Raw genomic sequence first — 57,671 nt, forward strand, 5'->3', positions numbered from 1 at the left:
AAGTAGGGGGTGGACAGTATTACGGACGGGATCAAGTCCCACGGGCGCTTACGTCCTACCCCGACTACCTAAAGAATAACCTATAAAACATAAGGTCAACCAGAAAAATATCATATTTCCGGTTGACCTTATAATACAAAGGGCGCTTTAGTGGAATACAATAATTTATTTATAGATTGATTGGTTTCTGCCATTCAGTCTATTTTTATTTCATTAGAGCCTACTCTATTGGAACAAACATAAATGAGTGGTAAAATGAGGTTTCCACATGTCCCATGTGACTTGTTTCAAAATAGGAATGGAAATTATGAGAAAAATCGGTTATGTAAGGGTCAGTTCGGTTGATCAGAATCCTGCAAGACAATACAAGCAACTCGAAGAAATAGGAATGGATATCATATTTGAAGAAGAGTTATCCGGAGCTACACAACGCCGACCAGAGCTACAAAAAATGTTAGATGAACTATAGGCAGATGATACGATTTTGGTTACAGACCTTACCCGGATTACCCAGAGCACAAGGGATTTATTTGAATTGGTCGATGATATCAAGCAAAAGAAGGCAAATTTGAAGTCCTTGAAAGATACCTGGTTAGATTTATCCGAAGACAATCCCTATAGTGAGTTTTTAATGACTGTCATGGGAGGCGTTAATCAATTAGAACGTGATCTTATTCGAATTCGTCAGCGTGAAGGAATAGGACTTGCCAAAAAAGAGGGGAAATATCGGGGGCGGGTAAAAAAATATCATTCGAAACATGAAGGCATTAACTATGCAGTGGAACTTTACAGAGAGAGAAATATGACTGTTAAAAAAATTTCACAAATGTGTCAAGATCGGCTTTGTACAGAAAATTGGCAGAAAGGAAGTAAAGAAGGTAACCACATTAAAAAGTAAATATTTCCAATATTGGCCCTTCATCCTCGAATCGTTTCCGTACCCCCACCATAGGTGAAACATTAATCTGTGATATATTAATGAGGAGTAATTCTTTGTTACCTCAAATTATTTTATTTACAACAGTCAAATTTGCGACACTAGGAGGCTGGCTCGATGAAGATAAACATATTTGTTGTTGAAGATGATGATGCTTTGTTTGCTGCGTTGAAGAAGGGTCTAGAGGCTTGGTCCTTCCGGGTCACGGGACCAGATAATTTTGAAGGTGTGATGCGTTCATTTCTTGAACAACAGCCTCAGCTCGTCATCATGGATGTCATACTCCCGAAATTTGACGGTTTTCATTGGTCTCGCGAGATTCGCGCTGTATCCAAAGTACCCATTGTTTTCCTTTCCTCCCGCGATCACCCAATGGATATGGTCATGGCGCTGAACATGGGGGCGGATGACTTCATCCAGAAGCCGTTTCATACAGACGTGCTTTATGCCAAAATTCAAGCCATTCTCCGGAGGACATATGCTTATGGCGAAGAGCAACCGAATATTCTTGAATGGAACGACGCCTTGATTGATTTGAATCGAGGTGTAATTCGAAACGCTGGGAAAGAAGTGGATTTAACAAAAAACGAATTTTTTATACTGATCACGCTCGTAAGATCGAACAATGTCATTATCTCGCGCCATGACTTGATACGAAAGCTGTGGGAGGACGAGCAGTTCGTGAACGACAATACCCTCACGGCGAATATAACCCGTTTGCGGCAGAAGCTGGAGACGATCGATTTGGCAGACGCTATTGTGACAAAAAAAGGGCTGGGTTATATGGCCATCACTTTATAGAGATTATGAACATGTACTGATAGGAGGAACCGTGCCATGTTTATCCGTTACGTTGATGCAAGGAAAAGCTGGGTTTTATTGTTTGCCAGCTTGCTCGGCTTAGCCAATGCTCTGATCCTGCTTGATCAAGGCATCCAGGTCACATCTACTTCTCTCCTTTATTTTAACGCCTCATTTATTCTGTCCTTTCTCCTGTTTTTTATATGGCGCTTCAAAAGAGAGACAAAATATGCCGCCGCGTTGGCTGCTCTGCAGGAAGACATGGCGGCCTTAGACTGGATCGAGACACTTCCTGAGCCTGGGGACGGCCTAGATCAGATGACCAACGACATCTTACGGGAAGCCTCCCTTCAGTTCAAACAAAAGCTTTCTGACTATAAAGAAACTCAACTGATCGAGAATGAATTCACGGCCTCATGGATCCATGAGGTGAAGACTCCTCTCACCGCCATGAAGCTAATCCTGGACGCCCGGCCAAGTGATCCGGAAATACGTAAAATTGAAGCGGAATGGTTGCGGGTGTATTTGTTGGTCGACCGTCAGCTGCATATGACACGTCTACCCGCGATCGAATCAGACTATGTTCTTGAATTGGCCTCCATACAGCGCCTTGCCGCGGAAGAAGTACGGGAGCTGGCGCCATGGTGTATGGAAAAAAATCTGGCGGTCAGTATCGAAGGAACGGATGTAAAGGCCATTACAGACCGAAAATGGTGCCGCTTCATCCTTCGGCAACTGTTGACGAATGCCGTGAAATATAATCCTGCGAATACGGCACTTATGATCGTGACGGATGTAACGGAGACAGGCCAAGTCTTTTTGGATGTCATCGATGAAGGACCGGGAATACAGCCGCACGAATTGCCGCGTATCTTTGACAAAGGTTTCACGGGCGAAAACGGCAGGATTCAAAACGCAGCGACCGGACTTGGGCTCTATCTTGCAAAAACCGTTGCAGAAAAATTAGGAATTACCCTCAAAGCGCAACCCGGTCAAACGAAAGGTACGGTGATGCGAATGATCTTTGTCGATCCCAACGCATTCGAAGCTGTCCGAAGAGGGTCGGGCGAGTAATATACAGCTATGAAGCAGTCAGGATTGCTCCTGGCTGTTTTTTGGTGTGGAATAGTGAACCTGACAATATTGTCACGTTGTCTTGCCAGATTGTCATGCAAAACGTACGACAAGCGGAAAATCCAACCGTATAATAAAGCTATCATCAAGCAACAATTATGATTTGGAGGTATGTTATGGATCAGTTGAATGTAGGAGAAACCGTTTTACAAGCACGAAATGTCCACAAAACATTTGGTACCAAAGGAAATGCACAGCATGTATTAAAAGGAATAGATTTACGCGTCACCCGAAGTGAATTTGTCGGCATTATGGGGGCTTCCGGCTCAGGCAAGACGACATTGCTTAACGTCTTAGCCACGATTGATCATACTACGGACGGAACGGTTTTAATCGATGACGCAGATATCTCCAAGCTGAGTAATACCGCGCTTTCCGCCTTTCGGCGCAACAAGCTGGGATTCATCTTTCAGGATTACAATCTACTGGACACGTTGACAGTGAAGGAAAATATACTGCTGCCCATCTCCCTTAGCAAAATGAGCAAGCGGGAAGCGGAAAGCGAGTTCACAGCCATCGCCAATGTGCTTGACATTAAAGCACTGTCGCACAAATATCCGCATGAAATATCGGGAGGCCAGAAACAACGGACGGCTGCCGGGCGCGCTCTGATCCACCAGCCTTCGATCGTATTTGCGGACGAACCGACCGGTGCACTGGATTCCAAATCGGCTTCCTCGTTACTCGATGTGATGGAGAAGGTGAATCAGCAGCGAGGCGTCACCGTTGTCATGGTGACCCATGATCCGGTAGCCTCCAGCTATTGCAGCCGTGTTGTGTTTTTAAGAGACGGGAAGACTTATTCCGAGCTGTACCGCGGCGATAAAACAAGACATGCCTTCTTTAATGAAATTATGGACGTGCAAGCTGTACTGGGGGGTGAACATGTTGACGGTTTTTGAATTAACGCGTCGCAGCATGCGGCAAAATGTGAAGCATTATTATTTGTACTTCTTTGCGCTGATCTTTAGTATGAGCCTGTATTTTGTCTTCACCTCACTACAGCACGATCAGGCTGTTCAGAATATGACACATCCGAGCGTTGACTTCTCTGCCGGGTTTCAAATTGCGGGGGTCATTCTGATTGTGATCGTTGGGATCTTTACCGTCTCGGCCAACGGCATTTTCCTGCGTCGGCGCAGTCGAGAAATCGGACTATATCAGCTGATTGGTCTTTCCAAAGGCTGGGTAGCCCGATATCTAATGATCGAGAATATACTGCTTGGCTTAGGTGCACTACTTGCTGCGATCATTTGCGGCGCGTTGATTTCAAGGCTGTTCGTCCTGATTTTGTTGAATCTGCTCGGCTTAGAAGGGATTGTCGACATCAGCTTCTCCGTACCAGCGGCTTTTAAAACGTCGATGGTCTATCTTCTCATCATCGTCATCACTTCCATTCAGATGATGCTGAAGGTTTATCGCAGCACCCTTCTGAATCTGTTTCAAGCTGACAAGCGGCCTGACCTCACTAAGCCGCCCAAAGTGGTGGCATCTGCTATTTTCGCCCTGCTCGGTCTGGCGCTGATTGGATACGGCTATGAATTATCGGGTCATATCAATGAACAGTTATTCCTCAACGCACTATTGGTTCTCGGATCCATCGTTGCAGGGACTTACTTATTGTTTCGCGTTACGATCAGATGGTGCTTTTACCGGTTCCGCAAACGTAAAGATGGACACCTGGGCTTAACAAACAGCCTGTCGATGGCTCCGCTGATGCACCATATGAAAGCAAATGCCAACTCTCTTACCTTGATTACGATGTTGTCGGCCATGGCCATCACGCTGATTTCCATGGCTTACGCCTTCTACTACTCCGTAGAGCAAGAGACCCGCCGTGATCTCCCTTATGATTTTATGTTTGAAAACGAGCCGCAGGAGGCGCTGTCGTTCAAGATGAAGCTGGAGAAGGAAGGCATCGATGTTAATCACCACGTCGTTCAAGCGGTTCTGACGATGGGCAGCATCCTTGATCCGAATGACGAATTCCACAAGGTTGAAGAAAGTTTGTTATGGCTTCCGGCCGAACAGCTTAAACAAACAGGCGCAGACCTCAACGTGCCGCCAGATGGCGAAGCCATTTTGTACAATGCTGGGGCCTCACTTGCCGGGGACTTAGATGAGCAGTCGAAGCGATATCCAACCGAAATAGAGCTGGAGCAGCATGGACAGACCGTTATGTATACATTGAGGACATTGATGGAAAGGAACATCATGAATTTAAATGCTCCCGGCAGGCAGCTGCTAGTGTCAGAAGCGACGATGGACAAAATAGCAGAACAAATGGCCGGTACGCCCGGTTATAAAGTAATTCGTTTTGATACGTATCAAGTTCCGGACAAGGAAGAGCTCGCCATAGCTTCCTCTATATACGCAAAACACGTCAGTGACGAACGATTAACGTATGATTTCTATGCGCAGTACAAAGAAGTGCTGCAGATGACAGGCTTGCTCATTTTCATCGCAGCTTTCCTTGGACTTGTCTTTTTGATCTCAACCGGCAGCATCTTGTACTTCAAGCAAATGACCGAAGCCGAGCAGGAAAAGCAAAGCTTTAAGACGTTGCGTCAGCTCGGATTTGACGTGGATATGATCATGAAAGGCATTATACGAAAGCAGGCCATCGTGTTCCTTCTCCCTCTATCGATCGGTATGCTGCATTCGATCTTTGCTATCAAGGCGGCTTCATTTATGATCCGGTCGGACACCACGTTTCCGGCATCCATCGCCATGGCGATATACACGGTTATCTATTTTGTATTCGCTCTGTTTACCATAGGCTACTACCGCAACATTGTAAAAAACGCTATGTCATAACCATCACTTAAAGAGGGGTAAGCTATATGGGGTACCGCCAACATTTCGGACATTTTGTACGCTAAGCATATTTCCAACCTAAAAAATCGATTCCCCAGGGGTCACTTCAAATAAAGACCTGCGCCTAATCTTGAAGAAAAGGCCATTGTTGAAAATGGCTTATGAAATTTTATGAATATGAATATTACATTCGGGGTGTATTTAAAACTTAACTCTCCAGAGTTTAAAACTCTGGAGAGTTATTTATCTACTTAACAGCAGTTAGCACAACAGACATTTTTGATTTCTCCATTTTGCCAAAACTTCCGTTCTGAAAGTTTTAATCTATTTTTATTCTTAGGGATTTTTTCTGATTTCCAAGCATTAAAATTAATCTCTTTCAACTGCCGCTTTTTGTTTTCAAACATTTTAGTAATTACATAATCATTTTCCATTGCTTCTCCCCCTAATTACAACATAATTGATCAGATTCAGTTACCTCTACATCCTTTTTAGTGTAAAAAAACTCCCACTCGTTACCGTCAGGATCAGTTATCCAAAATTTATCCTGAAGTGCATAACAGCAATTAGTATTAATTTCATCACGTGTAAAGAACCCTAGCTTTTCTAGACGTTTTTTGTGATGATTGATATCTTCCTGTTCTCCCACCTGTATTCCAAAATGTCCTACTTGATTACCTGACACTTTAGATCTTACATTCAGTGTAAAGTTTAACTGCAATCCCTCAGGTATGAACTTAGCGTAATCTTCTTTCCTTTTTACGGGATTTTCACCGAAAACCTTTGTATAAAACCCTATAGACTTTTCAAGATCAACTATATTTAACCCAATATGTACATTCATTTATATTCCTCCTTTAATCAATTTTTTTTGATTTATAAGTTAAAAAATTAATCACGACGAAACAGGCAACAAAGCTCCTCGGATAGTAAGTGATTGATTTCCGAATGATTTAATGTATAGTAACTCCAGGTACCACGTGTTTCTTTTACAATTAGCTTGGCATCCATTAATATTTTTAAATGATATGATAACTTGGATTGTGGCAACTGTAGCTTTTCTGATAGATCACAAACACATACTTCCCCATATTCTGTGATTTCATGTAAGATGTGAAGCCTTTTTTGATCAGCTAATGCTTTAAATTTCTTTTCATATTTAGTAAACGTTTTTTCCAAAGAAACATCTGTAAGCTGAAAAAGGTTATTCATGTTACAACCTCCTTAATCAATTTTTTTTGATATAAATAGATTTTAATGGAATGTGTGCATAAAAGCAAGTATTAAATCAAAAAAAATTGATATTAATTAAGTATAGAAGAGTAGCTATTTTTTATACTTACACTCTATAACAGTTTCCCCAATCGGGCGTAATTCAGGAATAAGGATTAGCGCCCAAACTGAATATAAGGGCCAGATTGCTTGAAGACTTGAGTTCGAGATAATGAATTAAATGAACAGCTAAAGGAAGTAATTTCGGTGTAAAATTGACTGATTTTGCTTCCTTTTACTTTGATTACTAAGATTAACTTAATGGACAATAGAGATTTCAATATCTAGGGTTCTCTTTGATGAACAATATAATTACTAAATAATTGTTAAATCAATGTAAAAATTTTAATATACTGTTGCCCATCCTTATCGGTTACTATATAATCTAGTTATCGAAAATCGATATCAATTTTCGATTATGCATTTCGAAAAAAGGAGGTAAATAGTTGGAAAATAAAGTGTTAAGGAAGCTTTTCTTGGGCTTTATACAAATCCATATTTTGCATCATGCAAAAGAAGAAGCCATTTACGGGTCTTGGATGCTTGAAGAGCTGCATGAACATGGATATGAAATCAGCGCCGGAACTTTATATCCCATCCTTCACAACATGGAAAAGGATCAGCTTCTGAACAGGGAAGATGTCAATATAAATGGAAAGATTAGGAAGTATTACCGAACCACAGATAAGGGAGATTCTGTTCTACAGGAAGCTAGAGCCAAAGCCTATGAACTCTTTAAAGAAATTAAATGATAAGAGGTGAAAAAATTGAGTGAAAAGCAAAAGAGAAACAAGATTCAAACGCTTTTAGAAATATTATTTACATCTACAAAGCTAGGTTTGACTTCATTTGGTGGGCCTATCGCACACCTCGCTTATTTTAAGGACGAGTATATTGATCGCAGAAAATGGTTAGATGATAAAACATATGCGGATATCATTGCAATTTGTCAATTCCTCCCTGGTCCTGCCAGTAGTCAGGTAGGAATGTCGATAGGTATGTTACGAGGCGGTTTGCTAGGAGGCCTTATCTCTTGGTTAGGATTTACCGTACCTTCCATTATTGTGTTGATTGTTTTTGCAATGATGTATCAAACATTTTCTTTAGAAGATGCAGTTTTCATACACAGCTTGAAAATAGTTGCTGCATCTGTTGTCTTACATGCACTAATTGGAATGGGTCAAAAGCTGACACCTGATAAACCACGGATAGCAATAGCGTTAGTTGCTGCTACTATCATGTTATTGTTTCCATCTGCATGGATGCAGATTTTAATTATTGTAGGTGCGGGATTATTTGGATTAAGATTGTTCAAAGATAAAGCTGAATCAAAAGTTCAACCTTTTTCTATCAACATATCCAAAAAACTTGGTATCGCTTCTTTGGGAACTTTAATTAGTCTACTCATTTTATTACCTTTGTTAAATAGAATGTCAGATAATCCATTGCTAAACATTTTTGATATCTTTTTTAGAGTTGGTTCGCTTGTATTTGGTGGTGGACATGTTGTATTACCAATGATTGAAAGAGAAGTCGTACCTTCAGGGTTGTTAACAGCTAATGAGTTTTTAGCTGGATATGGTATGGCACAAGCTGTACCAGGGCCTTTATTTACTTTCTCTAGTTATCTTGGAACGATGATGGAAGGAATTACTGGAGCTATCGTTGCAACGGTAGGCATATTTCTCCCTTCATTCTTACTCATTGTTGCAGCTTTACCATTTTTAAATGAATTACGCAAGAAGGCAACTTTCCAAGGCATTTTAATGGGAGTAAATGCTAGTGTGGTAGGTATTTTGTTAGCTGCATTTTATGATCCCGTGATAAGCAGTTCTATTTTTAGTACCGCAGACTTTGCCTTAGCTGTTATTTTGTTTGGCTTGTTAAATATTTGGAAGATACCAGCCTGGTTAGTTGTTCTTTTAGGTGTTATTGGAGGGTACGTTATACAGTTTATTTCGTAATATTGCATCTTTTAATACTAGTTGCAGGGAGCCATTATAGGTAGTTTAGTTTTAAGGTGCAAACATGTATATATAACAGAAGTTGAGCATCGAATTTTAAATCAAATCGATGCTCTTTTACTAAAAGAACAGGGAAATACCTCTATCCAACAAGAGATTTAGAGTAACAAACTGATGTTATAAATCATGCGAATTAAAGTACTTTGAGGCTTATGTTTAATAAAAACTACTGCGCAGAACTATGCATTTAAACAACATATATTTTGTTTGAAAGGGAAATCTTTATAGTAACCAAAATACACTTATTCACCGTCATTTGCTTTATCCTAACGTACCGAACCAACAGATTCAACTTCCGCATTTGTAGATACATTTATGATACTTTGTGAAAAAGAATTTCCCCCTCTGAGCCAATCATCTTTTATCTCATTCCAAAAGTCGTAATGCCTTTGATAAAGAATGTTATTAATCCCCAATAACTATAGTATTAATTGTGTTAGCACTTTTCGAGAAACGATTAAACGATCTAAACAGATTGCTAAAATCCCAATTATATACATAGTCATTGATATAGCACTTTATATTGTTACTTTGGTTTGTTCTCGATTTTATAGGAGTCAACATATCATATGTAGTTCCAAATTTAATAGAATGGGCGACAAAATTTATACTTCCTTGGATAGTATTACATTGGCTTATAAGGCTTATTAAAAGTTTTGGGAAGAAATAAATCATATTTCCTCCGTTAACGGGCGCTTTTCTTTAATAAGGTTAGCGCTTATTTTCATTATAGGTTTAACCCTGCCTATACCGTAATTAACCACCGTGCTCTCTTCTACTTCTCAATAAAAACTCTTGGACTTACTATATATACTAACTATCCGATTGAAATGAGGTGTTTGAATGAAAAGAATTCTTCTTAGAGTTCTGACAGTTAGTTTGATTCTTGTAGTCATATTCACCTTTATGAATAATAATGGGAAGCCGCAGAGTCAAGTAAATGCAAATGACTCTACAGAAGTTAAAAGTGTAGATATAACTCAATCTGAATTTGTAGAAAAGGTTACTGAAAAATTGGAATCTAAAGGCTATAGCTCGACTGGTTTAATCATGAGTCAAGACTATGAAAAAAGGATAAAGTATATTGTGGTAATTTCGGAAACTGAAAATAAAGGAAAGGCCACAAAAAAAGATATACAACAAACCTTTGAGCAGGTTGCTAAGTCCTATGAGTCAAACCATTTACTGTTCAGTTACAGGAAAGGCAACAGTAATATTAAAAAATATGATTCATGTTGTACATCAACTCCTCAACTAACGGGGTATTTCCAGAATAAAGGCTTTGCGCCTTTTTGCATGAATAGGGCCATTTAACAGAAAAAATAGGAATTTTAAGTTACACAATATATTGGAAACTAATCTGTTTCTGATGTTCTTATACTATTGCACGTTATAATCCTTCTTAACTTCAAGGTTGTATTTAAGCATAGGTTTTTATTCTTGATTTTGCGCAATTAATTGGTTGCACATAAGAATAACATGTGCTACTATGAAGTTGCACATGTTGAAGTAAGGAGGATGAGGTAGTAATGAATAATGATCGTATTGAACGAGAAATTTTTATTAAGGCATCTATTCAAACGGTATGGAAGTTGGTAAGCCAACCAGCATGGTGGGTGGGCGATGCACCGGGTCCCGACAAGGTACAGGTTGATGGATCACGTGTGGTGGCAGAAACAAAGTATGGAAAAATCCCGGTATTAATAGAAAAAGTTGATCCACCGAATTACCTAGCATGTCGATGGGCAAGTTCATTTCCCGGTGAAGAACCAAAAGAAGGTAACTCTACTCTTGTTGAGTTTATGTTGAAAGGAAAGAATGGGGGCACTTGGCTAAGTGTAGTTGAAAGTGGGTTCTCCAGCCTTACTGTGTCTGACGAAGAAAAAGGTAAATTCTTTAAAGAGAATGTCCGGGGCTGGAAGTACCAATTGGAAGTATTGCGAAAGCGTGCTGAACAGTAAAATGTTGTCTACAGAAAATGAAAATTTCGGAAATGTTCTGATTGCCTTAGCAGATCCAACTCGTCGTCAGTTGCTTGATCACATTGCGTTTATGGGGCAAGCAACAGCAACAACATTGGCGACTAAGGTAACTGTATCTCGACAGGCAGTTGTAAAACACCTAACGGTTATGGATGATGCGGGACTAGTTTCCTCCAACCGTGTTGGGCGGGAAGTTAGATATAATGTGTGTCCAAATCAACTATCGAGGGCAGCGGAGTGGATGGAAAAAATAGCAGCGGAGTGGGATAAACGATTGGAATGGATTAAACGTATAGCAGAAGAAAAAGATAACTCTGAGTTGACGTGATAATACTCCCCCATCCCCGGTGGAATCCACAAAGTCAACATACCTCTTCATTATTCCGATGTAAGGAAGATAAATTTTAAAGATAGTATTAAATATACAATAATTTAATAAAAGGTGATGATACATTATGGATACTCAAGTAACTACGGAATTTAAAATACTTAGTCCTGCCACTGAAGTGTTTGAAGCCTTCGTAGACCCAGGTGAAATAGGAAGATTTTGGTTTACCTCAAGTTCTGAAAGATGGGAACAAGGCAAAACGGTTACACTGAAATATGATGAATTCGAAGCAGAAGGAACAATCAATGTTTTAGAAGTCGAGAAAAATAGGAAAGTCGTGTTTTTGTGGGGGTATGAAGATGATGATGTGAGGGAAGTTACGATTACACTGAAAGAGTTGGATAATACGAGTACAATAATTGAAGTAATCGAATCAGGGTTTATTGAAGATGACCCCCAAATAGTAAACAAAATGATTGGGCAAAAAGGAGGGTGGGTCTATACACTAACTTGCTTAAAGGGTTATTTAGAAAATGGTGTTACTAATTTAAGAGCATCAATACTTAAATAACCGAATTACGTAATTTCCTGATATCATTTATACAGACGCTTCTATCATGTTTGAAAGGATAATAAAATAATTTAACGATCTTCAAAGTAAACGGATGTATTTCCGTAGATGAAAGCATTTGACTTTAAGGTTTTAAAATATTATTCATCATAGGAGTTGATATTTTGACTAATGCACAAGCAGTTGTTGCCTATCACTTTAAAGCAACACCAGATAAGGTCTTTGATGCATGGGTTAATCCAGAAAAAGTAAGACAATGGATGTTCCCGAATGGCAATATGGTAAAATGTGAAAATAATCCTAAAGTTGGTGGCTATTTCATTTTTGTTGACCGCCGTGAGAGTGAAGATATTCAGCATATAGGGCACTATTTGGAATTGGAGCACCCTAAACGCATTAAATTTACATGGGCTACAGTGGACGACCTACCTGATGCAGATCATGTAACTGTTGAGATTAACCCTTCAGAAAATGGCTCAGAGGTAACTTTAACCCATGAGGTAGATCCTGAATGGGCTGAGTATATACCTCAAACAAAGAAAGCATGGACCGTAATGCTTGAAGTAATGAACAAAGTATTAAGTTGAAAAAATTTTAGTTAGGTAAATTATTCAATATTCATCAATTGGGCACTTTTCTGTAATAAAGATCGGCGCTCGTATTGTACATAAGGGCCATATTATGGAATAGAATATGGTATAGTTAAAAATCTAAAAAGTTCCACATTGTGATTTTAGACAATACTTGTTAAGGGAGGCGTTCATTATGGCAAACAAAAAAGCTTTTTTCATTAAGAACTTAAAGGGGACAACGCCTAACTAACAAATTGGCTTAGCGTTTCCCCGAAATTTGAAAGGGGAAAATGTATGCTTACAGGTAATGTGAAAATTGAAGAATTGAACGAAGGAAACTGGTATGAATGCTGTGATTTGAAATTACCAGAGAAACAAGCGGAGTATATAGAGTCAAATGCTATATCTATTGCCCAATCAAAGTTTGAACCGTCATTAAAACCTTTTGCAATTTATTTTGAAGATAAAGTAGTGGGTTTCCTAATGTATAACACTGAAAAAGAGGAACTTGATGGTTATTGGATATTTAGAATAATGGTTGATGAGAATTTTCAAGGTAAGGGTATAGGGAAAGCTGCAACAAAGTTAATGATTTCAGAGATGAGTAAGTTGCCAGATGCAGAAAAAATTGTTGTTGGTTATCATCCAGAAAATCAGGAAGCTCACCACTTATATGCCAATTTGGGATTTATTGATAATGGTGACCGATTTGGAAAAGAAATTGCTGTTACCAAATATATAAACGAGTGAAGTTAAATAAGGGGGGAGTCGTTTTTTTGGTTCTCCCTTTCAAATTTAATAAATAGGATATTCCAGAATCGGACATTTATACTTAATAAGCGCCAATATTGAATCAAAGGGGCAGATTCTTGAGTAGCGTTAGGGAGCGGTGATGAGGTATGAGTGTACTTTTTAGAGTTGAGTTGTATGTAAAGGATATTGAGCGATCCTTAAAATTCTATCAAGATATTATTGGACTAGAACTCTACGGCAGAAATGAACGTTCAGGTCGTTTCAACTACGATTGCTTTTCATTGTTAATTGCTTCCGAATCAATCCTAGAGGATGTTCATTTTTTTAACAGTAAAGCTAAAAGTGACGTTAAAGGAAATGGTTTTGAATTAATTATTGTTGTAGATGAATTGGAAAAAGTGTATCAGCGATGTCTTGATAGTAACTACCCAATTGAAGTTGATGTGGAAAAATACCTCTGGGATATGAGAGGGTTTAAGATTACTGATCCAGATGGGTACTTTTTAAGAATTACTTCTAAATGATGTATGTTTACATAAACAATACTAGCTAATAGAAGAAGAAGACTATTCAATCAACGGGCGCTAGAAAGCACCTTGAGAAACATAGTATACGGAATTGAAATAAAGGCTAATAAAAAATTTAATTTCGGTAAGAAAACATTCTTTATATTAATAAATGCCATTTTTGCTATCATATATTTGATAAAATACCCCCTCAAAGATGGGTGGCATGATGCCATAATCACCCAGGACTCCTTAAAAAATAAGGGTTTATAGGTCATGAGTTTGTCTCATGACCCTTTTTGACCTTATTTTGAGGGCGTTTTTCATAAGGTTTCCAAACATTACTGAATCTTTTTTCGAACTGCAACTGTAGTATGAATTTGTTTTGTAGTTTCAATATCAAAATCAATTTTCTTTTGATCTAGTTTTATTCAGGACTGTTTGTTCACCTTTTTCATAAATAGCTATTAGCTTACGCACAACATTTAACTTAGGTACCACTTTGTAAACAAAGACTGCGACTAAAATACTGATAGCTGCTCCAACAATGACATCAGCTGGATAATGAACACCAGCCCAAATACGTGAAAGTCCTACGAATATCGCTATTATAATCCAAAATATTCTCGATCTCTTTTTAAGAAGAAAGTTATACAAAATGAAAAGAATAATATAGTGTGGTCACTTGGAAAAGAATTATCTATTTCGTGATCTATTAGATGATTCACATGAGATAATTCCTCAAAAGGTGGATCATTTGAATATATTATTCCGGAAATTTTTCCGATTATTTCGGCTAATAAGTAACCGCAAATAATCATCATTCGATTATTTTTGCTTCTTGTAAACCAAAAAGCTATGACCTAGGGCTAATAAAAATACCATATATTCAGCAACGAACACTATAGTAGGATTAAGATACGTGAGATCCTTACCTAGATTATTCACCATTCTAAACAAGTCAATATTCATTTCACTTATACTCAAATACTTTTCCTCCTTATCTTAACTGAAGAAAAGTATATATGTACTATATAATGTAATAAATTGGAATTTTTTATATTTCGCTTTCACTTTTGTAAGGCAATTATATACTATATTATAATAAAAAGTCCTCTCCGTTGGAGGAGGGGGGTTTGGAGGAGAAATTTATGTTATATGTACAGATTCACCATTTTAGAATAACAAAGTTATAGAAATACTTTAACTAACCATATATCCTTGACATAAATTTTTTAAAACTATAACATTTAATATAAATTAATTATATGCACTAGGGGTGTTATTTAACTGAGATGAGTATTACCTCAAACCCTTTGAACCTGAACTAGCTGAAACTAGCGTAGGAAAGTGTAAACTCTAATACATACTTAAAGAGCGAATTGTGCCTTATTTTAATATGTAGTTAATTGTTTTACGCAACTTTCCTGATGGAAGGGTGCGTATTTTTTATTCTATTATAATTTATTATAAATTTCATCAAAATTAAAAATATAGGGGTTGTTATGATGACTAGAACAGTGTTAGTAACAGGTAGTAGTAGAGGTTTAGGGGCAACTATTGCAAAGACATTAGCACAACAGGGATTTCAAGTGGTTATCAATTACTATCAAAGCAAAGATGCTGCTGAGAAGCTCGTTTCTAAGATTGGAAAGGAGAATGCTATTGCAATTCGGGCTGATGTAACAAATCGTGAAGAAGTAGATAAATTGATAAAAAAAGCAACGGAATATTTTGGTCAAATCGATGTTGTAGTCAACAATGCATTAGTAGACTTTAAATTTGATCCAAACAAACAGAAACCCTTCACAGAACTCACTTGGGATGATTATCAAAAACAACTAGATGGTACTTTAAAAGCAGCATTTAATGTAGTTCAAAGTGTCATACCTCAATTTATTGAACGACAAAATGGAAGTATTATAGGTATAGGTACTAATTTATATCAAAATCCTGTTGTACCCTACCATGAATATACAACAGCTAAAGCTGGATTAATAGGTTTCACACGTAATATCGCTTCTGAATTAGGATTATATGGTATAAAAGCGAATGTAGTTTCAGGTGGATTATTAAAAACGACTAACGCCAGTGGTGTTACAACACCAGAAGTATTCGATTTAATTGCTCAAACAACGCCATTGAAGAAGGTGACCACACCTCAAGATGTAGCCGATATGGTCGCTTATTTATCATCGGAAAAAGCGAACGGTATTACAGGTCAAAATTTCACAGTAGATGGCGGTTTGACAATGAACTAATAGCTTAAATTACCATAGATAATCTTTCAAAAAAAGAAGTATACAAGACAATTAATAATTATCTTGAGGTGTAAAAAATGACAGAAACGAAAGAAAAACAACTACACTTAGGTGTTTTGCTGTATGGTTGTGGACACCATCAAGCTGCTTGGTTAATGCCTGACTCAAGCGTTGAACGTATTGGAGACATTTCTTATTATCAAACATTAGCACAGTTAGCGGAAAAAGGTTATTTTGATGCAGTATTCTTTGCTGATAATCAATCATTTCAAGGTAAAGATTCTAGTGATATGCCAGCATTTTGGTTTGATCCAGTAGTCAATTTAACCGCTATTTCTCAAGTGACAAATCATGTGGGATTAGTTTCAACAATTTCAAGTACTTTTTCTAATCCTTTCACAGCTTCACGACAATTATTAAGTTTAGATCATATTACAAAAGGACGTGTTGGTTGGAATCTCGTTACGTCCATGACTGATTTAGAGGCGTTAAATCACAGTATGGAAGAACTACCTTCCCATGACAAACGCTATGAAAAGGCAGATGAATTTGCTGCTTTAATGAATAAGTTATTTCTTTCATGGGACAGCGGTGAGTTTCTTCATCATCGAGAAAAAAGAAAATTGATAAATCCTTCAAATATTCAGCCTTTTAATCACGATGGTACCTATTTTAAAGTGTATGGTCCATCCACTACGCCAAAAAGTCCGCAAGGCAAACCAGTATCAATGCAAGCTGGGGCATCAAAACAAGGCATTGCATTAGCCGCAAAATATGCCGATGCAGTCTATTCAGTGTCGTGGAACTTAAAGCAAGCAGAAAAATTTCGCGACAAATTAGTCGAACAAGTTAAACAAAGCCAAGACAGTAATAGACATATTAAAATATTTCCTGGCTTAGTAACCTATGTAGGTCATACTCATGAAGAAGCTTTAGCCAAAAAAGCAGCATTAGATGAGCAATTACCTCTTGAAACAGCCCTAAAGCGGTTGAGTTTCTTTATTCAGCAAGACTGCATGAATTGGGAGATTGATAAAGAAGTACCTCAATTACCCCCAGTAGAAGAATTCACTGGTCCAGTTGGACGTTATGAAACAATACTAGAAATTATTAATGATACACAACCTACAGTAAGAGAATTATTAGGATATCTTAATGCAGGCGGTGGACATCACACGCTGATAGGCACACCCGACGAAATTGTGGATCAGATGGAAGTCTGGTTTGAAGCTGGTGTGGCTGACGGATTTAATCTTATGCCTCCTACATTACCCGGTAGTTTAGAAGATTTTGTTGAACTAATTGTTCCTGAAATGCAAAGAAGGGGTATTTTTAGAAGGAAATATGAAGGTCACACCTTCCGTGAACATTTAGGATTAACATAATAAATTATTATAAAATGACTGTACTAGTTGAAGAGGTAAGATGTCACAATAATATTTTTTTCGAGGATTTCCGTAAAGATTCTGATATTTTTTCGGAAGCATCCTTTTTCATTTTATCGGTAAGATACGTATAAACTTTCATAGTCGTATCAATGTCCTCATGGCAATAAGCCTGTTCATACGAATTGATCTAGTTTTTTGTTACAAAAAGGCATTTGTTGGTAAAAACAGGTGCCTTTTTATCTAGTAAAATAATCAAGTTAGTAGTATAATCCTATTAAGAGAATAGTAAATTAATTTATGGAAATAATTTCATATTGTGAAACATATTCTCGCTCAAAAACTAATTGCAATTAAAAAAGAACGCCTTTTAACTGGCGTCCTGTTCCTCTTTGTCTTAGCATTAACTTTTTCACTTCTGTTGTGTTCTCGTTTGTACTCTTTAAGTATCCCAATGCTTTGGCTAGATAGCAACTTTCTTAGTATTACCTCGTTTACAATAAATACGATAAAACCTACAATTACGAAAATATACGCTACAAACAAAGGTGTTGAAGATAGTGATACAGTAAGATTCGAAACATACCAATAGCAAAAATAAGCAAACTATATACAAATGTAATAACTGTTCGAGTTTTATTTTTTAATTTCAACTTTCAACTTCATAAGAGTGGCAAATACATTACTATTGTTATAGTATATACCTTGATTTTCAAAAATCTGGACCTAATTAGAAGGACTCACTACTCGCTTAATACGAATGCTTCAGAAGTCTCGATTTCAAGACTGAGTTATACTCGTTTCAATTTTAATCAAATAAGATGCTTTCAATAAATTCAGATTCATTTTTATAAATCTTGTACATAAAGTACATCAATACTGTTACAGCAAAGTGGATAGTTGATTCAAGAATATTATCTTCAAAGAGTATGGTTGTTCTAAATGTGAGGTCGCTTGTTTTTAGGGTAGCGATATGTATTTTGTCTAGTTTCACTTCAATCTCTTTGCTCCAATTTTCTTCAATTTGTATATCTTGACCGTTGATATCGCCCTTGACACAAAAATAAAGGAGGCTATTACCTGGTTTATCTTTAAAAAGGTAGGTCTCCTTCTCTGTTTTTATGACATATGTGGCAAAAAGAAAATTTCTGATACCGCGTTTTTTTATCCCCATTCTGACTGTGAGACCATTTGTATTGGTAAATGAAAATACATGTCCTTTTTCACATCCGGAAATATCTGCTTTTTCAATTACCCCAATAATCTCTTTTTCTTCATTTTCCAATGCAATAGCCTTTTCTTTTTTCATGTATAAAACATCATTGAATTGGTATTGTTTCAATTTTATCGTTCCTTATTTTCAGACTTATTTTTTCTTTTGTCAATGATTAACAATACGGACAACGCCACAATACTAAATACTACGATAAATAGAAACGACAAGTATAGTGTCATGAATCCTCCAAACATCTCATCAAACTTTAGAATAGCGACATCTGGTTCATACACACCTCCCATGGAAATATATCTAGCTACTTCAAGGTAAACAATATGGAAGATAATGCTCATCCATATTGTTCCTGTATATTTTTTATATAGCTGTAAAGCAATCCCAAAAGTGAAGAGCAATATAAAGTAATCTATAGTTAGCGCAAATGGTTCACTAAAGAATATGGACTCCAATGACATCACCGTAATCGGCACACAGATGAAGATGAATGATTGCAAAACCAATGAGGTGATAAAGCGATACTTCTTATGCAACTCTTCGAATATTAGTCCACGGATAAAGATTTCTTCTGGAAATGCCTCATACATAAATGCTGTCACGGAATTGATTAAAATAGAAATGATCACACTTGCTGTCAGGTTCAAACTGACATTTTCTATGCCACCAAATAAATAAGCTGTTAAAATTCCTGATAAGAGTAAAGTAAAAGGCAATGCAATTCCGACGATCAACTTAGATAATGAATTTACACCCTTTACCCCAATATTTATGAATATGTTTGGACTTGTTCTTTTAAGTACAAAAAGTAAAACAAGTGTCAACCCAGTAAAAATCACTCCTTGTAGGAGCATGGCTATTTGTCGATCCATATCTTGAGTTTCTATCAAATACCTTCCGACATTCCCCGATACAAAGAGAAATAGTGATACGAGTACAAAGTACAAAATCAACCGGCTCATCCTGAATTTCGAAGAACTCAATTAAAGGCTCCTTTTTTATTAGTGTAGTAACGTTATAAATTACGTATCAACCAAGTCTATAGTTTCAATTTTCTTGAAATTAGTGATAAAACCCTACTATCGACATCTAATGTTGGAAATCGATTTACTAAACCTTTTTCAATTAAATGGCCCTTTTAATGAATAAGGGCACATTCACTTCCTCCAGAAATGCGCTCGTTTGATTAACTATTGTTATGCGTGTTATAAATAACCATTGCACCCATATAAAATATAGAGGAGGAAAATTTAATATCCACTACTTCTAAAGGGTTGTCTTCCAAAAACCTATTTACTTTTTTGCTTAAACCTTGTTCAGTAAATCCAGTAAATGTTTCTATTTTCAACTTACATCCCCCCAAATATAGCTTTATTTCACAATCTGACTTGATTCAGGCATAATGTTTGTTCAACAACTGCGCCCTATTCTGGATTATCGTAGATCAAGGGCATAGAATATAGTGTCGTATCGATCTTTGCCGACTGCTACAAAGCGAGGCAATCGACCATACTCTGTGAAACCTAGTGATTTATACAATTTGGCAGCTCGTTCATTGTCACAACGGAAGTCAAGGGTTAGAACTTCAATCCCAGTATTGACAGCAGTAGAAATTAATTGATTCATAATTCTGTGCCCTAAACCAAGACCTTGATATTGTGGATCGATTGCCACTTTTTCTATGTCGGCATGGGGATAATGAGTCGGACGACTGTAGCGTCTCCAGTACCCAATACCTGCAAGATCTTGATCGACCCAGATGGCAATTAGGCATGCATCACTATTTTCACTTGCAATGGCCAATTCCCTAATGAGGCCAGTCACCTCTTTAGTTGAAGGTGGATCAACCCACCCAATTGCCGCGCCGTTTAAAACGAGTTCCTGTAATAAATGCGTTGTTTTTTTTAAAAACGATAAGTCTTCTGTGTCTCCGATATCTACTGTACGTAACACAATAGACTCCTCCATCAGATTCCCCCTATCTGTTTCGTAATCTCTAAAAATGTATTCCATAATCTGGTCCTTGTTTCGTAATTTCATCATCAGAATGGCCAAACTCTTCCTTATCCTTTCTATACTTACACCGGTTTCTGATAAATGGAAGTATGTATGTGAATGCGGTCAGGTGTCAGGGTTTAAATTAAATTTAGCTATTTTTCAACTGAGTATTGGAACAGCATAAAAGAAAATTGGGAAACAGGAAAAAAGTATATGCTAATAGTGATATTAAAGTCTCTACATATACAAACATCGATACAGTTGGGACACCTGACAGAGTTAAAACTAAAGTGTTTTTGGGAGCATATTTGTTAAATAATTATTAACAATATGCTCTTGTTTTTGGAAACTATGATCTATTGTTAGGATGTGAAATTCCCGTTAGCTTTTGAACCTCGTTATATTAAGTCTTCTAAGAAAGCTTTATTTATTACATGCCTTAAAGTACAACCTAGCGATATAACACAATGTTTAATACCTTAGTCATCAATTTTCTCTTCTTGGCAGGAAAAGCAAATAAGCTTATGGTTACTTTGAATAATTCCATCTAAAAAACCACTTCGGCAGTAAATTTTATCACCGCATAAATCACATTTACCAATATACTCTTTTTCCATAAAAACCTCCTTATATGCTTGCTTTTTCTGTAATTTTATTTCTGTCAATAAAATATGAACGAAACCATATTCCAATTTCAATAACTAATATTAACAATACGGTCCAATTCCAAAAACTTAATATAATCTCATGCAACGATTCCAAGGTACTTTTATAATCAATATTACTGTGAATCTTGAAAGTAAATGCATAAAACATACCAAAGGTAAAATTCCTTGACCATTGGCTAACATTATATGTGAATATTCCTTTTTTCCAACCAAGATTAGAGACTCTTTTAATTCCTCTTACTATCTCTATACTTTCTACCAATAGAAATAAAATGAATACCAATAACCAGAATATTAAAATAAGGTCTGCTGATAGAAGATGAGAGGAGACAATTGCTAATCCAGTAATAGATAACGCTCCGTGTATAATACAATTAGTATTGGTCCAATCATCTAAAAGTGACCAGTTATTCCTGCTGTATCGAAAAATAATTAAGAGTATACCTAATCCATAAAATAATAATCCTATCATGATTATTATTTTAATTAATTTAATTGGTATTTGTTGAAAGAAAGGTAACCATGAAAGCACCATTGATTGTGTGGCTACAGTAGAAAGTAAAATAATGCCGTGAACAGGATATTTTTGTGACTTTTTATAAAGTCGTTTAAAATTATATAAACAAATTAAAAGGAAACCTAACCATAATAAAGTATTTACACAAACAATTCCTTGAACAAATCTATGGAATTCAGGAAGATATTTCATAATTACATTGCTTAATACAGAAATACCTGCAATCCAGGTTCCTATTACAAAAGAATTGACGGGATTAATCAACAAACTAATTAGAAAATCTTTATGAAAAAGTTGTATTGTAATTAATGTATAGATTAACATCCCGATATACAAAAAAATAAAAACGAAAAATAATTTTATGTTCTCTAGAAACGGAAAAGCGTCTATAGTGACGAAAAGAAAAATACCTAGGGCCATTATAATGGCTCCAGAGGAAGGATTTATAATAATATTTTTAGAAGCCATTTTATTTCACCTATTCTAATCTTATGCATCTAATAGTAACGCTAGCTGGTTAATAACTCAACAATGATTTAGATACAATTAATTTTTCTTTTATCGGATGTAAATGTAGAAAAATAAAAGCCCCCTTTGATAAGAAGGGGGCGGATAAAATATGAGCTCAATTGAAATATCATCATACTACATATTTACGCTCGACTTTAATTAATAATCCTTAACCTCAAACTCCGTTCCTTCCATATAACGCTTCATAACTTGATTAGTCATATCCTTCAATTGCTCAGAAGGATATTCAATCACACCACTATTACCTCTGCTATTCCAGCGATAAGTAGTTTTTCGTCCGATTGTTGAGGATTCAGTTTTTTAAAAGGCAGATGTATCTAGTGACTCTGCTTGCCCTTTCGTACTTAAACGATAGTCTTTCACTTCCGTACCTGCGAACCAGTCATAGACATTTTTTCTTTTTTTATTAGTAAGAGGAATTATTAGATATAATAATATTACAAGATTGACAGCATTAAGGACCATAAGAATAGTGATTTCAGAAAAGTCTGTTGGAAGCATTAATCGCCATATGCCAAAGTGAGCAACCTCCCATGGAAGAAACTTGATAGCTGTTCGAAAAGCTGAGCGACCGATTCCAATACGCTGTCCGAAACTATCAACAACACGAATGCCCATTTTTCTCTTCCCTAATGTTCCCTGCCATTTAGAACATTCACATACAATAAAATAAAGCGAAGCTGGCAACGTAATCAAAAGGAAACCTGTCAGTTCAGCTGTTACTGGAGAGCTTGAAAATAGGTGGCTAATATATGACCTGAAAACGAAAGAAATGGTACCTAGAACAAATATACCGTATATTAAGATAACGAGATAATCTAATAAAAAAGCGTAAATGCGGATTTTAAATGACGCATAAGGCATATTGAATCGGCTCCTCTATTTCGTTTTAAAAATCTCTCAAACAACTCATCTCTATACATTACTATTAAAGCCTTAAAAAATATTGCCTAAGAAATGGTCCAATAATACTTAGGCGTTGACGCAACTTTATTTCAACCAATGATCTGGTTTTTCTAAGAAGTTTGGTATTTTCGTATGGATATTTTCTTAGCTGCAAAATAAATTGCGTATGGGCTATATGTCTTTATGAATACTGGAGTAAGGTCATTAAGATGCAGTTAGTTCGTCTGTTTAAGTCCTTCGAAATACACATCTAACACGTGCATCGCTTCATCAATTGAATCAAAGGAACCTTTCTCGGCGATCCATAATGCGCTTTCGTTCATGGCCCCTGATAAAGAATGGGTCAGTGATTCTACCGACAGAGACAGAAAACAACCGTTCTTCTGCATTTGTTCAAGCTGATTGTATAGAAGTCTCATTGAATGATTGGCATCTAATTGTCGCCAACGATTCCAACCGATGACCACAGGACCATCAATGAGAATTATCTGTTTATGGTCAGGCTCAATTGCAGACGTGATAAATGCTCGACAACCAAGTGACAGCTGTTCCCATTGATCTGAACTCTTGCTTGCCTGCTGCTCGATATTTTGAGCAATCTGCTTCTGAATGGATTCAATAACGGCGAAAAAGAGTCCTTCTTTATTCTTAAAGTGATGATACAATGCACCACGCGTCAGACCTGAATCTTTCACAATATCTTCGAGTGCTGTTTTTGCATATCCATATTTTGCAAAATGTTGTTTCCCTGTTTGGAGGAGTAATTGTATTGTTTCTCCCGCTTCAGCTTTTGTCTTCTTCATTTATTATTCACCAACCCTGTGCATAAATGCAAGAGCATCTTGGTCATTGACTTTTATCAATGAACGTAGTCCATGCTTTACTGTCCAATTGATGTTTTTCCCATGCAGCTTATGCATCTTTTTTATCCATTCTATTGTTTCCTCTTTATACGTTTTTGACAAGTCATTCAGGTGATTTCCAACAGATTTTTGAACATACTTGGAATGATCGGTTATCAATGGCTCGAGCAAAGAAAGATTCATATACGGATCGCCGCAAAGCACGTCGATTCGTTTTGCCCAAGGTAGACGAGGACGTGTTCCCTCACTAACGAGTCGACGTACATGTGCATTCTCATCGATCGCCCATATACGAAGTTTCTCTAACATTTCTTGTTCATAATGCAGTAAGTAGGGGCGAATCGCATATTCGGACGTATGACGTTTCGTAATTTCATACAAGGCGTCCATCGATACATCAAAGTCATTCAATCCATACACTTCAACGTAATGAGCAATTGGCATTAAAAAATAACCATTTGCAAACATTCCTTGTTCTGTTTTGTTTTCTGGCCCAAGCATTTGTTTCAAAATTCCAATCGCATCAACGTAAGGTAAGCCGAGCGCTTTGTGCAATTCTTTAGAGATGACGGCTACCCTTTCTTTTAGCTCCAATTCTTTGACGAGGTTATTCACGCCCTTAATAAAGGAATTACGAGGGAATTCCGGATAAATAAGGGATATTTGATGCCCAAAGAATTGCGCTAATTCTCCGTCAAAATAATACTTCAATGGAATGTAACTGCTCATGACAGAGTATCCTTGAAATGACTTTGGAATTCAGCAGATGGAGTTATTGCTTGAATGACATCGATAAGAATTCCGTTCGGATCGGATGTAATGAAATGACGCTGCCCAAAATCTTCATTCCGTAAATCGAGTACGATAGGGAGGTGATGTTCACGAATTAAGCGATCGTATAGGGCATCAACGTCTTTTACCTCAAGATTTAAAATCAGACTGGTCGTAATCTGCTGTCGAATCTCTGATGGAACTGTATCATGATGATGATGAAGCACCGCTAGCTCAAACGAATCCAACCTTAAACTCACATACCAATCAATTTCAAAAACGACTTCAAACTGAAAGTGGCTTACAAAAAAATCTACAGAGCGAGAAACATCATCCGTAAGAATTACAGGATAAAACCCAGTCACTGCCATCAAACTACACCCCTTTAAATAGTTGTTAGGTTAATTTTAACATACATACTGTATGTATGTAAATATCATTTCATTAATAAGGAACTATTTGGTTAAGAAAGCAACGAATTTCAAACCTATGAAATCTTAATCGATTACAAAACTACCGTCTATTTAACTTACTAACCACTCAATGGATTAAGAAGTAGATCAATATAAGGCATGATCTAGGGGAATTGAACCGCAAAAAACAAGAAGAATTTCTTACTCTTTCTTGCTACGATGAAGGCGGAAAGGAGTGAGAGGATGGAAAATAAATCCATTGGATTATTTCAAGGAATTGCTTTATACATTGCAACGATCTTAGGATCAGGAGTTCTTTTTTTGTCTGGTGCGACAGCCACAATAGCCGGTCCTGCGTCCATTCTATCTTGGTTTATCGTGATTTTAATTAATTTCCCAATTGCATACTCCTTTGCGAGTTTAGCTCGGCAATATCCAGATGCGGGTGGAGCTGCAACTTTTGTCAGAAATTCTTTTGGGAATCATCTAGGCAACATTGTTGGTTGGTTTTATTTCATAACAGCTGCAGTCGGACAAACAATTGTTTCCTTAACAGGCGCTTTTTATTTTAGTCAAGCTTTTGGATTTTCACAATCTGAAACGACGCTTATCGCTATTTTTATTTTGGTGATTGCAGGTGTTTCAAATTATTATGGTATCAAAGTCAGTGGCAAGGTTGCGTTATTTATAAGTGCTAGTTTGTTGATTCTATTATTGTTGGCTGTATTTTTCTCTTTGCCAAGTATACAGTGGAAGAATTTTGTCCCTTTTGTCCCGAATGGATGGTTTTCTGTTGGGAATGCTATAACACTTATTTTTTGGTCTTTTTTCGGCTGGGAGGCGATTTGTAGTCTGTCGAATAACTTCAAAAGACCAGAAAAAGATATTGTAAAAGGGGCGATGCTTAGTGCTATTGTCATTGGTATCTTGTTTTTGGCCTTAAGTCTTGTCACCATAGGAACAGCGACGTATGGATCTACAGAAAGCAGTCTATCCCCTATTGGTGTTATAATGGGAGATACAATAGGTATAGGTGCTAAGATTGTTACGGCGGGATTAGCTCTAATCATTTGTACAGGGACAGCGAATGCCTTTGTAGCTAGTCTAACTCAATTAGGTTATTCGTTAAGCAGAGATGGCGCTTTTCCGAAATTTTTCTCAAGACTGCATCGTACCACTCAAATTCCTACACGAATGGTTTTATTTATTATCTGTTTTGCGATAGCCGGTATTTTAGTAACAGAGGCTATGTCATTAACATTTAACGATATTTTGTTTATCCCGACTTCCTTTGGAATTTTAGTCTACATTCTTTCTATGGCAGCAGGTGTCAAATTATTCAAGACATATACCCTGCCATGGTGGGCATCAGGGGTTTCTTTCATTTTGTGTTTACTTGTAATCCCATTTTTTCAAATGTACATATTGGTTCCATTAATTGTCATCGCTTTATATGTGATTTATATGATTTTTAGTAAGGAGATTTTTTCCTTTAAGGGGGAGTAAAAATCGAATGATAAGTCCAAAAGACCTTTCTAAGGATATGATGTGGGAAGCAACAGTTACATGTGATTCTACATTTGATGGCAGATTTTATTACGCTGTTAAGACAACGGGAATTTTTTGTCGGCCATCATGCAAATCTAAGATACCAAAATATGAGAATGTTTCCTTTTTTTTGAATGCAGAAGAGGCGCTAAAAACAGGATTTCGCCCTTGTAAAAGATGTCGCCCCGATCTACAATTAAAAACGTATGAACCATTAAAAGCAATTATTGATGATACGATGCAGATCATAAACAGTCATTATGATCAAAAAATGCTTATGAATGAATTGGCATCCATGGTAGGGGTCAGTCGTTTTCATTTAAACCGGCTCTTCAAAGACAGTACAGGGGATACTCCGCGTATTTACTTGGAAAAGGTTAGGATTAAGAAAGCAAAAGAACTTCTACTAACGACTAGTTTAAATAGCACAGAAGTCGGTTATCAAATCGGCTATCAAAGTATTTCCAGTTTTTATAATGCATTTAAACGGAGTACTGGACTTTCACCGATTCAATTTCAGAATCAATATGTCAAAAGTCCGACTACTTAGGTTTGGCGTTTTGGATGATTTTTAAAATCCAATCTATATGTGAACGCACTTTCGTTTTTTATTTATGTGTAATCACCACATTTATTATGGACAAATGCAACTAAACAGAAAAGGGAAACCTTGGGTAATACATTATGTCATGGGCTGTGTAATAAAATATCGTGCAGCAACTTTCGCTTTAAATTATTTTTTGATGCGGATATAGTAGTGTGTTTACAAAATGTATTTGGCTGGATAATTTTCTGGAACAATAATATCTATTCCAATCAATCCTTTATAACCAACATTCGAAAAGCAGAAACGCAATCCCCTAAATACAAATTTACTACGTACTTCTTTTTGACTCATTCTAAATGAGTAACCTTCTGGCGATTCAATGAACATTCTCTTTTTATTATTCAATATTTCTTTTAGTCCAAGCGCTTCTTCTTCGAATAGTTCTATTCCTATGATAATTCCGTTTTTATCTATATCAACATTTAGAAAGGGATTTACTTCTAATTCTTCTGTTTCATCAATTTTATATTTATACTTTTTATTAACAATATAGACATATCCAATTTTAACATCATCATCGAATTCAATTCTTCTACCCATTTCTTTCTCTCCTTGTTCCTCTAATTTGATTCCATATATATTCCTTGAAGTATTTATATTATACAGATAGGAAGGCGGTGGTAACATATCGTTTATAAATTATAAAATTTTTTTGACGGAACGAGGATAGAATCGTTTTATGTAAACAAACATCCGAGTGGATTCGAGTGAAACCATTCGGATGATGATAGGAATAAGCTACTTTTGTCTTCGTCTCTATCGCTTAAGTTAATTATTCATTGATCATTATACATCAGTAAACACTAGAGGGATTTGTTTTCCTTGGTCATTCGTCATAGACTTTTCCTAAGATAACTGCATTGTTGTTATACACGTATTGTCGCCTTCAAAGGTGGAGATTTCTGATTCTGATACTTTTCCGCCATATTCTATTTTTACTTGAAATGTTTTATTCCTTGGCAACCATAAATCAATAAATCCATTTTTAAATGAGGTCATGGTTTCATCAATCACCACATTCCCCTCGTCATCTTGAATATATACATCAAACTCTTTTTCGACCAATTCGCCTTGGCAACCAGTTAGACTATGATTGGTACAAGGATGTGTTGCTTTCATAAATGGTGCAATCGAAACAAAAAATTCATCCTCTGGAAGATCATAAGTAGTCTCTTTATTATTACTGTCCGTTACAATAAGTTCTTCTGAAGTAATGGATGCTGTCCCATCATCAACACGATTAACACTGTAATCGTGTACCATTTCTTTTATATTATTTTCTTCTTTTTTATTCGAACTACTATCATCACAGGCAATTACTACTAACATGAGGAATAGTCCAGCCACTGCAAGAAGGCATTTCTTCATCTATTATTCAACTCCTATTTTAATTAAGTAACTTAATGCGATTTCTTTTTCATTTTAGCTTCATTCAAGCTTCTATATACCCTCCTTCTATAATAAGTGAAGCTTTAATGATGTCTTAAGAGCTAAAAACAGGTTTCTACTTGTTAGTTTAAGATAAATAGTTGCAGAAATTATGTAGAAGCTGTGACGGTTTATGAACAAAAATTTTAGGGAGTACCATTTATTTCTGAATTTCAATGGAGTGTTTCTCAAGAGAAAAGATAGTGGCGGCCATATATCTTATAAATCTAAAAATTAGATTGTATATTGACTTTGATTCAAGAGGTTACTATAATCGTGAAGTTGCATCATAGTGGGATAAAACATTATTTATATTTAGTAGCTTTAGAGGTTAAGAAATAGTTGATTTCTAAAGTTTTTTATATATGACTTTTTTTGTTTAAGGAGGTTATTTATATGAAAAATATTTTAAAAGATGTGCTGTTAATAATCGTTGGTTCTTTTCTTATCGCTGCCTCCGTTCAATTTTTTGTTATACCGAACAGGCTCGGTGACGGAAGCACAATAGGTATGTCTCTCATTTTATATTATTTATTTGAGATTCCTACTAGTATTAGTACGTTTATCATTAATCTGATTTTTATTGCCATCGCATATAAATTTTTAATGAAAAGAACGATCATTTATACCATATTAGGCGTAGCGATGAGCTCTTTATTTCTAGGAATTCTAAGCTTTGTTCCTTTTGGTATTGAAGATATGGTATTGGGCATTATCTTCGGTGCATTATTACTCGGGGCTGGTTTAGGCCTGATTTTCATTGCTGATGGCTCGACCGGTGGAACTACCCTCCTGGCTTATTTACTAAATTACACTAAGGGATACAGCTTCTCCAAGAGTCTTTTTTATATGGATAGTGTTATTATAGCAGCGTTTATATTTATTATTGGAGTTAATAATATGCTGTATAGCTTTATATTTGTTTATCTGTGTACAAAAATAGCGGATCAAGTAATTGGAGGTTTCCATAATAAGAAAGCCATGACAATTATGTCAGATAAATATGAAGAAATCTCTAACGTAATTACAAACGAATTTGGCAATGCCGCTACGATTTATTATGGATACGGATACTACGTAAATAAAGATAAAAGAATTATCTATACGGTTATTAAAAAGACGGAGCTATTAAAAATCAAAAAACGAGTGCAAACCATTGATCCAAGCTCCTTTGTTGTAATTCATGAGGTGAAAGAGGTAGTTGGTGGAAAACTAGGATTTGTAAGTAGTAACACTCGGACAAATTAAAATAGACAAGCTTTCGTCGAGAGCTTGTCTATTTTATCATTCGGATGAATGGAAGGTTATTTCTCTGTAAAAATGAGATACTCGATGTATACTTGATGTTTACTGTATATCCACCATTTCTGGTCACAGCAGTCTCTATAGAACCATGGATTACTTTTAGCATTTGTGTACTCCATTTTCTCCATTACTTTTTAGCTATCATGAAAACCCCCTCGATATTGATATTCTATCGAATTTACATATCTCGCTCCCTATTTCATTATCATTAAAACGATTGTTAATTATTCAAGAGAATGGAAGCTTTATGATAATCATAGATACTCCGATAAGTCTAAACCTTCTGATTGGAAATTTTCTACATATAGTGACAGAAAGTTTCATGTATGAAAGGGGATACACGCAATAAATTTCAAGTTATGGTACAATGTTTCATAAGTATCTAATGTCATTGACACTAAGTTTCATAGTAATTATCATCAAACTATGTAAGGAGGAGCGATCAATTGAAAATCGCAACCATTCGCTTAAAGGAGTATTACGAGCAGGCGAGTACAACAGAGAAAGAAATTATTTCATATATACTTGCCAATCCAGAAGAAACATCGAAGTTGACCATTTATCAGCTTGCAGAGCGGACATTTTCCTCGCCAGCTTCTATCATCCGACTTTGCAAAAAGAATAGCTTTAATGGATACAAAGAGTTTTCTAAATCGCTTCTATTTGAACAAGCAGTAAGAAAAAACTATAAAAACAAAAGAATAACGGATGTAACCAAGGTGGACAGTGTGAAGGAAGTTGTTGATAAGGTAACCAACAAGAACATCTTATCATTAGAAGAAACAACCAGCTTGCTTGACTACGATGTCATTGATGCGTGCGTCAAATCCATTTACAGATGTGAGAAGCTGGTGTTATTTGGTATCGGTGCCTCGTTAATTGTTGCCAAAGATGCGCAGCTGAAATTTACTCGAATTAATAAAATGGTATATGTAGCGGAAGATTGGCACACGCAATTGTTAATGGCGAAAAATATGACTGCGCATGATATTGGTATTGTTATTTCATATTCTGGTGAGACAGAAGAAATGATTCAATGCGCCAAAACAGTACAAGAAAATCAAGCAGAACTTATTTCTATAACCAAGTATGGAAGCGCAACCATATCTGACATGGCAGATCATAAACTTTTTGTTGCTGCAAATGAATACGCCTTTCGAAGTGGCGCAATGTCCTCAAGAATATCTCAATTGAATCTGATCGATATTCTTTATACAACTTATGTAAATATGCATTATGAAAAATCAATTGAAATTCTAGAAAAAAACCAGATAAAAAAGGAGTCTCATTAAATGATTAACTTAGATAAGATGACAACTGAAAAACAAAATTTGAAGACAATGAATTTGGACCAAATGTCCGTTTTAGAAGCATTGAAGGTGATGAATAAGGAAGATCAGCAAGTAGCAAAAGCAATGGAAGCCCATCTTTCAGAAATTGAAAAGGCTGTAAAAGCAATTATTGAAGCTTTTGAGCAAGAAGGAAGATTGATTTATGTTGGAGCAGGTACAAGTGGGCGTCTGGGTGTACTTGATGCAGCGGAGTGTCCACCAACGTTTGGTACAGAGCCAAATCAAGTAATCGGTTTAATTGCCGGCGGCGAAAAGGCATTTACGAAGGCAGTTGAAGGTGCTGAGGACAGCAAATCAATGGGAGAGCAAGATTTAAAGGAGATTCAATTGCAACCGAAAGATGTTGTAGTCGGTCTTGCAGCTAGTGGGCGAACACCTTATGTGATTGGAGCTTTAGACTATGCTAATACAATAGGTGCAAAGACAGTGGCTATCGCTTGTAACCAAAACTCAGAAATTGGGGAGATTGCCAAAATCGCTATTGAAGTAACTACAGGACCTGAGGTTTTAACTGGTTCTACTCGATTAAAAGCAGCTACTGCACAGAAATTAATTTTAAATATGCTCTCTACAATCTCTATGGTTGGGATTGGAAAGGTTTATCAAAATTTAATGGTGGATTTACAAACCACCAATCAGAAACTAGAAGTGAGGGCGTTGCGCATCATCATGGCTGCAACAGAAGTAAACCAAGATGTAGCCCAAGCAAAATTAGAAGAGGGGGAAGGAAATGTGAAGCTAGCTATTACCATGATTCTATTGAATTGTGATGTAGCCACTGCTAAACAGAAGCTTCAGGAGTCAAACGGGCATATTAGAAAAACACAACAATAAACAGATGGGAGAGGGGTTATTATGGCGAATGAAAAAGAGAAATTCATAGATGAAATTGTCGAGCTGATTGGTGGAAAGAATAACATCCAATCAGCAACCAACTGTATGACTCGGATGCGTATTCGTATCAAGGATGAGAGTAGTGTGGATGTAAAAGGATTAAAGGAGTTAAATGATGTGATGGGGGTTGTACAAGCTGAAACACTTCAAATCATCGTTGGTCCAGGGAAAGCAAAAAAGCTAACAGATTTACTGTTGGAAAGGTACAATGTATCCTCTGAAGATAGTCAGACTGAAATGACAGGAAATCAAACAGTTACGGAGGATTGGCAGGAAAATAAAGCTTCTATCAAACAGAAGCAGAAGAAAGGTAAATTAAAATCCGCACTTGAAACAATTGGTGGTATCTTTATTCCAATGATTCCTGCCATTATTGCAGCCGGTATTTTCAATGGATTCAGCAGCTTGATCGGAACGCTGCAAGGGGAAGGAACGCTGACAGGCGATTTTTGGGAAGCAACACGATTACTGTTTTCTCTAATCGGAACAGGGTTTCTAGGATATTTCTCTATTTTTACAGGTATTAATGCGGCAAAACGATTTGGAGCCACTGAAGCGCTTGGTGGTATGATTGGAGCCATTTCTATTGCTTCACCACTAGTTGAACTTTCGCAGCTTTTTGGGCTTTATGATGCGGATGAGCCGTTAAATTCCATCTTAACGACAGGAAAAGGTGGTATTATTGGTGTTATTTTTGGAGTGTTTATTTTAGCTAAGTTAGAAAAAATGATACGTAAACGAGTTCCAGACGTATTAGATTTAATCGTGACACCAGTAGCAACATTACTGATCACAGTAGCTCTCTTTGTATTTATTATTATGCCGATATCTGGAATATTCTCTGATTGGCTTGTTAGTGGATTAAGTATAATTATTGGTTCTGATAACACAATCGTTAGTATTATATCGGGTTATATTCTATCTGCTGTATTTTTACCAATGGTATTACTAGGTCTGCATCATGGTTTGATTCCGATTTACGCTATTCAACTAGATGTACTTGGAGGCGTTTCACTGTTCCCGGTACTAGCCATGGCAGGAGCTGGACAAGTTGGTGCGTCCATCGCCATTTATCTAATATGTAAAAAAGTAGGTAATCACCGCATGAAGCAAATTATAGCAGGTGCGCTGCCAGCCGGGATTCTTGGTATCGGTGAGCCTTTGATATATGGGGTTACCTTACCGCTAGGAAAGCCTTTTATTACTGCGGGCTTAGGCGCAGGTTTTGGTGGAGCATATGTTATGATGATGCAGGTCATGGCGAATGCTTGGGGACCATCTGGATTAGTAGCTGTTCCATTGATGCAAGCAGATAAAATGATTCATTATGTTATCGGTATTTTTATCGCGTATATTGGAGGCTTTATTATTACGCGCCTATTCATTAAAAAAGAAGATGTTGCAAATGCCTAAACCACTAGGGATCTCTGTATATGTGTCTACTTTTGAATTACAAATTCCGATGTTAGAAAAGCTAAAAGGAAAAAACAGTTCCATTTTTACTTCATTTCATATTTCAGAAGAGGTAAACGATAGTTATGTGACTAAGGCAAAGGACATGTGCAAATGGCTTCATCAACATGGTTTTCAAATCATTGCAGATGTATCACCGAAAACATTAGAAATTTTTGCTCAACACGATCTTATTCGTTTTGCAGAAGATATGCATGTTTCCGTACTGCGTCTAGATTATGGCTTTGATGAACAAGAAATAACGCGGACTGCCAAGCAAATTCCAATCGCTTTTAATGCATCCACCTTAAATTTAGATGCACCATTTGTTTTAGAAGGTCACAAGTTATATGCCATGCATAATTTCTATCCAAGACCAGAAACAGGATTAGACTGGAAGCTTTTCGAAACTATTAATCAAACAATTAAGCAAAATGGGTCTGCACAACTGGTGGCATTTATTCCAGGGGATGAAATATTACGTGGTCCGATTTATGAAGGTCTACCAACAATAGAGACCCATCGAGAGTTGCCACCTTATGTTGCTTATTTAGATTTAATCAAGAATCATTCTGTTTATCAAGTGTTTATTGGGGATGTAACCATTTCTTCCGAGCAGCTAAAGCTGATTGAAGACTATCGATCAAGCAAGATTATCTCACTTCCTGTAAGGTTTGAATCTGATTTTGACTACTTATACGATCACGTGTATACCATTCGGATTGACTCACCAAGCGGTTTAATGCGATTGCAAGAATCGCGAGGGTATGCATCTCAAGGGAAAACGATTAACGTACAACATTGTACGGAAAGAACAAGAGGAAAAGTCACAATAGATAATGAGGCGTATAAACGTTATTCAGGAGAGATACAAATCATGCGTCAACATTATCCAAAAGATGGAAGGGTTAATGTCATTGGCGAGATAATAGAAGGGTATGTTCCCCTTGTTGATTGTGTAAAAAATGGAGAAAAAATCCGATTCGTCAAAATTTAATCTGGAGAAAAGAAGATTCTCTATTCCTAGCCTGATTTTTATTACGGTGGTACAGCAGCCATTAAACAGAGAAGGGGGAACAAGTTGACACATTTTGCATTACAGTTTTATGATTTTAACGAATGGGCAAACAAACAAATTTTTAGTCGACTAAACGAACTTCCGGAAGATATTTATCATCAAGAAGTTCAAAGTGTGTTTTCATCGATATCGAAAGTACTGGCACATGTTTATCTTTCCGATCTTGGCTGGTTAGGAGTTTTTTCTGGTAGAAGTATGAACTATGCATTAAGGATAGCTGAACAATTAAAAGAAGAAACAGAGGAAACAGGGTTAGCGGACATGGAGAAGCTGTTTTTGGATTTATCTGATTGATACAAAACATTCCTTAGCCAAAAAGAAAATATAGATAAGCAGCTTGTGATTGAACATCCCTCTGGCGAGCTAATGAACACAAGCGTATCCGAATTAGTACCTCATGTGGTGAATCACGGAACTTATCATCGAGGTAATATTACAGCTATGTTAAGGCAAATGGGCTATGCTTCTGTACCCACAGATTATGGAGTTTATTTATATATACAAAACAGCAATCAAACGAAATAAAATATTAGAAAGTAACTTTATAATTGATGAGCAGCTCTTAAAGGGCACCTCTATTAAATACCCTTTAAGTAGTAATCCACTCTAATCCATTACAGGTTGGGGGATAGAGAGAATGGATATTGTTGGGAAAGGGGCTGCTCATTAATTCAATTCCCTTTCTGAAACAATAAAACACGTAAAATTGTTTTGTAGCAGCCTTCCATTTGGAATAAAGAAGATATGTATAACTAGCAGCATGTAGAAATAGTCCAATAGATGCTTTAGCTTCGATATCATTTTGTTATAGAATATGATTCAATAAAAATAAACACTGTTTTCATCTCCATTATTGTATGCTTACATATAATTTCGATGAATGCAGTGTCTTTTAATTGGTAGTTGGAAAGGATGAATTGCAATGAAAAAGCTATATTATGGTGGAGAAATTATCACGATGGAAAAAGACAAGGAACCAGTAGAAGCTGTATTGGTGGAGGATGGTGTCATTCAAGACTTAGGATCGTTATCCAAATTGGAACCACTATTCCAAGATGACAACATCGAAAAACATAATCTAGAAGGAAATACACTATTACCTTCCTTCATTGATCCCCATAGCCATATTTCGATGGTTGGTCCTGTTGCAGCTTTGTGTGATTTAAGTGAATGTGATAATTTCAATGAGATTGTGGACCAATTGAAGGCGTATATAAAAGAGAAGCAATTAAAAGATTCCGATCCAGTGATCGGTTTTGGTTACGACCATAATGTATTACAAGAAGCGGAGCATCCAACCAAGGAAGTTCTTAATCAAGTGTCAATGGATAGAATAGTTATCGTTATGCATACATCTGGGCATATGGGCTGCGTCAATGACTTGGCCTTACAAATTGCTGGCATTGATGAAAATACCAAAGATCATGAAGGCGGCACAATTGGTAGAGTACAAGGAACACTAGAGCCTAATGGGTATTTAGAAGAGGCGAGTATGATGGCTATGCGAGAAAAGTTAACGGGTGACATGGGGACAAATTTTGCAGCCATGATGCAGCAAGGACAAGAGATGTATATCAAAAATGGGATTACGACATGCCAGGACGGGGCGACAAGTAAAGAAATCATGCAGCTTTTTCATACCTTAGCAGATGAGAATGCACTCATGATAGATGTCGTTGCCTATCCATTAGTAATGGAAACACCGACAGAATTGCTGGAACAATATAAAAGATACGCTAAAAAATACAGCAATCGTTTTAAACTAGGGGGGTATAAGCTTTTCTTAGACGGTTCTCCACAAGGAAAAACAGCTTGGTTAACTGAACCATATGAAGGGGAAACAGATTACAAAGGATACGCATGGTATCAGGATGAAGAAGTGCGGCAATTCGCTTTAACTGCAATAAATGATGATGTTCAACTACTGACACACTGTAATGGCGATGCCGCATCAGATCAATTACTACGAAGCTATGCGAATGCTTTGCAGGTCTCAACTAATCCGAATAAACATAAGCTGCGCCCAGTGATGATTCATTGTCAAACTGTACGTGATGATCAATTAGATGAAATGCTGAAATTGGATATGATTCCATCGATTTTCAATGTGCACACCTACTATTGGGGAGATGTACATCTTAAAAACTTAGGAGCAGAGCGAGGCAGCAGGATTAGTCCAGCAAAAACAGCTTTTGATAAAGGATTGGCTGTGAATTTTCACCAGGACTCTCCTGTAGTTAAACCTGACATGCTTCATGCCATATGGTGTGCTGTGAATCGTAAAACAAGAAGTGGAAGTACCATCGGTGAGCAGGAATGTGTTACTGTGTACGAAGCATTACAAGCTGTTACCATCAATGCGGCGTATCAATATTTTGAGGAGAATACTAAAGGAAGTATTGCCATTGGGAAATACGCCGATTTAGTAATATTAGACCAGAACCCACTTACCGCGAATAAAGAGGAGATTAATAAGATTAACGTACTAGAGACCATTAAAGAAGGAAGTACGATTTACCAAAAGAATGAGACATGAACATCATGCTTGGACTCTCAATGAGAAGGTATTCGTTTAAAAGAAAGGCTTCTTGATTTACCCTTGTAGCTTGATTTATCAAAGTAAAAAGAATATAAAGCCTAATTTCTCCATGCGAGAAATTAGGCTTAATTTGTAATAGCTTTTTCATAAAGATGTATCCATGTTTTGATATTATTTAGAAACATGGAGAGGTAATCATCCTGGTTCTTATTGGTTTTGTTCCTCTTCTAATTCGTTTCCTTGATCCTGCTGTTGTTCCGTAGGCTCTTCGCTCGGATCTGGTTCCTGCTCATCATTTGTTGTCCCACATCCAAACAACAAACCAGTAGAAAGAAGTGCTGTGAAAATGGCAACTGGTAATTTCTTTTCCTTCATACTAATCACCTCATTTAGAATTTTTAATTGCTCCCTTATTTTTACCCAGATTAATTGTACCTATTCTTGTTAGATAAAAAGAAGATCAATTGATGAAGGGTTTTTTTGCAAAAGCTATTTAGCTGCTCTCTTGTAAATACTTCTTAGATAAGTTGGGATACTATTTCATGAATACAGTTATAAAAGACTTTTAAAGATATCGGAGTTTACTAAAAAATGACATTATTGCACTTAACTATCGAACTTATCGTCGGTTTTTTTGTTTTATTTATCATCGTTAAATTTGTAGGGAAAAAGATCATTGATCAAATATCTCCTTTTACTTTTATCGCGGCTATTGTATTAGGAGAATTACTTGGAAATGCATTATACGATAATAAAATAGGTGTTTTTTATATCGTGTATTCTTTGATCATCTGGGGAGGTTTACTTTTCTTGGTGGAGTATCTAAGCCAAAAACTCCTATCCTTCAGGGGTATGGTAGAAGGGAAACCCTCTGCACTAATTAAAAATGGCGTTGTAGATCGAGAAGCATTAAGGAAAAACAGGATAAACTTAAATCAGCTGCAAAGTCTTCTCCGACAAAGCGAAACCTTTTCAATACGTGAGGTTGCTTATTGCTATTTAGAAGCAAACGGATCAATTAGTATTTTAAAAAAATCAAAGTATCAAAAAACGGCTCAGGAAGATTTCAATATGCCTTCAAAAGTAGTCTCCGTCCCTGTCACCATAATAAGGGACGGTAATGTTTTATGGGATGAAATAAATGATCTGGGCTATGATGAATCGTGGTTAATATCACAGCTGAATTCCCAGAATATTACTGACTATAAAGATGTTTTTATTGCCGAATGGCTCCATAAAGACGGTCTTTTTGTACAGCCATTCAAGAATTAAACGTTAGTTACATTCATTGCAGAGAGAGTGAATGATAATCACAACTCCGTAATATAGTATGTTATATTCATATTGATAAAGTCATGGAAGGAGCATAATACATGTGTTGCTCATGCTGTCCAGTAACTGATAAACCCCTTATCTAAAAATGAAATTTAATTAGATAAGGAGATGAAAACATGTTAATTCAAAATAAAATGATTCAACGTGTGAGAGAGAAATGTATTCAAGATGATTCCGTTTCAGCTGGTATGATGTATGGATCTTTTACAAAAGGTGAAGGAGACCAGTATTCTGATGTTGAGTTTTATATATTCATTGAAAATGATAAGATGGACGATTTCAGCCCAAGACAATGGATTTCTGAAGTCTATCCATTTGACTTGATCTTCTATAATGAGTATGGAACGGAGGTAGTGATTTTTACAAATATGATTCGTGGAGAATTTCACTTTCTACCTGAATCAGAAATAGGAATCATAAAAAGTTTTAAACCGACGGGTGTTTTTCCAAATACGGATGCTATGTATATTTACGATTCGACAAAAAAATTAAAGGTTTTACTCGACGCTTTAGGTGGGGATGGCCCAAAGCGAATGACAGATGAGAATGTAAACTTCGCCTATAATAATTTTGTGAATGCTTGGTTGATGGGGGTAAACATTATGAAACGGGGGGAGCTAGCACGCTCTCTAGAGGTTCTCACCCATGTACAAAAATTTATCTTACGGCTAATAAGGGTCAAAGAACAAACGGTGGGGCGTTGGTTCAATAGTACGAAAAATTTAGAAGAAGATATAAGCATTGAATCGTACAATGACTATGTTTCGATTACGTCAGCATTAAAAGAAAATGAGTTAACAGATGCGTATAAAAATGCCTTAAAGTTAGCCGAAAAATTATATGATGTATTGGCTGTTCACTATAAGCTAGAAGTAAATAAAGATGTGATTGGTAACCTATATAGTTATTATCTCGAGAAATAAAATCAATTACGTTAGCAAAGTTACAGGGCGCTATCCGGAGTATGGATATGCGCTCTATATTATTTCATGAAGATTTTGGTTTAAGAACTTAGATTATCTTGCCTTTTTACCATGCATGATTATACTTAGATCCATACAAAGTGCAATAAAAGGAGGAGTTGAACCATGAAGCAGCGTTTTAACTACATGAAAACGATTCAGAGGTTCTCAGATTAATGATTCAATTGGAGAAGTACAGGAATACAACGGGTTTGAGAATGAATTAATCGAATTAATAAAAATTCGGGCATCTCAAATAAATGGTACTGCGTTGACTTGGATATACACACAAAGGATGCCCGAGTACATGGGGAAACGGGACAAAGAATTTACTGTTTACCTGGTTGACGTGAATCTCATTTCTATTCCGAGTCTGAAAAGGCAGCGCTTGAATTAACAGAAGCTGTTACAACGATATCAGTAAATGGTATACCAGACGATCTTTATGAAAAGAGGGAGCCTTCATTTTAATGAAAAGCAATATATTAATCTTGTTACTATTATCGTAACAATTAATGGTTGGAACCGGTCGGCTATTTCATCCCAACGCTTACCAGGAAATTACAAACCTTTAACGGTAAAGTAAATTTGGCAATATAAAATCCTTTATATTCAGAATTGATACGAGGAGGTTGTTCTTGCCGTTATATAGCTTGTTATGCGACGTTTACACAATAATTAACGACTTTGTAGATTTTTTGATTGAATCATAAAGTATCTTATGCTAATATTTAGACGCTGAATATTTAGACGTCTAAATATAGATGTGAGTAGTTCATTAATATTTTCCGCTTACTAAATGACTAAGAAAGGAGAATAATTTATGGGAAGAATACAAAATAAAGTTGCATTAGTAACAGGTGGAGCATCTGGAATTGCTTTATCAACAGCTCATCTTCTGGCAAATGAAGGGGCAAAAGTTGTCATAGGTGATTTTAATATCGAGGGAGCAGAGAAAGTAGCAAAGTCCATCGTAAGTCGAGGTGGGGTAGCTACAGCAAAATTCCTCGACGCTTCAAATGCTGAGTCCATTAAAGAAGCGGTTGATTATACAGTAGAGACGTTTGGAAAACTTAATGTACTATTCAATAATGTTGGAGTAACGAATATTAACAAAGATTTAGACGTAGTAAACATCGATCTAGGTGAATGGGATCGGATTATGAATGTTAATGCGAAGAGTGTTCTTCTTGGCAGCAGATATGCAATCCCGCACATGGTTGAAGCTGGTGGTGGTTCAATCATCAATACGGCATCTATGGGGGGAGTTGCATCCGATGCTATTCGTACAGCTTATGGAGCTTCCAAGGCTGCTGTTGTAAATTTAACAAAGTATATTGCTACTCAATATGGAAAAGACTATATTCGCTGCAATGCAGTTGCACCAGGATTAATTTTAACGCCTGCAGCTGAAAGTAATATGTCGGAAGCTGTATTGGATATCTTTAAAAAGTATAATGCACTCCCATACAATGGGGAACCAGATGATATTGGATATACCGTATTATTCCTTGCTTCAGATGAGTCAAAATATATTACAGGTCAAACCATCGAAGTGGAAGGTGGTCACTATATCGCTAATCCAACTATTGCGGACTCCAATGCCTTTATAAATAGCCAAGATAAATAATGTTTAACGGTAGCAATATAAAGCATACCCCCATACATGAATGGCGTAATTTAAAAATATATAAGGGGAATATTAACAAATGAGTCAAATTAAAAGCAAAATTCATTTTGCATGGTTCGTATTAGTGGGACTATGTATTATCGTTGGTTTGGGGAAGGCAGGTTTAAATAATACTGCTGGACTATTCATCACACCAGTATCTAAAGACCTAGACATAGGTGTAGGGAATTTAACATTATATTTAAGTATCTCATCAATTGTAACGATGGTATTTTTGCCAATTGGTGGAAGGATTCTGGCAAAGTATGATGTACGAACGGTATTAATCGTTGCGATTCTTTTACAAGCAGGGGCTTTCTCCATGTTTGGATTAATGAACTCTGTTTGGGGATGGTATATCTTCTCAATCCCACTAGCGATCGGAGGAGTATTCATTACAGTTATTGCAGGACCAGTTGTAATCAATACTTGGTTCAAAAAGCGTAATGGGATTGCGCTTGGTATCTTGTCAGCATTTGGTGGAGTACTAGGGGTATTCACACAACCGATAGTTGGAAATTTAATTACTAATCTGGGTTGGAGAACATCTTATTATGCAATAGGTATTGCTGTTATTATTATTGTTATACCAACCGTTTTATTTCTTATTAGAAATAGCCCTAAGGATAAAGGATTAGTTCAATACGGGGCTGAAAGTGTAGCCGAGGGAGAAGAATCAAATGGGGCATCTACTAATTCGGGTATCACATTCAAAGATGCCAAAAAGTCATTAGCATTTTTGCTTTTGGCACTATTTTTCTTTATCATTACTGCGGTTTCAAGTTTTACTATCCATATACCAACTTATTTAGCAAATCAAGGATATGATGTGAAATTTACTGGGAATGCAATGGCAGCAACAGCACTAGGGGTTTTTATTGGTTCATTACTCTTTGGGTACTTAACGGATCGTATTGGAGTTAAAATCACTTCTTTATTGGCAATGTTGATTGGTTTATTATCAATAACCATGTTACTTTTGTTTGTAGATGTAGTTACATTGATTATTGTTGCACTAGTGTTATTTGGGTGTATGACATCTTCCATTGGGACGATAGCACCTGCTTTGACGACAGCAATGTTTGGAAGTCGTGATTATAGTCAAATTTACTCTACGGTTTCTTTAGGATTAGCAGTCGCTTCAGTTATTGCCCTCCCTGCATATGGATATATATTTGATTTTTCAGGAAGCTATGTACCAGCCTTTTATATAATTATTGGGATGTTTGTACTCAATATTCTATTTGTTATTTTAGCATTTCATAATAAAGAGAAAATGGTCCAAGAGGGATTATGGAGGTAATCTCCAATATAACCCTTTCTATTCCAAATAAGTGAAGGATGATTTTAATGAGATTAAAAGGAAAAGTAGGAATTGTAACAGGAAGTGGTTCTGGTATTGGTCGTGGGATTGCACTTGCGATGGCGAAAGAAGGCGCCAATATTGCAATTGTTGATATAAATGAAGAAAAAGCTAAATCTACTTTACAAGAGATTAACCAATACACAGAGGGCATGCTATTTATTAAGGATATTTCCAAAAAGGAATATATTGAGGAAATTATTTCTGAAGTGGTAGGTAAGTTTGGTAAGCTTGATATTCTTGTGAATAATGCCCATGCTTCCAAACAAGCACTTTTTAAGGAAACAACGATGGAATTGTTTGATTTGTCCTTTAACACAGGGTTTTATCCAACATTCTATTTCATGAAAGCTGCTTATCCAGAACTCAAGAAGTCTAAAGGGAAGGTTATTAACTTTGCTTCAGGAGCTGGTATTTCAGGTCAGCCTACACAAGCGTCATATGCTGCAGCAAAAGAAGCGATTCGTGGAATTACACGTGTTGCAGCTAATGAGTGGGGGCCAGAAGGTATTAACGTCAATATTATCGCACCTATTGCACTTACAGAGGGAGTAAAACAATGGAGGCAAAGCGCATCAGAATTATATGAGCAAATGATTAACAATATTCCATTGAGACGCTTGGGTGATCCTGAACAGGATATTGGCAGAACTGCTGTATTTTTAGCAAGCGACGATTCCGATTATATTACTGGACAAACCATCATGGTTGATGGTGGATCAATTAAAATATATTAAGGTGGTAGAGTGAAAATAGGAAGGTTAGATAAAAAGATAGCAATTGTAACTGGTGGAGCATCCGGGATTGGAGAGCAAATGGTTGACCTTTTCAGTAAGGAAGGGGCCACTGTAATTGCCGCTGATATAAATAAAGAAGCTTTAGAAAAAGTAAACCAAAAGGAAAATGTAATTGGAATGAAATTAAACGTCGCTTCGGATGAAGATTGGGCTGCCTTGGCCAAAGAGGTTTATCAACGTTTTGGAAAGATTGATGTACTAGTTAATAATGCCGGTATTTCTTCTGAAAAACCATATGCTGACATTAATCTAGACGATTGGCAAAAAATGCTTTCTATTAATGGTTTTGGTTCTTTTGCAGGTATTAAGCACGTTGCATCTTATATGGCAAAGGAGAAGAAAGGTTCCATCGTAAATATTTCTTCTTATACAGCTCAGATTGGACAAGGGTTTAATCATTACTCTGCATCTAAAGGTGCTGTTCGTGCACTTTCAAAAGCTGCTGCTACGACATTTGGTAAAAGTTGCGTCCGTGTTAACGCTCTCTTCCCCGGTATTATTGAAACACCAATGACAAAAGGATTAAGCACATCAAAAGAGTTAGTCGGACAATTAATCCAAGCAACGCCTTTACAACGTTTAGGACAGCCAGAGGATATAGCAAATGCGGCATTGTTCTTAGCATCAGATGATTCCTCATATATTACAGGTGCAGAATTAGTTATTGATGGTGGGTTTTCTGCCCAATAATATGCTAAACTAAAAGTGTCATTTTTAATAAAGGGGACTCTACTTCTTAGAAAGAAGGATTTAATTACATGGAAGAACAAACAATTTTTGACATTATTCATTCGATGGATAAGGTAACAAATAAGTTAATTATTCAATGGAATAAACTATTTGAAGAAGATCTGGGTGTTTCACATATCCTCATACTTGGCCATTTGAAGGCAAAGGGGAGAAGCCGTCCATCGGATATTGCAAAAGCTTTAGGATTGACTCCACCCTCTTTAACGCATTTATCAGAAAAACTAGTACAAAGGGAATTAATTATTCGAATTATTGATGAATCTGATCGGCGCATTATCTACTTAGACATTACGGACAAAGGTACTGAGATACTTAAAAGAGCCGATCAAGAAGGACAAATACTCCGTAAAAATTTGTTTGAAAAGTTAACAGACGAAGAGAGGCTTAGGTTGTTAGAAATTTATAAAAAGTTGAGCGATCTTTAATTCATGTTTTTGTATAATTAGGAGTGTGCTATTAACTATGTAAGTAAGAATGTGTACGGTTCTACTCACTTGATAGAATACAAAACTAAAAAGTACTGCGATTTATGGAAAAATGATATGCCCCCCCATAAGGTAGACAGGCTAGAAATTAAAAAACTGTTTTGCCTTATGGGGGGATTTTTTGTCAAATTGCTTACAACAATGAAGATATACAAAGAGGGAATTTTGTTCAAACTATCAACTTATAATACAACTATTCGTAGATGAATTGAAACATTAAAAAAAGCTTGGTCTAGCTCCTCTTCATTTTTAATAGTTACAATTTCAACTCCCTATTAGAATTTCAATACAGAATTCTTCTAGTTTTTAATCATTGCAATTATGGTTGACATGTAGCCTCTTTGAAATGGATTATCGTGATAGCGAAACGGTAAGCATTTATTTCCCAAGCCATAAGTCTATCCATGACGCTCCTTTATCCTTATAATAGGAACCTAACAATCAAAGTGATTCTAACGAGAAATAAATTGTGAACGATATTTTGCAGGGGACATTCCCTTATATTTCGAAAATTGTCTTGAAAAGTGGTGTGGATTGGTAAAACCAACAAGATAGGCAATTTCTTCAATCGTATTGCTTCCTTTTCGTAATAACTCTGTTGATTTATTCAGTCGTGTCTGTATGATATACGTTTTTGGACTTAAATTCAGATGCCTTTTAAATAATCTGAATAAGTATGATCGTTGCAATTGAACAACTTTCGCAACTCTTTCCACTGTTAGATCTGAACTGGAATAATTTTTTTCAATATATTTTAATGCACACTGTACATATCTTTCTGAATTTGACATACCTTGACGTAAATCTTCTTGATGCTTGTCAATTAATAATTCTAATATGTGATACGACTCACCAAGTGCAGCTAAGTGTTTATTATTAATAGAATAATAATAAACATTAGCAAAAAGGCTATCCATCTTATCTTTATCATCGTATCTGTATGTGAAGTTTTCCGTCCCTGCTTTTGTAGATGTCAAAAGCCCGCACTTTTGAAAAAACTCCTTACATAAACCCCCTTTAAATCCTATCCATCTGTAGCTCCATGGGTTACCCACTAAAGGATAGTAATTATTCTTTGTATTTGGGGGGATTAAAAAACCTTCTCCGTTTTTAAGGTGATGTATCTCATCATTGATAAAAAAAAGACCTTCACCTTTTAATATATAGTGAATCAAGTAGTAATCGATAGGCTCATATTGGTAAGGATCTCTAGGTTGTACATCCTCATATCCACATTCGAAAATATCGAATTCATCGCTCAGTTTGGTATCTTTTAAATATGTACCTATTGAATCAAACATATAAAAACCCCCATTTGCAACATAATGCTAATCATTAGCAACTTTTAGCTATTTCTGAAATTAATTTATATATATATACTGAAAGCGTAACCACTGATGGTTGCGTTTTCTAATGGTATCAGTAAACGGTTGGCAGCGCAACAACAACCTTTATTTTTAAGGAGGGAATAAACATGAAACAAGACCGAAGAAGAATTACTTCCATTTCATTTTTGTTGATGACTTTTACAGCTGTGTTTGCATTTAATAACATCATAAATGCAACCGCTAGTATAGGAATGGCTGCTGTACCTACCTTTCTTTTCGCAACAATATTCTACTTTCTACCTTTTGCTTTAATGATTGGAGAATTTTCCTCTGCAAATGAAGATTCAGAATCAGGTGTATATAGCTGGATAAGAACAGCACTTGGAGAGAAATGGGCGTTCTTGGGTTCTTGGTCATACTTTTTTGTAAACTTATTTTATTTTGTTGCACTATTACCTCAAACACTTATCTATGCTTCGTTTACATTCACGGGTCATAATGTCTTTGAAGGTATTCACGCAACACTTACCATTTCAATACTATCCATTTTGGTTTTTTGGCTGGCTACATTTGTTTCTATCAAAGGGATATCCTGGATCACTAAAATCACAGATGTATCCGGTTTCGCCAGAATATTAATGGGTATAGGCTTTATCGTTCTGACACTAGCAGTAATCTTTTGGATAGGTGTTCCTTCTGCACAGGAATTCAGTACTGAAACAGTAATGCCAACTACGAATTGGACCTATTTTATGACATTGGCCTGGATTCTACAAGCTGTTGGCGGTGCAGAGGCAGTTGGTGTCTATGTAAAAGATATTAAAGGAGGTAATAAATCCTTTGTAAAAACACTTGCCATTTCTGCCATATCCATCGGTGTGATATATGCACTGGGCGCAGTATCAGTTGGCTTAATTATGCCGGCTGGACAACTTCAGGACAATTATTCTACCGCATTATTTGACGCTTTTACTATATTGGGAAGTCACTTCGGCGTTGGAAATGGTATAACAACAAGATTTGTAGGGTTAATTATGCTGCTTAGTGCATTAGGTTCTCTTATTATCTGGATGGCTGCACCTGTTAAAATTTTATTCTCTGAAATTCCAAAGGGTATTTTTGGAAAATGGATTTCCAAAACGAACGAAGAAGGTAATCCGACAAATGCCTTAATAATCCAAGGAATCGTTGTAACCGGTTTAATGATTATACCTGCAATCGGAATTGGGGCAATTGATACATTATTAGCAACTTTAATTAATATGACAGCTGCAACTTCACTAATTCCTGTACTGTTTCTACTTATCTCGTATATCGTATTACGCGTTAAAAAGGATAATATATCACGCTCCTTTAGGATGGGGAGCAGAAACACAGGAATATTCATTGGAATACTATTATTGGCACTCTTTACATTTGCATTTCTAACGTCAACCTTCCCATCTCCGTGGGCTTTAATAGACTATTTCCAAACTGGAACATATGCTGAAGGATCAGTAAATCCCTTATTTAAGCTGCTTTATAACATACTTGGTATTATTGTTTTCATTGGAATTGCCCTTATTTTCTACAAAAAATATGAAACCAAGCAAAAAAATAATTAGGTGGTGTTTGAATTGGTTAATAAAAAACTATGGGAAGACAACCATACAGACAGTATTAACAGAATGGAGCCAAGGGCGCATTTTACCAGTTTCCCTTCAGAAATAGATGCGAAAACTGGTGAACTGGGACATACACATTTTTATCAAAAGTTGAATGGCAGGTGGTCGTTTTTATTTTTAGATGCACCGGAATACAGCCCGCAAGATTTTTATAAAACTAGTTATGATTATACTAGTTGGGATACGATTGAAGTTCCTGGGAATTGGCAAAGACAGGGATATGGAAACATGCATTACTCTGATCTATGGTATAATTTCCCGATCATACCACCGTATGTGCCTGTTGAAAACCCCACAGGTATTTATCGGACAACTTTTGATATAGATGAAATAAAGACCGATTTTCAATATATTTTAAGGTTCCAGGGTGTTGATTCTGCGTTTGAAGTCTATTTGAATGATACTTTTATAGGTTACAGCAAAGGTGCCAGAATACAGAGTGAATTTGATCTATCTGATCAATTGATTACTGGCAAAAACATGTTAACAGTAAGGGTTTTTCAATGGTCTGATGGAACATATCTCGAAGATCAGGACATGTGGTGGTTAAGCGGCATCTTTCGGGATGTGGAGCTTTTTGCTAGACCCGTTGTCGGTTTATATGATTTTACGGTAAAAACAGTTTTTGACGATGACTATCATCATGCCACCTTAATTGTTCATCCAACAGTTGAATATAAAGGGCAGAACATTCATTATCAATTAGAGGATAACGACGGAAATACTATTTTTCAAGAAGAACAGGACAGCCGTGAAAGTCTTGTAAAAAAAGTAAATAATCCCATCAAGTGGTCATCAGAAGATCCTTATTTATATACACTCGCAATGACTGTTTATAGCGGCAAGGAAATGGTGGAAACAATCCATCAGCAAGTAGGATTCAGACAAGTGGAAGTGAAAGGAAATACTTTTCTGGTAAATGGTGTTGCGATCAATCTGAAAGGCGTCAACCGGCATGATTATCACCCGTTAAAAGGTCGTGTAACAACAAAAGAAGATGTAGAAGCAGATATTACCTTAATGAAGAAGCATAACATTAATGCAGTACGGACTGCACATTATCCAAATGCCCCATGTCTATATGAGTTGTGTGATCAATACGGTTTATATGTCATCGATGAAGCCGATCTAGAATGCCATGGCTTCGAATTAACAGAGGATTACAAATGGCTTGCCGATAACCTGGATTGGGAAGAGGCTTTTGTTAACCGTTTAAAACGAACGCTTATGAGGGATAAAAACCACCCATCCATCATTATGTGGTCACTAGGAAATGAATCTGCTTTTGGGCATAACTTCCGGAAAATGGCGGAATATGCAAAAGCAACAGACCCGACAAGGTTAGTACATTATGAAGGTGACTTTGAGGCCGAGGTAACGGATGTGTACTCTACCATGTACACCTGGCTTGAGCACGACAGCAAACAGACAATGGACCAGATTGCTAGTAGCACAACCAAACCACATATATTGTGCGAGTATGGACATGCCATGGGAAACGGACCAGGGAATTTAAAAGAATATCAGGATATTTTTTACAAATATGACCATATGCAGGGCGGCTTTATTTGGGAATGGTTTGACCATGGTATTGAGTCCTATAGTGACGATGGAAGAACGTATTATAAGTATGGCGGGGACTTTGGTGATGAACCAAACAACGGAAACTTTTGTATAGATGGCTTATTAATGCCAGACCGGACTCCTTCCACTAGCTTGAAGGAATACAAAAAGGTTATTGAACCGGTTGAAACGAGAGCCTTTGACATTCGTGCCGGCATCTATGAATTAGTAAACCGGTTGGATTTTAATTCACTGGACGACTATCAATTGACCTGTCAATTTTATGAAGATGATAAGCTAGTTGCGGAAAAAGAACAGGTCATTCCAGATATACAGCCTGGAAATGCTGCCAATATCGTTATTTCTTATCCTAATGCGAAACAAACCAAACCAGAAATACGATATACGGTGCATTTCACCTATACACTGAAGCGCGCAACAAACTGGGCAAAAGCAGGCTTTGAAGTTACAAGAAGTGTTTTTGTGTATGATGAAGCTATACCTACCATTAATTATAAGGGGGCTGATTCCGGTAATATAACGTACGTCGAAGAGAATGGGCTAGTTACGGTTTCAGGAGAAAAATTCAAGGTAACGTTTGATAAAGTGCTTGGGCAAATATTGGATTCAACATATAATGGTCATCGAATAATCGAACAAGGGCCTGCTTTCAATCTTTGGCGAGCACCTATTGATAATGATATGTATATTTTGGAAGATTATCGAAATGACTATTTCCTGCATCTTGGTCATGACATGGTACGCGATGTGCAATATGAGCTAAAAAAGGACCATTTTGAGTGGCGGATGCGTTCACTTTACGGAACCACGAACAATTCATGGTACTATGATTTAACATACACGTATAAGGTCTTTGCGGATGGCAAAATACAGGTTGCGCTAGAAGGCATTGCTTCCGGTCGTAAAGACAATGCACCGCCAATGTTGCCAAGGATTGGTGTGCAAATGAGAGTAAACAGATCATTAGATAAGGCCTCATGGCGGGGGCTTGGACCACACGAAAATTATACGGATTCCTGTCAGTCAGCCTATCCAGGAGTTTTTCATAAACATATAGATGATTTGTTTGTCAACTATGTGAAACCACAGGCCAATGGCAACCATATGGACTGTGACTGGGTCTGCTTAGGTAATGATAGTATATCACTTCATTGTAAGGCAGATAAAAGGATTAACTTCAGCGCCTTACGTTATGAAGATGCCGATTTAGAGAAAGCAAAGCACACGGTTGATCTGCAGGAACGGGACTATATTATACTTCACATCGATCAACAACAAAATGGCCTTGGCAGTAACTCATGTGGACAAGACCAATTAGATAAATACCGCTGTAAATTTCGAGATTTCACGTTGGAATTTGAACTGTCGCTGAAATAACTAAAGAAGAAAGGGGGGAATCTCCTTTCTTCTTAAATGTTAGTCCGCGTTTAACTTGCCCTTACGGCAATGGTTTTAACAATCTATCTTTTCAGGTGACGCTTGAGTATAACAGACGTGTTGACGAGCATGCAGACATAGGAATAATAACCTTCAGTGGTATTATCTTGGCAGAGTTCGGATAGTGATACTGTTGAGCAATAAATGCAATGGCTACTCCATTAGCCTGCTGTACAACCCGATATATCGCTACCATAGCTGAAATGAGGAACCTAAACATAATATAAAAGGAGGATTTTTATGAAAAAAAGGGGATGGAAAAGAAGCTTCGTTGTTAGCCTATGTATCTTGGTAATTCCTTTTATTGTTTTAGGTTGTGAAAACGAAAAGAACAGTACAAGTAACGAGGCAAACGTTAGTTCAGAGGGGGATACGGGAACTAACTCTGATATAGCCCGTATAAACGTTGATCGATTTGCAAACATATTGGATTTATCAGCGAATCCTACAGAAGAAGCTCATGGGGTATATGAAACAAATAAGTTTAATCATTTTTCTGATCTTGGTGCTTGGCATGGTTACTATCAGCCTGCTAAAGATAATAAAAAATTATTAGGTGGTTTTGCTGGACCATTAATTGTTAGTGAAGAATACCCAGTTAACCTCTCTGATTCCATTAATCGTATTCAAATTACAAATAAAGAAACAAATGAACAGTATGATTTAAGTAAAAGTAAGTATATCGATTTGTCTTCCTATCCAGGTAGATTAGAACAAAAATATGAGTTAGGTGATCTCACATTAGACATTACATTGATTTTTGTTAGTAATCGTACTGCATTAATACGTACAAATATGGTGAACACTGACGAAGAATCTTTGGAATTAGATATTTCTTGGAGAGGTTCAGTATTCAATAGCGTTATTGATGGGAATAATACACTTGATATCGGAACAAGTTTACAAAAAGATGGAAACGCAATACAAGTTAATTTTAGCAACGTTCGAGAACAGTGGAACTATTTCGCTACTGATGAAGTGAAGTATTATATTTCTCACGATAAAAAGATCAATACGGAAATAAACGGATTGGATTATATCTCTTCACTTGAGGATTCTGTAAGTTTAGATCCGGGTGAAACATTTGAAACCTATACAACGGAATCCTACACTTTTACAGAAGATGAGTTTTCTCAAGAGCAAGAAAAATCATCTGATTATATGGGTGAACCAGAGAGTCATTTTAAAGACAATAAGCAGAGATGGCAAGGATACCTAGATAAAACCTTTACTGGAGAAAAAGTAAGAGATTTTCCGCAATATCAGAATGCGGTAGTAAAATCAATTGAAACCTTAATGACTAACTGGCAAAGTCCTGCTGGAGCCATCAAGCATGATGGAATTGTTCCTTCGATGTCTTATAAATGGTTTATGGGTATGTGGAGTTGGGATTCTTGGAAAGCAGACGTTGCTTTAGCAGAATTTAATCCTGATTTAGCAAAGAACAATGTACGTGCTTTGTTCGATTACCAGATTAAGTCTGATGATAACGTTCGTCCACAAGATAAAGGCGCAATTATTGATGCTATATTCTATAACCAGAATAGTTCGCGTGGAGGAGAAGGTGGCAACTGGAATGAAAGAAATTCTAAACCACCATTGTCAGCTTGGGCGGTTTGGAATATTTATGAGGAAACGAATGATAAAGAATTTTTAGAAGAAATGTATCCTAAATTAATGGATTACCATAATTGGTGGTATACAAACCGTGATCACGACAATAATGGTGTTGCTGAATATGGAAGCATGGTAAGTGAGGCCAATTGGAAAACGGATGAAGACGGTAAAGTTATAAAGGATAAAAAAGGACAACCTGAACTTAATGATGAGGCCATAATTGAAGCTGCTGCTTGGGAAAGCGGTATGGACAATGCTACTCGTTTTGATAAAGAAGGTATCGGTGAAGATGATGTAGGTGTAAAAGTGTTTGAAAATAAAAGAGATGGAGAAGTAGTGGGTTATTCAATCAATCAAGAGTCTGTTGATTTGAACTCCTATCTGTATGCTGAAAAAGGCTTTTTGAAACTGATGGCAGCTGAACTTGATAGGAATGAAGACGAGAAAACATTAAGTAAAGATGCAAGCAAACTGAAGATGTATATACAGGAAAACATGTATGACAAAGAATCAGGATACTTTTACGATTTACAAATTAATGATGATGGGTCTGAAACAAAATTATTAGTTAACAGAGGTAAGGGAACTGAAGGATGGCTTCCACTTTGGGCAAACTTAGCTACAGACGAGCAAGCAGAAACTGTAAAAGACAATATAATGGATAAAGATAAATTTAATACGTATATGCCTTTTCCAACCGCATCAAAGGATAACGAAAAATTCAGTCCAAGTGACTATTGGCGTGGTCCAGTTTGGTTAGATCAAGCGTTGTTTGGAATAGAAGCATTACAAAATTACGGTTTTGATATAGAAGCAATTGAAGAAACTAAAAAACTTTTTTACCATGCAGAAGGTTTAATGGGTAATGCTCCAATTCATGAAAATTATAATCCTCTAAATGGGAAAGGTATTAGTACGAAAAACTTCAGTTGGTCTGCAGCAACGTATTATTTATTGTATAAGAATAATATTTTGAGTAATAATCCAACTACTCAAGATGCTTTTAAGTAAAATTAGTACTGGTTGTTAGTGTTGTTGTATAAGCAATAAGTAAAAACGCTTAGAGAAACTGATACAAAACCAAATAAAAACTTCTTTCAATGGGATTGAAAAAGTCTGTAAGAAACTAAGTAATTCACTTACAATGGAGAGACAAAAAATAAAATAATATTTAGCATACCAAATCACATAAGTTTTGGTATGCTATTTTTTGTTCTGCATGTGTTATGTCTAGGGAGTGGAGGTCTCTTATGGGCTTGGTAGTAAGCCCCGTTAGACAGAGAGGAGGGTTCCACTGTGAGGTGAAATCTGAAGGAAGTATGTGGCAAAGTAACTCTGCCCCTCGGGAAGTCTTGCAAGGAAAGGTTTCTTTGATGCTAGTCTAATAGTTGGACACAGAGAATGAAATTTTTTATACATAATTTCTGGAAATGTCCAAAGTGGTAACAGTATGATAAAGAACTGAAGTTTTATGCAGTAAGAATGGTCTTAAAGATGGGAGAAAGATTACGGAAGTGGCGCGAGAACTAGACATCGCAATGATTGAAAACCTGATTTTTAGAGATGAAACGATTGAGAGACAAATTTAAGAAAATATGATAATAAGCTAAATAGTTAATATTGAGAAGATGCTAATCTAAATAGATTACTGTCTTTTTATTTTTTGGAGGAAAAAATTTACATTATATAAATTTTATCACAACGTTCTAATGCAGACTGGTTATAAAAGGGTCATTCCATTGAAAAAGAGAAGATAAGCAAAGAGTAATATATTTTCTCCCAAATTATAAGTAGTTGTAATTATAATGATATTCGAATTAGAAATCGAAACAAGTTTTATAATTCAAAATAAGTAGTTTTACTAATTGGTGCTTCAGTTAGGCAAAACAAATTATTCGGTAGAAAGTATTATTTTGGGTAAATTAAGAGCTCCACAAATCTTATAAAGGCATAGGAGGGATTTATTTGTATAGAAATAGTCAGTCGGTCGTTATGTAACTGTTAAAAGAAACTCATGCATAGGCAATAAGAAAGGATAGAATCAATTTTCTCTCGTCTTAGTTTTATTTAGGATTATTTGTCTCCTCTTTTATAAATAATTATCAGATTACCCAGAAAGTTTAACTTGGATACGACTTTGTAAATTGGAGTGCGAATAAAATGCTTATAGCTGCTCCATCAATGACATCAGCCGGATAATGAACACCTGCCCAAATACGTGAAAGACCTAAGAGAATCGCTAATATAATCCATAGTATTCTTGATCTTGTTTTAAAAAGAAAGAAAATCGTACAAAATAAAAAGAATTATCTACTGCGTGACCTATTAGATGATTAACAACATTAGATAATTTATCCAAGGGTTGATTATTTGAATATACTATTCCAGCAAGTTTTCCAATTATTTCAGCTAATACAAAAGTAATTGAACCGTAAATAATCATCATTCGATTATTTTTGCTTCTTGTAAACCAAAAAATGATGACAGCTAGGGCTAAAATACCATATATTCAGCAATGAAAAGCATATTAGGATTAAGATACGTTAGATCCTTACCTAGATTATTAACCATTCTAAATAAATCAATTTTCATTTGACTTATATTCATGTTACTTTTCCTCCTTATCTTAACTGAAAAAAAGTATATATGTTTAGTTAGTTGTAATAAATGGAGTGTCTTACATTTCTTTTTGTAAGATATTTTTTTCGGAAATGTAAAAGAGAATATATTTACTATAAATGTAAAACATATAGGTAGTCTGTATACTTCATTAGGAATGATTACATTATGCATTTCATTTATAACTTTTTATTTTTATTAGCTGGTTGGCGATGGGGAGATTGGAGGAATTGGGAAAAGTATTATTCAACCATCCTCTTCTTTATCATAAATGACATGATAAATAATTTTTTAACCTATAATCATCCATTTTGGAACTTTAAAGAAAGTATATATCCGTTGTTCTTCTTTAACCATACAACTATTTCACTAACGATAATGTTTATTTGGTATCCTGTAACTATTTTGATTTATCTAAAGTATTTCTTTGGAACAAATAAATGGAGTGTAAGGATATTTCATTTCATACTTTGGGTTACGCTATACGTTGCAATCGAATATATCAACCTACACATTGGCATAATTTCTCATCATAATGGCTGGAGTATGTGGCATTCGGTTCCATTTGTTATTGCGATGTTTGTTATATTTCCTATTCATTATAAAAAACCACTGGTAGCATGGCTGATTGTATTAGGAATATTTATAGTACTAACCATTCAGCTAGATTTTCCTCTAGATAAAATGAAATAGTTTTTGAATTTAGTATTCCTGACTTTGGCTATAATGATTGTTGGAGGACTGATTATACTTGGAAAAAATAATTCTATGGTCAATGCTCATAATTGGTATTTATTTACTTTTTTTTAGTCTAAGAAAATCACCAACCAAAGACAATATTTTAATTTTTTTATTGACCTCTTATTTCTCCATCTTTCTTGGTGTTCTTGTTGTAGAAGAAAAAATGCTTGAATATCCTATAAACTTTTTAAGTAACCATTTCAGTTCCAGTCTGCTTTATGAATACCTTATCCTTCCAGTTGTTTGTATTTACTTTTATCAAGCGACTTATTATTCTAGATATCCAAGCATTATTCTGAAATGTATATTGTATTCTTCTGTATTAACAATCATTGAGGTTGTTTTGGAAAGGTATACAGATTTGATTGAATACCATACTTGGACATGGATACACACGTTTATCAGTGTCTTTTTTCAAATTATGTTTATCCGTATCCTTATGACGTTAATTAACAAGCTGGAGAGGTAAAATGAGGAAATATCCATAATAAAGACTGTATACTTACCTATAAGTTTATAAGACAGGTATATCTATGAGAAGGAACTAAATTCATTTAAACTTAGCAACCAATATATTCTCCGCCAAACTTATGGTCCTATAAATCTTCTTCTTTGGAATTAGATAAGACTTTGTTTTCTTGGGTATAGAAACTGACATCCATTCTAAATTTCCTATGAACCAGGTATAACTACCCTCAATCGAAAATTTCATCATGAAACATTAGTCTCAATTATAGATAGAATAATTGAAATATTTAAATAAAAAGCAATATTTATAAAGTAAAAGACAATATCTGCATTGTGAGAGCGCTTCATAAAATGTAGCCTTAACTTTGACTTGTGGTAAAGGTATCTGTAGACGGATACACCCAACAATGAAGGGAGGTTTAATCTTCATTTTCTTTGTTTAGGAGGATATCATGGCTAGCAAGTATAAAAAGAAACTATTCATTTCTTTCTTGGATTTGAATTGCTGGTAACCGATGCCCTATTCTTATACAACACGGATAAGTTTGATGAAGTTGTTTTTGAAACGACGTTGGCTGAACTAAAAAATATGAGTCCGGAATCGGTTAACGAAAATATTTTCTATCCAGAATTTGGTGAACAGGGTCTGGAAGCAGGTATAGTTGATGATTTAACCGTAAAGTTAAACTTTGTCGATAATAGTGTGAATCAAAACCAGTACCAGGGCGAGTCCTTGCAGCTGAACTGGACGTTTAACACTGAGCAAGGGGAGGGGAGAGGAAAATAAACAAGTGAATAGTTAGAGGGAGAATGAAACTATTTCTCTCTTTATTTATTTTATAGAAAAATGTTTTAAAAAAGAGGAGGAATGCGGATGATAAAGAAACTGCTGGGTGTCGGTGCGCTGACGGCTGTGGTGCTGGGGAGTCCGGTTGCTGGTGCGGAAGGTGTTGCCGCAGCAAAAGGAGGCTATCCAGAATGGAATAACAATCCGGATACTTTCGAAGTAAACCGGGAAGCTGCACATGCTGCGATTTCACACTACAAAAGTATCAATGCAGCATTAAAAGATGATCAGAGTCAATCGGAGTTTTATAAGACACTGAACGGTGAGTGGAAATTCAACTGGGCAAAGAGCCCGGAGCAGCGTCCGAAGGAATTTTACCAAGAAGGGTATAACGTTTCGGGCTGGGACACTATCGAGGTGCCATCAAGCTGGCAGCTAAAAGGCTATGGTCATCCAATCTACACCAACGTGACATACCCATGGACAGGTGTAGAGAATCCCGCGCCACCGAAAGCCCCGACCAAGCATAACCCGGTTGGCTCGTACAAAAAGGAATTTACTGTACCGGAGGACTGGAATGGCGATCCGGTTTATGTATCATTTCAAGGGGTTGAGTCGGCTTTT

Annotated in this window: 58 protein-coding genes, 2 pseudogenes and 1 riboswitch (1 of these 61 running past the window's edge); of the genes and pseudogenes, 39 read left to right on the top strand and 21 right to left on the bottom strand. The window is 36.3% G+C overall.

Features of this window, described 5'->3' with window-relative positions:
- The first annotated feature begins 307 nt into the window (after positions 1–307).
- From JKP73_RS14095 to JKP73_RS14115, 5 genes and pseudogenes are all read left to right on the top strand, one after another.
- A pseudogene (locus JKP73_RS14095) lies at positions 308–873 on the top strand (recombinase family protein).
- 181 nt (positions 874–1,054) lie between these two features.
- Positions 1,055–1,738, top strand: a complete 684-nt coding sequence (locus tag JKP73_RS14100; protein WP_021292524.1) for a response regulator transcription factor — start codon at positions 1,055–1,057, stop codon at positions 1,736–1,738.
- Between the two features lie 36 nt (positions 1,739–1,774).
- A complete protein-coding gene (locus tag JKP73_RS14105; RefSeq protein ID WP_160807610.1) occupies positions 1,775–2,812 on the top strand; it encodes a sensor histidine kinase in 1,038 nt (345 codons plus the stop codon).
- A 176-nt stretch (positions 2,813–2,988) separates the two neighbouring features.
- The gene (locus JKP73_RS14110; protein WP_160807611.1) at positions 2,989–3,774 is read left to right on the top strand and encodes an ABC transporter ATP-binding protein; all 786 of its coding nucleotides are present in this window, start codon (positions 2,989–2,991) and stop codon (positions 3,772–3,774) included.
- Positions 3,758–5,689 (top strand): FtsX-like permease family protein, encoded by a 1,932-nt coding sequence (locus JKP73_RS14115; protein WP_234447117.1) that lies wholly within the window; start codon positions 3,758–3,760, stop codon positions 5,687–5,689. The genes JKP73_RS14110 and JKP73_RS14115 overlap by 17 nt, the downstream gene beginning before the upstream one ends.
- Before the next feature lie 251 nt (positions 5,690–5,940).
- Here JKP73_RS14115 and JKP73_RS14120 read toward each other — a convergent pair whose 3' ends face one another.
- Genes JKP73_RS14120 through JKP73_RS14130 form a run of 3 tightly spaced genes read right to left on the bottom strand, consistent with a single transcriptional unit; the run spans position 5,941 to position 6,901 of the window.
- Entirely contained in the window at positions 5,941–6,123 is a 183-nt protein-coding gene (locus JKP73_RS14120; RefSeq protein WP_021292520.1) for a hypothetical protein, read from the bottom strand.
- 11 nt (positions 6,124–6,134) lie between these two features.
- Positions 6,135–6,533 (bottom strand): ArsI/CadI family heavy metal resistance metalloenzyme, encoded by a 399-nt coding sequence (locus JKP73_RS14125; RefSeq protein ID WP_160807612.1) that lies wholly within the window; start codon positions 6,531–6,533, stop codon positions 6,135–6,137.
- A 47-nt stretch (positions 6,534–6,580) separates the two neighbouring features.
- Complete coding sequence (locus tag JKP73_RS14130) at positions 6,581–6,901, bottom strand: ArsR/SmtB family transcription factor (protein WP_021292518.1); 321 nt, start codon at positions 6,899–6,901, stop codon at positions 6,581–6,583.
- Positions 6,902–7,407: 506 nt separating this feature from the next.
- On the opposite strand from JKP73_RS14130, the gene JKP73_RS14135 reads away from it, so the two are divergent.
- Positions 7,408–7,713: a PadR family transcriptional regulator gene (locus JKP73_RS14135; RefSeq protein WP_160807613.1), complete on the top strand. Its 306-nt coding sequence runs from the start codon at positions 7,408–7,410 to the stop codon at positions 7,711–7,713.
- 15 nt (positions 7,714–7,728) lie between these two features.
- On the top strand, positions 7,729–8,925 hold the full coding sequence (gene chrA / locus JKP73_RS14140; RefSeq protein ID WP_200411464.1) for a chromate efflux transporter: 1,197 nt from the start codon (positions 7,729–7,731) through the stop codon (positions 8,923–8,925).
- A 326-nt stretch (positions 8,926–9,251) separates the two neighbouring features.
- Here the strand turns inward: chrA and JKP73_RS23625 are convergent, their stop codons facing one another.
- Positions 9,252–9,401, bottom strand: a complete 150-nt coding sequence (locus tag JKP73_RS23625) for a Ger(x)C family spore germination C-terminal domain-containing protein (protein WP_369074067.1) — start codon at positions 9,399–9,401, stop codon at positions 9,252–9,254.
- Between the two features lie 427 nt (positions 9,402–9,828).
- Between JKP73_RS23625 and JKP73_RS14145 the strand changes: the two genes are divergently transcribed.
- From JKP73_RS14145 to JKP73_RS14175, 7 genes are all read left to right on the top strand, one after another.
- The gene (locus tag JKP73_RS14145; RefSeq protein WP_200411465.1) at positions 9,829–10,299 is read left to right on the top strand and encodes a hypothetical protein; all 471 of its coding nucleotides are present in this window, start codon (positions 9,829–9,831) and stop codon (positions 10,297–10,299) included.
- A gap of 215 nt (positions 10,300–10,514) precedes the next feature.
- On the top strand, positions 10,515–10,946 hold the full coding sequence (locus JKP73_RS14150; protein ID WP_021292514.1) for an SRPBCC domain-containing protein: 432 nt from the start codon (positions 10,515–10,517) through the stop codon (positions 10,944–10,946).
- Entirely contained in the window at positions 10,933–11,295 is a 363-nt protein-coding gene (locus JKP73_RS14155; protein ID WP_196806081.1) for an ArsR/SmtB family transcription factor, read from the top strand. Before JKP73_RS14150 ends, JKP73_RS14155 begins: the two co-directional genes overlap by 14 nt.
- A gap of 127 nt (positions 11,296–11,422) precedes the next feature.
- A complete protein-coding gene (locus JKP73_RS14160; protein WP_200411466.1) occupies positions 11,423–11,866 on the top strand; it encodes an SRPBCC family protein in 444 nt (147 codons plus the stop codon).
- Between the two features lie 164 nt (positions 11,867–12,030).
- The gene (locus tag JKP73_RS14165; RefSeq protein ID WP_200411467.1) at positions 12,031–12,453 is read left to right on the top strand and encodes an SRPBCC family protein; all 423 of its coding nucleotides are present in this window, start codon (positions 12,031–12,033) and stop codon (positions 12,451–12,453) included.
- Positions 12,454–12,732: 279 nt separating this feature from the next.
- Positions 12,733–13,188 carry a GNAT family N-acetyltransferase gene (locus tag JKP73_RS14170; RefSeq protein WP_200411468.1) on the top strand — a complete coding sequence of 152 codons (456 nt, stop codon included), beginning with the start codon at positions 12,733–12,735 and terminating at the stop codon, positions 13,186–13,188.
- Positions 13,189–13,337: 149 nt separating this feature from the next.
- Complete coding sequence (locus JKP73_RS14175) at positions 13,338–13,715, top strand: VOC family protein (RefSeq protein ID WP_021292509.1); 378 nt, start codon at positions 13,338–13,340, stop codon at positions 13,713–13,715.
- A 387-nt stretch (positions 13,716–14,102) separates the two neighbouring features.
- On the opposite strand, the gene JKP73_RS23630 is transcribed toward JKP73_RS14175, so the two are convergent.
- Both JKP73_RS23630 and JKP73_RS23635 read right to left on the bottom strand, forming a co-directional pair.
- Entirely contained in the window at positions 14,103–14,354 is a 252-nt protein-coding gene (locus JKP73_RS23630) for a phosphatase PAP2 family protein (RefSeq protein WP_369074068.1), read from the bottom strand.
- 171 nt (positions 14,355–14,525) lie between these two features.
- A complete protein-coding gene (locus JKP73_RS23635; protein WP_368855430.1) occupies positions 14,526–14,684 on the bottom strand; it encodes a hypothetical protein in 159 nt (52 codons plus the stop codon).
- Between the two features lie 278 nt (positions 14,685–14,962).
- Positions 14,963–15,063: riboswitch (TPP riboswitch) on the top strand.
- Positions 15,064–15,205: 142 nt separating this feature from the next.
- On the opposite strand from JKP73_RS23635, the gene JKP73_RS14185 reads away from it, so the two are divergent.
- Together JKP73_RS14185 and JKP73_RS14190 are read left to right on the top strand one after the other, a co-directional pair.
- Positions 15,206–15,958, top strand: a complete 753-nt coding sequence (locus JKP73_RS14185) for a 3-oxoacyl-ACP reductase (protein WP_021292507.1) — start codon at positions 15,206–15,208, stop codon at positions 15,956–15,958.
- 77 nt (positions 15,959–16,035) lie between these two features.
- Entirely contained in the window at positions 16,036–17,343 is a 1,308-nt protein-coding gene (locus JKP73_RS14190; protein WP_200411469.1) for an LLM class flavin-dependent oxidoreductase, read from the top strand.
- An 808-nt stretch (positions 17,344–18,151) separates the two neighbouring features.
- Here JKP73_RS14190 and JKP73_RS14195 read toward each other — a convergent pair.
- The 10 genes from JKP73_RS14195 to JKP73_RS14240 form a co-directional block, all read right to left on the bottom strand.
- A complete protein-coding gene (locus JKP73_RS14195; RefSeq protein WP_155974851.1) occupies positions 18,152–18,652 on the bottom strand; it encodes a hypothetical protein in 501 nt (166 codons plus the stop codon).
- Between the two features lie 35 nt (positions 18,653–18,687).
- Complete coding sequence (locus tag JKP73_RS14200) at positions 18,688–19,533, bottom strand: type II CAAX endopeptidase family protein (protein ID WP_200411470.1); 846 nt, start codon at positions 19,531–19,533, stop codon at positions 18,688–18,690.
- A 224-nt stretch (positions 19,534–19,757) separates the two neighbouring features.
- Entirely contained in the window at positions 19,758–19,919 is a 162-nt protein-coding gene (locus JKP73_RS14205; protein WP_200411471.1) for a hypothetical protein, read from the bottom strand.
- A gap of 86 nt (positions 19,920–20,005) precedes the next feature.
- Positions 20,006–20,539 carry a GNAT family N-acetyltransferase gene (locus tag JKP73_RS14210; RefSeq protein ID WP_200411472.1) on the bottom strand — a complete coding sequence of 178 codons (534 nt, stop codon included), beginning with the start codon at positions 20,537–20,539 and terminating at the stop codon, positions 20,006–20,008.
- Positions 20,540–21,048: 509 nt separating this feature from the next.
- Complete coding sequence (locus JKP73_RS14215; RefSeq protein ID WP_021292500.1) at positions 21,049–21,186, bottom strand: hypothetical protein; 138 nt, start codon at positions 21,184–21,186, stop codon at positions 21,049–21,051.
- Positions 21,187–21,196: 10 nt separating this feature from the next.
- Positions 21,197–22,222, bottom strand: a complete 1,026-nt coding sequence (locus JKP73_RS14220; RefSeq protein WP_021292499.1) for a TDT family transporter — start codon at positions 22,220–22,222, stop codon at positions 21,197–21,199.
- A 363-nt stretch (positions 22,223–22,585) separates the two neighbouring features.
- Positions 22,586–23,149: an RDD family protein gene (locus JKP73_RS14225; RefSeq protein WP_021292497.1), complete on the bottom strand. Its 564-nt coding sequence runs from the start codon at positions 23,147–23,149 to the stop codon at positions 22,586–22,588.
- Positions 23,150–23,406: 257 nt separating this feature from the next.
- Positions 23,407–23,994: a TetR/AcrR family transcriptional regulator gene (locus tag JKP73_RS14230; protein WP_021292496.1), complete on the bottom strand. Its 588-nt coding sequence runs from the start codon at positions 23,992–23,994 to the stop codon at positions 23,407–23,409.
- A 3-nt stretch (positions 23,995–23,997) separates the two neighbouring features.
- Positions 23,998–24,783: a DNA alkylation repair protein gene (locus JKP73_RS14235; RefSeq protein WP_200411473.1), complete on the bottom strand. Its 786-nt coding sequence runs from the start codon at positions 24,781–24,783 to the stop codon at positions 23,998–24,000.
- Positions 24,780–25,196 (bottom strand): VOC family protein, encoded by a 417-nt coding sequence (locus JKP73_RS14240; RefSeq protein WP_021292494.1) that lies wholly within the window; start codon positions 25,194–25,196, stop codon positions 24,780–24,782. Before JKP73_RS14240 ends, JKP73_RS14235 begins: the two co-directional genes overlap by 4 nt.
- 285 nt (positions 25,197–25,481) lie before the next feature.
- On the opposite strand from JKP73_RS14240, the gene JKP73_RS14245 reads away from it, so the two are divergent.
- Together JKP73_RS14245 and JKP73_RS14250 are read left to right on the top strand one after the other, a co-directional pair.
- Entirely contained in the window at positions 25,482–26,744 is a 1,263-nt protein-coding gene (locus JKP73_RS14245) for an APC family permease (RefSeq protein WP_038246327.1), read from the top strand.
- A 40-nt stretch (positions 26,745–26,784) separates the two neighbouring features.
- Entirely contained in the window at positions 26,785–27,336 is a 552-nt protein-coding gene (locus JKP73_RS14250; protein ID WP_101953576.1) for a bifunctional transcriptional activator/DNA repair enzyme AdaA, read from the top strand.
- A 213-nt stretch (positions 27,337–27,549) separates the two neighbouring features.
- On the opposite strand, the gene JKP73_RS14255 is transcribed toward JKP73_RS14250, so the two are convergent.
- Positions 27,550–27,933, bottom strand: coding sequence for a DUF2283 domain-containing protein (locus JKP73_RS14255; RefSeq protein ID WP_200411474.1), 384 nt, complete (start codon positions 27,931–27,933; stop codon positions 27,550–27,552).
- A gap of 306 nt (positions 27,934–28,239) precedes the next feature.
- Entirely contained in the window at positions 28,240–28,761 is a 522-nt protein-coding gene (locus tag JKP73_RS14260) for a CueP family metal-binding protein (RefSeq protein ID WP_021292490.1), read from the bottom strand.
- A gap of 456 nt (positions 28,762–29,217) precedes the next feature.
- On the opposite strand from JKP73_RS14260, the gene JKP73_RS14265 reads away from it, so the two are divergent.
- The 7 genes and pseudogenes from JKP73_RS14265 (at position 29,218) to JKP73_RS14295 (ending at position 37,438) form a co-directional block, all read left to right on the top strand.
- Positions 29,218–30,069 carry a YitT family protein gene (locus JKP73_RS14265; protein WP_200411475.1) on the top strand — a complete coding sequence of 284 codons (852 nt, stop codon included), beginning with the start codon at positions 29,218–29,220 and terminating at the stop codon, positions 30,067–30,069.
- 503 nt (positions 30,070–30,572) lie between these two features.
- Positions 30,573–31,418, top strand: coding sequence for a MurR/RpiR family transcriptional regulator (locus JKP73_RS14270; RefSeq protein WP_021292488.1), 846 nt, complete (start codon positions 30,573–30,575; stop codon positions 31,416–31,418).
- Entirely contained in the window at positions 31,419–32,312 is an 894-nt protein-coding gene (gene murQ / locus JKP73_RS14275; protein WP_021292487.1) for an N-acetylmuramic acid 6-phosphate etherase, read from the top strand.
- A 21-nt stretch (positions 32,313–32,333) separates the two neighbouring features.
- Entirely contained in the window at positions 32,334–33,785 is a 1,452-nt protein-coding gene (locus JKP73_RS14280; protein ID WP_200411476.1) for a PTS transporter subunit EIIC, read from the top strand.
- Positions 33,778–34,821: a MupG family TIM beta-alpha barrel fold protein gene (locus JKP73_RS14285; RefSeq protein WP_038246334.1), complete on the top strand. Its 1,044-nt coding sequence runs from the start codon at positions 33,778–33,780 to the stop codon at positions 34,819–34,821. Before JKP73_RS14280 ends, JKP73_RS14285 begins: the two co-directional genes overlap by 8 nt.
- An 84-nt stretch (positions 34,822–34,905) precedes the next feature.
- Positions 34,906–35,427 (top strand): annotated as a pseudogene (locus JKP73_RS14290) (DinB family protein).
- A gap of 397 nt (positions 35,428–35,824) precedes the next feature.
- Positions 35,825–37,438, top strand: a complete 1,614-nt coding sequence (locus tag JKP73_RS14295) for an amidohydrolase (protein ID WP_200411477.1) — start codon at positions 35,825–35,827, stop codon at positions 37,436–37,438.
- Positions 37,439–37,648: 210 nt separating this feature from the next.
- On the opposite strand, the gene JKP73_RS14300 is transcribed toward JKP73_RS14295, so the two are convergent.
- On the bottom strand, positions 37,649–37,816 hold the full coding sequence (locus tag JKP73_RS14300; protein ID WP_021292482.1) for a hypothetical protein: 168 nt from the start codon (positions 37,814–37,816) through the stop codon (positions 37,649–37,651).
- 216 nt (positions 37,817–38,032) lie between these two features.
- Between JKP73_RS14300 and JKP73_RS14305 the strand changes: the two genes are divergently transcribed.
- The 7 genes from JKP73_RS14305 to JKP73_RS14335 all read left to right on the top strand — a co-directional run bounded on the left by JKP73_RS14305 (position 38,033) and on the right by JKP73_RS14335 (position 44,742).
- Positions 38,033–38,713 (top strand): YetF domain-containing protein, encoded by a 681-nt coding sequence (locus tag JKP73_RS14305; protein WP_021292481.1) that lies wholly within the window; start codon positions 38,033–38,035, stop codon positions 38,711–38,713.
- 179 nt (positions 38,714–38,892) lie between these two features.
- Positions 38,893–39,699, top strand: a complete 807-nt coding sequence (locus JKP73_RS14310) for a nucleotidyltransferase (RefSeq protein WP_200411478.1) — start codon at positions 38,893–38,895, stop codon at positions 39,697–39,699.
- Between the two features lie 862 nt (positions 39,700–40,561).
- The gene (locus JKP73_RS14315) at positions 40,562–41,368 is read left to right on the top strand and encodes an SDR family NAD(P)-dependent oxidoreductase (protein WP_200411479.1); all 807 of its coding nucleotides are present in this window, start codon (positions 40,562–40,564) and stop codon (positions 41,366–41,368) included.
- Between the two features lie 79 nt (positions 41,369–41,447).
- On the top strand, positions 41,448–42,710 hold the full coding sequence (locus JKP73_RS14320) for an MFS transporter (protein ID WP_021292478.1): 1,263 nt from the start codon (positions 41,448–41,450) through the stop codon (positions 42,708–42,710).
- A gap of 47 nt (positions 42,711–42,757) precedes the next feature.
- Complete coding sequence (locus JKP73_RS14325) at positions 42,758–43,507, top strand: SDR family NAD(P)-dependent oxidoreductase (protein ID WP_021292477.1); 750 nt, start codon at positions 42,758–42,760, stop codon at positions 43,505–43,507.
- 15 nt (positions 43,508–43,522) lie between these two features.
- On the top strand, positions 43,523–44,257 hold the full coding sequence (locus tag JKP73_RS14330) for an SDR family NAD(P)-dependent oxidoreductase (RefSeq protein WP_200411538.1): 735 nt from the start codon (positions 43,523–43,525) through the stop codon (positions 44,255–44,257).
- A 68-nt stretch (positions 44,258–44,325) separates the two neighbouring features.
- Positions 44,326–44,742, top strand: coding sequence for a MarR family winged helix-turn-helix transcriptional regulator (locus JKP73_RS14335; protein ID WP_021292475.1), 417 nt, complete (start codon positions 44,326–44,328; stop codon positions 44,740–44,742).
- A gap of 512 nt (positions 44,743–45,254) precedes the next feature.
- Here the strand turns inward: JKP73_RS14335 and JKP73_RS14340 are convergent.
- Positions 45,255–46,103 (bottom strand): AraC family transcriptional regulator, encoded by an 849-nt coding sequence (locus JKP73_RS14340; protein WP_021292474.1) that lies wholly within the window; start codon positions 46,101–46,103, stop codon positions 45,255–45,257.
- Positions 46,104–46,276: 173 nt separating this feature from the next.
- On the opposite strand from JKP73_RS14340, the gene JKP73_RS14345 reads away from it, so the two are divergent.
- The 3 genes from JKP73_RS14345 to ygjK all read left to right on the top strand — a co-directional run bounded on the left by JKP73_RS14345 (position 46,277) and on the right by ygjK (position 53,443).
- Positions 46,277–47,734 (top strand): amino acid permease, encoded by a 1,458-nt coding sequence (locus JKP73_RS14345; RefSeq protein WP_021292473.1) that lies wholly within the window; start codon positions 46,277–46,279, stop codon positions 47,732–47,734.
- Positions 47,735–47,746: 12 nt separating this feature from the next.
- Positions 47,747–50,755: a beta-galactosidase subunit alpha gene (ebgA, locus tag JKP73_RS14350; RefSeq protein ID WP_200411480.1), complete on the top strand. Its 3,009-nt coding sequence runs from the start codon at positions 47,747–47,749 to the stop codon at positions 50,753–50,755.
- 300 nt (positions 50,756–51,055) lie between these two features.
- A complete protein-coding gene (gene ygjK / locus JKP73_RS14355; protein ID WP_200411481.1) occupies positions 51,056–53,443 on the top strand; it encodes an alpha-glucosidase in 2,388 nt (795 codons plus the stop codon).
- Positions 53,444–54,552: 1,109 nt separating this feature from the next.
- Here ygjK and JKP73_RS23540 read toward each other — a convergent pair.
- Positions 54,553–54,720: a phosphatase PAP2 family protein gene (locus tag JKP73_RS23540; protein WP_308436506.1), complete on the bottom strand. Its 168-nt coding sequence runs from the start codon at positions 54,718–54,720 to the stop codon at positions 54,553–54,555.
- Between the two features lie 499 nt (positions 54,721–55,219).
- Here JKP73_RS23540 and JKP73_RS14365 point away from each other — a divergent pair, with 499 nt between their 5' ends.
- The 4 genes from JKP73_RS14365 to lacZ form a co-directional block, all read left to right on the top strand.
- Positions 55,220–55,744, top strand: a complete 525-nt coding sequence (locus JKP73_RS14365; RefSeq protein ID WP_200411482.1) for a CBO0543 family protein — start codon at positions 55,220–55,222, stop codon at positions 55,742–55,744.
- A gap of 58 nt (positions 55,745–55,802) precedes the next feature.
- The gene (locus JKP73_RS14370) at positions 55,803–56,261 is read left to right on the top strand and encodes a CBO0543 family protein (protein ID WP_200411483.1); all 459 of its coding nucleotides are present in this window, start codon (positions 55,803–55,805) and stop codon (positions 56,259–56,261) included.
- A 501-nt stretch (positions 56,262–56,762) separates the two neighbouring features.
- Positions 56,763–57,047 (top strand): TasA family protein, encoded by a 285-nt coding sequence (locus JKP73_RS14375; RefSeq protein ID WP_234447118.1) that lies wholly within the window; start codon positions 56,763–56,765, stop codon positions 57,045–57,047.
- Between the two features lie 87 nt (positions 57,048–57,134).
- Positions 57,135–57,671, top strand: partial view of a beta-galactosidase, LacZ type gene (gene lacZ / locus JKP73_RS14380; RefSeq protein WP_200411484.1) — the start only. The gene runs 3,867 nt beyond the window's last position; 537 of the gene's 4,404 nt are visible here — the first part of the coding sequence; it begins with the start codon at positions 57,135–57,137; its stop codon lies beyond the right edge, outside the window.

Origin of the sequence: Virgibacillus salexigens (assembly GCF_014905415.1) — a bacterium.
Taxonomy (GTDB): Bacteria; Bacillota; Bacilli; order Bacillales; family Amphibacillaceae; genus Virgibacillus; species Virgibacillus salexigens.

Bases quoted from the DNA above. Each gene is read 5' to 3' on its own strand.
- JKP73_RS14100 (WP_021292524.1), top strand. From the start codon at position 1,055: ATGAAGATAAACATATTTGTTGTTGAAGATGATGATGCTTTGTTTGCT.
- JKP73_RS14105 (WP_160807610.1), top strand. From the start codon at position 1,775: ATGTTTATCCGTTACGTTGATGCAAGGAAAAGCTGGGTTTTATTGTTT.
- JKP73_RS14110 (WP_160807611.1), top strand. From the start codon at position 2,989: ATGGATCAGTTGAATGTAGGAGAAACCGTTTTACAAGCACGAAATGTC.
- JKP73_RS14115 (WP_234447117.1), top strand. From the start codon at position 3,758: ATGTTGACGGTTTTTGAATTAACGCGTCGCAGCATGCGGCAAAATGTG.
- JKP73_RS14120 (WP_021292520.1), bottom strand. From the start codon at position 6,123: ATGGAAAATGATTATGTAATTACTAAAATGTTTGAAAACAAAAAGCGG.
- JKP73_RS14125 (WP_160807612.1), bottom strand. From the start codon at position 6,533: ATGAATGTACATATTGGGTTAAATATAGTTGATCTTGAAAAGTCTATA.
- JKP73_RS14130 (WP_021292518.1), bottom strand. From the start codon at position 6,901: ATGAATAACCTTTTTCAGCTTACAGATGTTTCTTTGGAAAAAACGTTT.
- JKP73_RS14145 (WP_200411465.1), top strand. From the start codon at position 9,829: ATGAAAAGAATTCTTCTTAGAGTTCTGACAGTTAGTTTGATTCTTGTA.
- JKP73_RS14150 (WP_021292514.1), top strand. From the start codon at position 10,515: ATGAATAATGATCGTATTGAACGAGAAATTTTTATTAAGGCATCTATT.
- JKP73_RS14160 (WP_200411466.1), top strand. From the start codon at position 11,423: ATGGATACTCAAGTAACTACGGAATTTAAAATACTTAGTCCTGCCACT.
- JKP73_RS14170 (WP_200411468.1), top strand. From the start codon at position 12,733: ATGCTTACAGGTAATGTGAAAATTGAAGAATTGAACGAAGGAAACTGG.
- JKP73_RS14175 (WP_021292509.1), top strand. From the start codon at position 13,338: ATGAGTGTACTTTTTAGAGTTGAGTTGTATGTAAAGGATATTGAGCGA.
- JKP73_RS14185 (WP_021292507.1), top strand. From the start codon at position 15,206: ATGACTAGAACAGTGTTAGTAACAGGTAGTAGTAGAGGTTTAGGGGCA.
- JKP73_RS14190 (WP_200411469.1), top strand. From the start codon at position 16,036: ATGACAGAAACGAAAGAAAAACAACTACACTTAGGTGTTTTGCTGTAT.
- JKP73_RS14195 (WP_155974851.1), bottom strand. From the start codon at position 18,652: ATGAAAAAAGAAAAGGCTATTGCATTGGAAAATGAAGAAAAAGAGATT.
- JKP73_RS14200 (WP_200411470.1), bottom strand. From the start codon at position 19,533: ATGAGCCGGTTGATTTTGTACTTTGTACTCGTATCACTATTTCTCTTT.
- JKP73_RS14210 (WP_200411472.1), bottom strand. From the start codon at position 20,539: ATGGAGGAGTCTATTGTGTTACGTACAGTAGATATCGGAGACACAGAA.
- JKP73_RS14215 (WP_021292500.1), bottom strand. From the start codon at position 21,186: ATGGAAAAAGAGTATATTGGTAAATGTGATTTATGCGGTGATAAAATT.
- JKP73_RS14220 (WP_021292499.1), bottom strand. From the start codon at position 22,222: ATGGCTTCTAAAAATATTATTATAAATCCTTCCTCTGGAGCCATTATA.
- JKP73_RS14225 (WP_021292497.1), bottom strand. From the start codon at position 23,149: ATGCCTTATGCGTCATTTAAAATCCGCATTTACGCTTTTTTATTAGAT.
- JKP73_RS14230 (WP_021292496.1), bottom strand. From the start codon at position 23,994: ATGAAGAAGACAAAAGCTGAAGCGGGAGAAACAATACAATTACTCCTC.
- JKP73_RS14235 (WP_200411473.1), bottom strand. From the start codon at position 24,783: ATGAGCAGTTACATTCCATTGAAGTATTATTTTGACGGAGAATTAGCG.
- JKP73_RS14240 (WP_021292494.1), bottom strand. From the start codon at position 25,196: ATGGCAGTGACTGGGTTTTATCCTGTAATTCTTACGGATGATGTTTCT.
- JKP73_RS14245 (WP_038246327.1), top strand. From the start codon at position 25,482: ATGGAAAATAAATCCATTGGATTATTTCAAGGAATTGCTTTATACATT.
- JKP73_RS14250 (WP_101953576.1), top strand. From the start codon at position 26,785: ATGTGGGAAGCAACAGTTACATGTGATTCTACATTTGATGGCAGATTT.
- JKP73_RS14255 (WP_200411474.1), bottom strand. From the start codon at position 27,933: ATGGGTAGAAGAATTGAATTCGATGATGATGTTAAAATTGGATATGTC.
- JKP73_RS14260 (WP_021292490.1), bottom strand. From the start codon at position 28,761: ATGAAGAAATGCCTTCTTGCAGTGGCTGGACTATTCCTCATGTTAGTA.
- JKP73_RS14265 (WP_200411475.1), top strand. From the start codon at position 29,218: ATGAAAAATATTTTAAAAGATGTGCTGTTAATAATCGTTGGTTCTTTT.
- murQ (WP_021292487.1), top strand. From the start codon at position 31,419: ATGATTAACTTAGATAAGATGACAACTGAAAAACAAAATTTGAAGACA.
- JKP73_RS14280 (WP_200411476.1), top strand. From the start codon at position 32,334: ATGGCGAATGAAAAAGAGAAATTCATAGATGAAATTGTCGAGCTGATT.
- JKP73_RS14285 (WP_038246334.1), top strand. From the start codon at position 33,778: ATGCCTAAACCACTAGGGATCTCTGTATATGTGTCTACTTTTGAATTA.
- JKP73_RS14295 (WP_200411477.1), top strand. From the start codon at position 35,825: ATGAAAAAGCTATATTATGGTGGAGAAATTATCACGATGGAAAAAGAC.
- JKP73_RS14300 (WP_021292482.1), bottom strand. From the start codon at position 37,816: ATGAAGGAAAAGAAATTACCAGTTGCCATTTTCACAGCACTTCTTTCT.
- JKP73_RS14305 (WP_021292481.1), top strand. From the start codon at position 38,033: ATGACATTATTGCACTTAACTATCGAACTTATCGTCGGTTTTTTTGTT.
- JKP73_RS14310 (WP_200411478.1), top strand. From the start codon at position 38,893: ATGTTAATTCAAAATAAAATGATTCAACGTGTGAGAGAGAAATGTATT.
- JKP73_RS14315 (WP_200411479.1), top strand. From the start codon at position 40,562: ATGGGAAGAATACAAAATAAAGTTGCATTAGTAACAGGTGGAGCATCT.
- JKP73_RS14320 (WP_021292478.1), top strand. From the start codon at position 41,448: ATGAGTCAAATTAAAAGCAAAATTCATTTTGCATGGTTCGTATTAGTG.
- JKP73_RS14325 (WP_021292477.1), top strand. From the start codon at position 42,758: ATGAGATTAAAAGGAAAAGTAGGAATTGTAACAGGAAGTGGTTCTGGT.
- JKP73_RS14335 (WP_021292475.1), top strand. From the start codon at position 44,326: ATGGAAGAACAAACAATTTTTGACATTATTCATTCGATGGATAAGGTA.
- JKP73_RS14340 (WP_021292474.1), bottom strand. From the start codon at position 46,103: ATGTTTGATTCAATAGGTACATATTTAAAAGATACCAAACTGAGCGAT.
- JKP73_RS14345 (WP_021292473.1), top strand. From the start codon at position 46,277: ATGAAACAAGACCGAAGAAGAATTACTTCCATTTCATTTTTGTTGATG.
- ygjK (WP_200411481.1), top strand. From the start codon at position 51,056: ATGAAAAAAAGGGGATGGAAAAGAAGCTTCGTTGTTAGCCTATGTATC.
- JKP73_RS14365 (WP_200411482.1), top strand. From the start codon at position 55,220: ATGCATTTCATTTATAACTTTTTATTTTTATTAGCTGGTTGGCGATGG.